At 60.0% G+C, this 40,481-nt stretch carries 45 protein-coding genes and 1 pseudogene; 20 read left to right on the forward strand and 26 right to left on the reverse strand.

From position 1 onward, the window contains the following. Window positions 1-268: ADP-ribosylglycohydrolase family protein (locus tag IIC71_10950; protein MCH7669696.1), on the forward strand; the 268-nt coding region annotated here is incomplete at its 5' end. A gap of 289 nt (window positions 269-557) precedes the next feature. Here the strand turns inward: IIC71_10950 and IIC71_10955 are convergent. Next, on the reverse strand, window positions 558-1,742 hold the full coding sequence (locus tag IIC71_10955) for a hypothetical protein (protein ID MCH7669697.1): 1,185 nt from the start codon (window positions 1,740-1,742) through the stop codon (window positions 558-560). A gap of 104 nt (window positions 1,743-1,846) precedes the next feature. Further along, window positions 1,847-3,184, reverse strand: coding sequence for a Fic family protein (locus tag IIC71_10960; protein ID MCH7669698.1), 1,338 nt, complete (start codon window positions 3,182-3,184; stop codon window positions 1,847-1,849). A gap of 320 nt (window positions 3,185-3,504) precedes the next feature. On the opposite strand from IIC71_10960, the gene IIC71_10965 reads away from it, so the two are divergent. The 3 genes from IIC71_10965 to IIC71_10975 all read left to right on the forward strand — a co-directional run bounded on the left by IIC71_10965 (window position 3,505) and on the right by IIC71_10975 (window position 4,879). After that, window positions 3,505-4,008 (forward strand): DUF4262 domain-containing protein, encoded by a 504-nt coding sequence (locus IIC71_10965; GenBank protein MCH7669699.1) that lies wholly within the window; start codon window positions 3,505-3,507, stop codon window positions 4,006-4,008. A 251-nt stretch (window positions 4,009-4,259) separates the two neighbouring features. Further along, window positions 4,260-4,730, forward strand: coding sequence for a mobile mystery protein A (locus IIC71_10970; protein MCH7669700.1), 471 nt, complete (start codon window positions 4,260-4,262; stop codon window positions 4,728-4,730). Further along, complete coding sequence (locus IIC71_10975; protein MCH7669701.1) at window positions 4,727-4,879, forward strand: hypothetical protein; 153 nt, start codon at window positions 4,727-4,729, stop codon at window positions 4,877-4,879. Before IIC71_10970 ends, IIC71_10975 begins: the two co-directional genes overlap by 4 nt. On the opposite strand, the gene IIC71_10980 is transcribed toward IIC71_10975, so the two are convergent. Beyond that, window positions 4,876-5,697, reverse strand: a complete 822-nt coding sequence (locus tag IIC71_10980; GenBank protein MCH7669702.1) for a hypothetical protein — start codon at window positions 5,695-5,697, stop codon at window positions 4,876-4,878. The two genes, IIC71_10975 and IIC71_10980, sit on opposite strands and share 4 nt — an antisense overlap. 271 nt (window positions 5,698-5,968) lie before the next feature. Between IIC71_10980 and IIC71_10985 the strand changes: the two genes are divergently transcribed. Further along, entirely contained in the window at window positions 5,969-6,229 is a 261-nt protein-coding gene (locus IIC71_10985) for a hypothetical protein (GenBank protein ID MCH7669703.1), read from the forward strand. Between the two features lie 300 nt (window positions 6,230-6,529). Here IIC71_10985 and IIC71_10990 read toward each other — a convergent pair whose 3' ends face one another. The 5 genes from IIC71_10990 to IIC71_11010 all read right to left on the reverse strand — a co-directional run bounded on the left by IIC71_10990 (window position 6,530) and on the right by IIC71_11010 (window position 11,317). Then, window positions 6,530-8,014 carry an amidohydrolase family protein gene (locus IIC71_10990; protein MCH7669704.1) on the reverse strand — a complete coding sequence of 495 codons (1,485 nt, stop codon included), beginning with the start codon at window positions 8,012-8,014 and terminating at the stop codon, window positions 6,530-6,532. A 382-nt stretch (window positions 8,015-8,396) separates the two neighbouring features. Further along, entirely contained in the window at window positions 8,397-9,296 is a 900-nt protein-coding gene (locus IIC71_10995; GenBank protein MCH7669705.1) for a hypothetical protein, read from the reverse strand. Beyond that, window positions 9,293-9,772: a sigma-70 family RNA polymerase sigma factor gene (locus tag IIC71_11000; protein MCH7669706.1), complete on the reverse strand. Its 480-nt coding sequence runs from the start codon at window positions 9,770-9,772 to the stop codon at window positions 9,293-9,295. The genes IIC71_10995 and IIC71_11000 overlap by 4 nt, the downstream gene beginning before the upstream one ends. A 101-nt stretch (window positions 9,773-9,873) precedes the next feature. Next, a complete protein-coding gene (locus IIC71_11005) occupies window positions 9,874-10,137 on the reverse strand; it encodes a hypothetical protein (protein MCH7669707.1) in 264 nt (87 codons plus the stop codon). A gap of 451 nt (window positions 10,138-10,588) precedes the next feature. Then, entirely contained in the window at window positions 10,589-11,317 is a 729-nt protein-coding gene (locus tag IIC71_11010) for a hypothetical protein (protein ID MCH7669708.1), read from the reverse strand. A gap of 214 nt (window positions 11,318-11,531) precedes the next feature. Here IIC71_11010 and IIC71_11015 point away from each other — a divergent pair, with 214 nt between their 5' ends. Beyond that, window positions 11,532-11,960, forward strand: a complete 429-nt coding sequence (locus IIC71_11015) for a hypothetical protein (GenBank protein MCH7669709.1) — start codon at window positions 11,532-11,534, stop codon at window positions 11,958-11,960. On the opposite strand, the gene IIC71_11020 is transcribed toward IIC71_11015, so the two are convergent. Both IIC71_11020 and IIC71_11025 read right to left on the reverse strand, forming a co-directional pair. Continuing rightward, entirely contained in the window at window positions 11,937-12,308 is a 372-nt protein-coding gene (locus IIC71_11020) for a nitroreductase family deazaflavin-dependent oxidoreductase (GenBank protein MCH7669710.1), read from the reverse strand. The two genes, IIC71_11015 and IIC71_11020, sit on opposite strands and share 24 nt — an antisense overlap. 59 nt (window positions 12,309-12,367) lie before the next feature. Continuing rightward, window positions 12,368-13,336 carry an NAD(P)-dependent alcohol dehydrogenase gene (locus IIC71_11025; protein ID MCH7669711.1) on the reverse strand — a complete coding sequence of 323 codons (969 nt, stop codon included), beginning with the start codon at window positions 13,334-13,336 and terminating at the stop codon, window positions 12,368-12,370. 586 nt (window positions 13,337-13,922) lie between these two features. On the opposite strand from IIC71_11025, the gene IIC71_11030 reads away from it, so the two are divergent. Both IIC71_11030 and IIC71_11035 read left to right on the forward strand, forming a co-directional pair. Beyond that, window positions 13,923-14,915, forward strand: a complete 993-nt coding sequence (locus IIC71_11030) for an ABC transporter ATP-binding protein (GenBank protein MCH7669712.1) — start codon at window positions 13,923-13,925, stop codon at window positions 14,913-14,915. Beyond that, entirely contained in the window at window positions 14,899-15,672 is a 774-nt protein-coding gene (locus IIC71_11035) for an ABC transporter permease (protein ID MCH7669713.1), read from the forward strand. Before IIC71_11030 ends, IIC71_11035 begins: the two co-directional genes overlap by 17 nt. A 22-nt stretch (window positions 15,673-15,694) precedes the next feature. On the opposite strand, the gene IIC71_11040 is transcribed toward IIC71_11035, so the two are convergent. From IIC71_11040 to IIC71_11050, 3 genes are read right to left on the reverse strand one after another with little or no spacing between them, the layout of a single operon-like run. Further along, window positions 15,695-16,924 carry an MFS transporter gene (locus IIC71_11040; GenBank protein ID MCH7669714.1) on the reverse strand — a complete coding sequence of 410 codons (1,230 nt, stop codon included), beginning with the start codon at window positions 16,922-16,924 and terminating at the stop codon, window positions 15,695-15,697. After that, the gene (locus IIC71_11045; GenBank protein MCH7669715.1) at window positions 16,917-17,441 is read right to left on the reverse strand and encodes a helix-turn-helix transcriptional regulator; all 525 of its coding nucleotides are present in this window, start codon (window positions 17,439-17,441) and stop codon (window positions 16,917-16,919) included. The genes IIC71_11040 and IIC71_11045 overlap by 8 nt, the downstream gene beginning before the upstream one ends. After that, entirely contained in the window at window positions 17,420-17,635 is a 216-nt protein-coding gene (locus IIC71_11050; protein ID MCH7669716.1) for a hypothetical protein, read from the reverse strand. Before IIC71_11050 ends, IIC71_11045 begins: the two co-directional genes overlap by 22 nt. A 249-nt stretch (window positions 17,636-17,884) precedes the next feature. Between IIC71_11050 and IIC71_11055 the strand changes: the two genes are divergently transcribed. From IIC71_11055 to IIC71_11065, 3 genes are all read left to right on the forward strand, one after another. Beyond that, window positions 17,885-19,261 (forward strand): radical SAM protein, encoded by a 1,377-nt coding sequence (locus IIC71_11055; GenBank protein ID MCH7669717.1) that lies wholly within the window; start codon window positions 17,885-17,887, stop codon window positions 19,259-19,261. Window positions 19,262-19,500: 239 nt separating this feature from the next. Further along, a complete protein-coding gene (locus IIC71_11060; protein MCH7669718.1) occupies window positions 19,501-20,511 on the forward strand; it encodes a hypothetical protein in 1,011 nt (336 codons plus the stop codon). Window positions 20,512-20,663: 152 nt separating this feature from the next. Beyond that, window positions 20,664-21,281, forward strand: coding sequence for a LysE family translocator (locus IIC71_11065; protein ID MCH7669719.1), 618 nt, complete (start codon window positions 20,664-20,666; stop codon window positions 21,279-21,281). 41 nt (window positions 21,282-21,322) lie between these two features. Here IIC71_11065 and IIC71_11070 read toward each other — a convergent pair whose 3' ends face one another. Then, the gene (locus IIC71_11070; GenBank protein ID MCH7669720.1) at window positions 21,323-21,865 is read right to left on the reverse strand and encodes a DinB family protein; all 543 of its coding nucleotides are present in this window, start codon (window positions 21,863-21,865) and stop codon (window positions 21,323-21,325) included. Between the two features lie 78 nt (window positions 21,866-21,943). Then, the gene (locus IIC71_11075) at window positions 21,944-22,816 is read right to left on the reverse strand and encodes a GNAT family N-acetyltransferase (protein MCH7669721.1); all 873 of its coding nucleotides are present in this window, start codon (window positions 22,814-22,816) and stop codon (window positions 21,944-21,946) included. A 149-nt stretch (window positions 22,817-22,965) separates the two neighbouring features. On the opposite strand from IIC71_11075, the gene IIC71_11080 reads away from it, so the two are divergent. The 5 genes from IIC71_11080 (at window position 22,966) to IIC71_11100 (ending at window position 28,086) form a co-directional block, all read left to right on the forward strand. Further along, window positions 22,966-24,099: a Fic family protein gene (locus tag IIC71_11080; protein MCH7669722.1), complete on the forward strand. Its 1,134-nt coding sequence runs from the start codon at window positions 22,966-22,968 to the stop codon at window positions 24,097-24,099. Between the two features lie 144 nt (window positions 24,100-24,243). Continuing rightward, window positions 24,244-25,647 (forward strand): ATP-grasp domain-containing protein, encoded by a 1,404-nt coding sequence (locus tag IIC71_11085; protein MCH7669723.1) that lies wholly within the window; start codon window positions 24,244-24,246, stop codon window positions 25,645-25,647. 346 nt (window positions 25,648-25,993) lie between these two features. Then, window positions 25,994-26,527, forward strand: coding sequence for a hypoxanthine phosphoribosyltransferase (hpt, locus tag IIC71_11090; GenBank protein MCH7669724.1), 534 nt, complete (start codon window positions 25,994-25,996; stop codon window positions 26,525-26,527). Between the two features lie 135 nt (window positions 26,528-26,662). Then, window positions 26,663-27,415 carry a siderophore-interacting protein gene (locus IIC71_11095; GenBank protein MCH7669725.1) on the forward strand — a complete coding sequence of 251 codons (753 nt, stop codon included), beginning with the start codon at window positions 26,663-26,665 and terminating at the stop codon, window positions 27,413-27,415. A 59-nt stretch (window positions 27,416-27,474) separates the two neighbouring features. Then, on the forward strand, window positions 27,475-28,086 hold the full coding sequence (locus IIC71_11100; protein MCH7669726.1) for a YdeI/OmpD-associated family protein: 612 nt from the start codon (window positions 27,475-27,477) through the stop codon (window positions 28,084-28,086). On the opposite strand, the gene IIC71_11105 is transcribed toward IIC71_11100, so the two are convergent. Both IIC71_11105 and IIC71_11110 read right to left on the reverse strand, forming a co-directional pair. After that, complete coding sequence (locus IIC71_11105; protein ID MCH7669727.1) at window positions 28,080-28,574, reverse strand: YdeI/OmpD-associated family protein; 495 nt, start codon at window positions 28,572-28,574, stop codon at window positions 28,080-28,082. The two genes, IIC71_11100 and IIC71_11105, sit on opposite strands and share 7 nt — an antisense overlap. A 206-nt stretch (window positions 28,575-28,780) precedes the next feature. Next, window positions 28,781-29,050, reverse strand: coding sequence for a hypothetical protein (locus IIC71_11110; GenBank protein MCH7669728.1), 270 nt, complete (start codon window positions 29,048-29,050; stop codon window positions 28,781-28,783). A 102-nt stretch (window positions 29,051-29,152) separates the two neighbouring features. On the opposite strand from IIC71_11110, the gene IIC71_11115 reads away from it, so the two are divergent. Then, window positions 29,153-29,527, forward strand: coding sequence for a winged helix-turn-helix transcriptional regulator (locus tag IIC71_11115; GenBank protein ID MCH7669729.1), 375 nt, complete (start codon window positions 29,153-29,155; stop codon window positions 29,525-29,527). A gap of 55 nt (window positions 29,528-29,582) precedes the next feature. Continuing rightward, window positions 29,583-31,229 (forward strand): mercury(II) reductase, encoded by a 1,647-nt coding sequence (merA, locus tag IIC71_11120; GenBank protein ID MCH7669730.1) that lies wholly within the window; start codon window positions 29,583-29,585, stop codon window positions 31,227-31,229. Window positions 31,230-31,535: 306 nt separating this feature from the next. On the opposite strand, the gene IIC71_11125 is transcribed toward merA, so the two are convergent. From IIC71_11125 to IIC71_11140, 4 genes are all read right to left on the reverse strand, one after another. Then, window positions 31,536-33,917, reverse strand: a complete 2,382-nt coding sequence (locus IIC71_11125) for a cation-translocating P-type ATPase (protein ID MCH7669731.1) — start codon at window positions 33,915-33,917, stop codon at window positions 31,536-31,538. Window positions 33,918-33,996: 79 nt separating this feature from the next. After that, the gene (locus IIC71_11130; protein MCH7669732.1) at window positions 33,997-34,212 is read right to left on the reverse strand and encodes a heavy-metal-associated domain-containing protein; all 216 of its coding nucleotides are present in this window, start codon (window positions 34,210-34,212) and stop codon (window positions 33,997-33,999) included. A 49-nt stretch (window positions 34,213-34,261) separates the two neighbouring features. Next, the gene (locus IIC71_11135) at window positions 34,262-34,672 is read right to left on the reverse strand and encodes a heavy metal-responsive transcriptional regulator (protein MCH7669733.1); all 411 of its coding nucleotides are present in this window, start codon (window positions 34,670-34,672) and stop codon (window positions 34,262-34,264) included. Then, window positions 34,672-34,884: a heavy-metal-associated domain-containing protein gene (locus IIC71_11140; protein ID MCH7669734.1), complete on the reverse strand. Its 213-nt coding sequence runs from the start codon at window positions 34,882-34,884 to the stop codon at window positions 34,672-34,674. Before IIC71_11140 ends, IIC71_11135 begins: the two co-directional genes overlap by 1 nt. Window positions 34,885-35,165: 281 nt before the next feature. Here IIC71_11140 and IIC71_11145 point away from each other — a divergent pair, with 281 nt between their 5' ends. Continuing rightward, window positions 35,166-35,543: a nucleotidyltransferase domain-containing protein gene (locus IIC71_11145; GenBank protein MCH7669735.1), complete on the forward strand. Its 378-nt coding sequence runs from the start codon at window positions 35,166-35,168 to the stop codon at window positions 35,541-35,543. A gap of 173 nt (window positions 35,544-35,716) precedes the next feature. Then, a complete protein-coding gene (locus IIC71_11150; protein ID MCH7669736.1) occupies window positions 35,717-35,869 on the forward strand; it encodes a hypothetical protein in 153 nt (50 codons plus the stop codon). 466 nt (window positions 35,870-36,335) lie between these two features. Here IIC71_11150 and IIC71_11155 read toward each other — a convergent pair whose 3' ends face one another. The 5 genes and pseudogenes from IIC71_11155 to IIC71_11175 form a co-directional block, all read right to left on the reverse strand. Then, window positions 36,336-37,115 (reverse strand): nucleotidyl transferase AbiEii/AbiGii toxin family protein, encoded by a 780-nt coding sequence (locus IIC71_11155; GenBank protein MCH7669737.1) that lies wholly within the window; start codon window positions 37,113-37,115, stop codon window positions 36,336-36,338. Continuing rightward, on the reverse strand, window positions 37,112-37,930 hold the full coding sequence (locus IIC71_11160) for a type IV toxin-antitoxin system AbiEi family antitoxin (GenBank protein MCH7669738.1): 819 nt from the start codon (window positions 37,928-37,930) through the stop codon (window positions 37,112-37,114). The genes IIC71_11155 and IIC71_11160 overlap by 4 nt, the downstream gene beginning before the upstream one ends. Next, entirely contained in the window at window positions 37,927-38,277 is a 351-nt protein-coding gene (locus IIC71_11165; GenBank protein MCH7669739.1) for a hypothetical protein, read from the reverse strand. Before IIC71_11165 ends, IIC71_11160 begins: the two co-directional genes overlap by 4 nt. Window positions 38,278-38,509: 232 nt before the next feature. Next, window positions 38,510-39,031, reverse strand: a complete 522-nt coding sequence (locus tag IIC71_11170) for an NUDIX hydrolase (GenBank protein ID MCH7669740.1) — start codon at window positions 39,029-39,031, stop codon at window positions 38,510-38,512. After that, window positions 38,961-39,710 (reverse strand): annotated as a pseudogene (locus IIC71_11175) (metallophosphoesterase family protein). Before IIC71_11175 ends, IIC71_11170 begins: the two are co-directional and overlap by 71 nt. Between the last annotated feature and the right edge of the window lie 771 nt (window positions 39,711-40,481).

Consider the following 40,481-nt stretch of genomic DNA (forward strand, 5'->3'; position numbering starts at 1 on the left):
AACTGTCGAGAGCCTGGGTGGAGGATGGATTGCAGAAGAGGCCCTCGCGATCGCAATCCTGGTCGCCCTCACCGCCACCGACTGGCATGAGACACTCACCCGCGCCGTCACGCACTCGGGCGACACCGACTCCACCGGCGCCATTACCGGAAATATCCTCGGAGCGCTTTGGGGCGACGCCGACCTCCCCACAGACTGGCTCAACCAACTAGAAGGCCAACCCACCATCACCCGCCTCGCCGAAGAACTTGGCACCGCCTCGCTGTGACCGGTGCCGACCGCATAACGTGGCTACGGCGTGTGGCAACTCGTGGGCACCGGTGTCACCACCAGAGCTCGCGTGCCAGGCTTGGACCAATGATGGGCGTCGATCAATCACTCAAGAACGTTTCGCTACCGACACGTCAATTCGCAATTGCACAGTCTCTTCCCATGTGGCGTGCGATCTCTGAAATCGTCCAACCCCGTTCCACCAATGCATCAACCCCCACGTCTTATTCCTGGGTCAGCATCAGGGGAGGGATCCTCGGGAGAGACAGCGGTCAAACGAGAATCGCTTACGACAGGTCGACAAACAAATAGTCGGAGCCGAAACTGAAGGACTCGAACATGTAGAGGAGCAGTGATTCAACATCGCGCTCGTCAACGGACCAGCACAGATTGCCGGTGATCTCGCCGCCCGGGAACACTTCCGAGATCGTGTCGAGGTCGTCAGGGACCACACCACACGTATCCTCAGGACCGTAGGAGAGGGCAAGATCGCCCACTCCTCGGAAGTCAACACCTGCCAGCAAGATGTCAGAGTCCTGCCCGACGTAGGTGGCACTCACTCTCAAGGTGACGAACGTGCGGCCTGAAGGCGGCGGTGTGTTGAACTGGTTCTCGGCCAACACGATTGTGGTGGCATCGGGATCGAACGCGAGGATGCTGATCTCCCAGTCACCGACGACCACGGTGTCGCCAAGTGCGAGCGGATTTCCGCGGGATCCTCGCTCACCAGTCGCGTCAGGAGGAACCGGGACAGGATATGTGACCTTGAGCGCTTCACCCACGGGAGGCTGACCGAGCACCGCACGGTCGTTTGAGAACCCAAACTCATCGACGATCAGCCTGAGCGATTCGACATCTGCCTCCGCTACCTCCCAACAGAGATTGCCGGAGAACGACCCACCCGGAAACACTGTGCGAAACTGGTCCAGAGAATCGGGTACCACCCCGCAGTATGCGTCGAAGGCCTCATACGCGACAGCAGAATCACCCACGACGGTGAATGAAACCGCCTCGAAGACCGACAGTTCTGTGTCAGAGGTGTTGGCGAAACCTATCAGCCACATCACGAAACGAGTACCGGTGCTCGGCGGATCGTTGAACAGGTTCTCTTCAAGCACGACATCGGCGGCGTCCCGGTCCACAGCCGTCACAACAACCTCTACACCGCCCACCCTGATCCACTCACCTGCCGCCGCGGGGTCATCGAACGTCCCCGCGAACGTTGCACCCTCGGTGGTGGTCGCCGGCGTGGCGACAGCGTTGACCGTGGTCGATGTTTCCACAGCGTTGGTCGTCGTCGGGTCCCCTATGTCCTCGCCTGCGGCGGGAACAACGGAAGTCGAACTGCCCGCAACAACTACGTCGGGTTTCACTTTGCCTGTCGACTTCTCAGAACCGGCGGTTGCACAAGCTCCCACCAACAGCACGCCCGCCACGAGGGCCACCACCGCGATTCGAAACATCTTCGCCACACTCGTCCTTCCTCTTTGCCACACCGAAATGTCCGCTGTCGGACCCACGCACAACTCCGCCCAATCTACCCTTTTCCTTTCGACAGAACACAAGGAGTCCGACGTTACCCGTCTCGCAGCACTTTGTTTGACAGATCGGGAATCGGATGAAACCAATACTCTCGACCGACCATGTGGCGACTCAAGTACCCAAGCGCCTCGAGGTCCAGCAGGTCCATCCTGGCGGTCTGATACACCACGTCGTGTGTGACACTGTGCGTCTTGATCGTGTACACGGCGTCAGGATGTGTGAGCGCGTTCGACAAAAGGGCGTGTTGTCGGTGGTTCAGCCCGTGTACCTTGCGAAGCGCACGCTCGACCTTTCGAACGACCGCAACCCTCGAATCCAAGTACTCGAACAACTCGTCAATCGCACGACAGATGATCTTGAGTTGATGCAAGAGAAAGTACGTGAAGTCAGCTTCATCGGTCTCAGTGTGGAGAAAGGCACGGCCATACTGCGCGGGCGCTCGCATAAGAAGTCTCGAGATCGAGATGTACTCGCTAAGCCAGTAACCCTGTCGAAGCATGGACCGATAGAACAAGGCCCTCGCGGTCCTCCCATTCCCATCAACAAAGGGATGGATATAGCTCAAGCCGAAATGGAGAGCGACCGCACGGACCACCGGGTGTATGAAAGGCTCGCTGTCCACATCGTTGGCGAACGCGACCAATCCATCCAACAAACCGGGAAGGTCTTCCGCACGCGGCGGCCTGTGGAACACGATTGCGGCGTCGAACGGATCACCGACATCGACGCGCTTCTCCCCAGGCTGCTGCATTCTCCCAGCGTCCGCAAAGTTCTCAAGAGTCCCCTGAGTTACCGTTCGGTGAATGTCTAGCACCATCTCGGTCGTGAGTGGATCTGCGAGATCGGTCCGAATCATCTGCATCGTCATGTAGTTGTTAACAACCATACGTTCGGCGGTGGTTCGGGGGGCTCGTCCCGATCTGAGTAATCTCTTCGCCTCGCGGCGAGTCGTCGCGGCGCCTTCCAGCAGGCTGGATGCGACAGCTTCTTCCATGAGGCTCGAAACGAGATACTGATTCCTCGTCGACTCGCTGACAATCGCCTCGGGAACCGCAATCCGACCGGATGCGAACCGATCAATCCGGTGAAGCATCGACAACGTGTCGTCAGTGAAAATGTATGTGAACGCGCGACCCGACGTGTCAATCAACGGAAGCGTGCGCCGGCCTTGTGACCGGGCAAACTTGAGCGTCATCCACCATTCTTCCCGAGATAGATCATCAGGCGGCTGTCGACGCCGGAGGTCGTCCCAGTGAAAATAGCGTCCCTTGACTGTCGGATCTGACAGGTAAGGCAGCAGCGCTTGCAGCCTCTCACCACCAAGAGACGAAAACAGTTCCGTCAAGTCTGGGGGCGAAGACGGAGTCTTCATGTCTGTTACCAATCTGTCGCGAACTACATCGGGTCTAGTAGTTAACTACTAATATGACATGCAATAGTAGTAATTACAAGTGTCGTTCAAGAATTTCGAACCGGCTCTTCCCCGCCCGACTGCGGCCTCCACGCACGTCTGAGCATCCAACGACCGCGGTCACCGGCCGTACCCCGCGCATCCTGCTCCCTTGAGTTGGTCGGAGCTGCCCGGGATTCGGCCGACGTGCGACTCGAGCCGGCTGTTGCTCACTGTCGTTTATGTCGGTGCTCGGGTATACGTTTGGCACATGACCGGCTGAAGAGTTGAAGGGAACACTGATGGAAGCTGATGTCCGGGCCTGGCTTGACCAGGATGACGCACTTGTCGCCACGATCATCCGCAAACACGGCTGGTTCATCCAGTATGTCGGTGGCGGTACCTGCGAGACGCCAGGGTGCAACTGCGCCGAGTTTGCGACCCCGCCCTTTGCTTACACCGTCGGTCTGTTCGGACTCGCCCATCCTGAACTGATCATCCTCGGCGTCCCGCAGGGAACCGCCTCCGGTGTCCTCAACACGCTCGGAAAACGCATCCGCAACGGAGAACCCCTCATGCCAGGGCAATTGGTCGAATTCGACGAGTGGCCGCATCGCATCATCCCCGAAGAAGTACCAAACCCAGGCGAGATCGCGTTTGCCGCGAACCGGTTTTACCAAAGACCCGACGAGGCTTCGGTCCCAATGCTCCAACTCAGCTACGACGACACCCAAGGACTGTTCCCCTGGGAAGAGGGCCACCTCAGACCCGACCTACAACCCCGCCCCGGCACGTACACGGCGTGAAGGACAGACCACGGTTCATCAATCGACGAGGGAATCGCTGGCGCATACGCGCCCGCACCTGGTTGCGGTGAAACTTCAAAGCCGCCGGTCAAGAGAAGGGGTGTTGCTCCCGTGGCTCAACCGGTAGATGTTCGGCGACCGTTACCTGAGGGCAAGTCCCCGGCCCCTTCGCACTCAGAACGATCATATATACAGGCTATACATTGTAATATTAACTGGTATTCACAGTGTATAACATGTAGTATGGTCACATGGCAACACGCAACATACGGGCATGGAAACACATGGACCTTCGGCTAGAACGACTCCGACCGCTCGTTGATTCGCCGCGTCCCCACAAGGGCTGGATCCGGGCAATCCGGGATGCGCTCGGTATGTCAGCTCGCGAACTCGCTGGCCGAATCGGTGTCAGCCAGCAAACGGTATCCGAACTTGAACGAAACGAACTCCGCGACACCATCAAACTCGAGACACTGCGCCGCACGGCCGATGCGCTCGACTGCGATCTTGTCTACGCGCTCGTGCCGCGCACGAGTCTTGACGAGGCCGTGAAAAGACAGGCACGTAAGAAGGCTGCTATGCATCTCGGACCCATCGCCCACCACAGCCTGCTTGAAAACCAGGCGCTCAGTGAAACTGACACCGCTGCACAGCTCGACGATCTCGCAGATCAGTTCATGGACCGCCGAGGACTGTGGTCGGACGTCGACCAGCCTCGGTGATCGACGCTCTGGACCCTGTAGGTGACGGCCACACCGCGCTGTCTGCGGAAGACCGCCTCGGACTCATCCCGACATACATTGCTACCCGAGGAGAACTCTTCGAAGCTGAACAGCGCAACATCGATGACCGGCAAAAACTAGCAGCCTAAGACTCGTCGTTGAACATCCAGTCCAAGACAGCATCGACCGCGTCTGCGACTGCCTCCGCGGAGATATCCCTCTCGGCCGCCACTGCAGCCATCACGTCGTCGTCGGATGGAAGCTCCAAAGCATCAGTGTCCATCAAGTCGAACATCTCACTGTATGCAGCGTACAGGTCGATCTCTTCCGGCGATGGGAGAAGCGACCAGTCCTTCTCTTTCGTCCTGTCCGTCGGTTTGTGTTCCGAATAGTCGCCCCTTTCGACTTCGGATGCGCGGCCCCAATCACCGAACGGAGCGTCGTCCCATACCCCGAGGGTTACCCCGCCAGAGGCCAATTCGGGATAGTGGTAGAAGAAGATATTGAAAGCCTGATACTCGCCACTCTCCCTGTATTGACTCGCCAAATCCTGCGCGATTCGGCGCAGATCTTCTCGACTCGCACCGCTCTCTACAATTACACGTAAGGAGATCCGTACGGCACCAGGGAAGGAGACGTCTTCTTCCTCGAGGATTTCGTACTTTCGAAGTGGCACCTGTGTGGTTGTGCTGCTGCTTCTCGTTGTGGTTTCCACACTCGTCGTAGAGGCGTTCGACCCGGACGGTTCAATGGTGGTCGTGGGGCTTGGGGCCTGTTCCGACGACGTGGTGACCGAGGCCGATCCACCGGTCTCGTCACCGGAAGTCTCCTGCTGAGCTCCAATGCTCTCCACCGCATCGGGATCTTCGCTTGCGAGAGGGGCAGTAACAATGATGACAACTGTAAAGATCAGAAGGATCTTCTGCCACAGGGCACGCCGCGCCCACCACTCAAGGAACTTGCCCATTTCATCTACCCCTCGCTCGACTAGCTAAGCGCCCGACCACAGCGTCACTCAAGCACCCATTCTCGAATCATAGGCACATGGGCCTCGTTTCCGCAACTATTGCCAGTCAGTAACGGATGACCATCAGAATCCCCCTGTCTACAGTTAGGACAGTGACGTTCGTATGGTCAGTTCCTCCAGGCATCGTTGCGTCCGGTCGATCTCCGCACCGTGGCTCACTAGAGCCGACAGCTAAGCGACCGTTCGGCGTACCCGTGGTTCTCAAAAGGTCATGCTCGCTTCTCCGCTGATCCGCGAACCTCGCCGGCTGGATACCGCGCCTCGTTCTTCTCGAACCTGGCCAGAAGGCCTCGTTGAGATCGATGTCGAAAATGTCAGCGATCCCGACAACGTACCGAAGAATGTCTACGAGTTCCTAACCTGTGCGTCCTCTAGTCTCAACCCCGACGCTCTACGCGGCGCCTACCGTCGCGCACTGCAACGAGCAGATTCGGGTGACATCACCGAGCTCGTCGCTTTCGCCCGGACATGACATCGACACCGCTATCACCGACCGGCGGGACGACTGCTGATCGGCCCGCAGATTCACCTGGGTCGGTAGTCGGCTCACTGCGCATGACGGTCGCTAAGCCGCGCTGACACTCGCCGGAACTCACTCGATGGTGGAGTCGATTTCTATTTCCAGCCATTCCGGCCACGAAAGGCTCTCGAGGGTTGTCATGTGGACCGCTGACGCGGCGGCCAGTGGATCGCTTGACGCCAGGTGAGGATGTCTCCGGTTTCGGTTTCACTTCGGACCGTTCCGACGACCGTCTACTCAAAGACGCGCCGTCTAACCGTTCGCAGCCGCCAGAACCCTTGGGCACATGTCCTGCGAACCTGGTGCGCAGTACTCGATGACACCGCCAATCATCGTGGCGAGGATCTGTACTGTTGGCAGCTCGTCGGCGGGGACCGCAAGCAGGTTGTCAGACAGCACCACCAGATCAGCAAACTTCCCCGGTGTCAACGAACCGACCACATCGTCCTGACGCAGCGCATACGCCGACCCCATCGTCATCATCGCAAGACCCTGCTCAACCGTCACCCCGCCACCGCGCATCCACTCGGGCGCTTCACAAATCGTGCCGTCCTCTGCAACGTTGTTCCGCGTCACGAGGCCAAATAGTTCCAGAATTGGACTGATCGGCGGCAGAGCCGGATCGTCACCATGCCACGCCACCACCAGGCCCGGGTTGGCCTTCCCAATGGTGCCGGGCCGGTCACCGAACTCCTTGTAAAAGTCGGTCCACCCAATGTCAGCAATACACGCCGAAGAGATACCAAACACTGTGGGCACGAGACCCAACTCTCCATACCGCTTGGCAACCGTCTCAGTGATAAACGCATTGTGCTCAATACGATGCCGCCTGGTGTTCGGCTGGCCGTCAAGGACCGCGGCGTATGCGTCCTGCACCCGTTCGATGGCCAGATCACCCTGGGCGTGGATAATGACCTGGTAACCCGCAGCGTCGGCATCGCGTATCCATGAAGTGAGCAGATCGAGGTCCTGATACGGGACACCGTTCTCATAGCCGGCAAGGAACGGCTCACTCACAGCAAGCTGCCCGCACACGCCACCGTCGGCAAAGATCTTGACACCGCCAATTCGGACGCGAGGCGCAAGGACCGCATCGGGCGCAAACTGTTCGTACCACGTTCCCTGATCGTCACCACACGGATCGGTGCGTGCCAGATACAACGTCGTCCGCACACGCAGCTCGCCTGAGTTCGCAGCTTCAATGAACAGCTCAGGCAACCCCGGCTCGATCGAAGCATCACCAATCGAGGTGAAGCCATTCTCCAATGCAAGCACCTGGCCCGCTGCAATGCCGCCCATGTCAGTCAGTATGTGGGTGTGCGCGTCAACAAACCCGGGGCCGACCGCGCGACCTTGGAGATCGACAACGATGGTGTCAGGCCCGACAAAACGCTGAATCTCCTCCGCAGTGCCGACCGCTGCAATCACCTCGCCACTGATGGCGATGGCTTGCACCGTGCCCAACGCGGGATCCATCGTGACAACATCACCACCGGTGAACACGATGTCGGCCGCGGCAGGCGCGGGAATCGTGGTGGTCGTTGCCGGAGCAGGCACTGTGGAAGACGATGCAGGCGGCTCGGTCGCCGTTGTGGACACACCCAGCGAGGACGACGTGGTGGCAACGGACGGAGGTGCGCTCGTCGTAACGACTTCACCACCGCTGCAAGCGCCAAACAAGAACGACACAGCGACGCCCACCCCCATCAGAAAGCCAAAGCGTGAACGTTTCCGCACATGTTTCAAGCTAGTGACAGACATCGACAAAAGCGACCCAGTGCTACCAACGGTCGTGACGGGCAACGCCCGTGAACCGCCGCGAATGTCTCGCCATACGAAGCCGACCGCGACAACATCTTGTTCTGGCGTCCTGACACGGCACCCGAGGTGCCGTGTCAGGACGCCAGAACAGAAAACGTCACGGCGTTTCGGACATTCTGCGGGTTAGTGGCTGTACATTCTGTGGATTAGTGGGCTTACATTCTGCGGGTTAGAGGATGTGCAGAGACATCGAATCGGATCGACGGCGAACGTCGCGGACAACGAGCGTCACTGTTTAGAACACGCCACCGTCCCAGGAGGCCGTGGGGTTATTGACCATATCCCCAACACACGAACTTTACGGGACCGTCGTGGTGGGGCCGCCCGGTTCGGAGACCTCTTGATCATTGGCGGCCGTAAGCGAGACATCGACAGACTCGATCTCGACACCCGATTCATCAAACGCGGCGAGTTGGTAAACAGCCGGATCTGACAACGGAACGACGACAACACCGCCAACGGGGCGTTGCCAGACAATGTCGACGCCGTCGGAACGCACCACAACCACACTCGTGCCATCGGGTACACCCAACCAAGCTGCAAACAGCATCGTCCCGGGCGGCGGTGTGGCTGGCGAGTCGTCAAATCGAAACGCTCCGAAGTCGCCGCACACTTGCAGACTCCCAGCCATCCACAGACACTTCGTCGGTCCGTCACCGAGTGCAATCTCGTTCACAAACACGGACACGCCGCCCGCTTCGCCGACGTAGATGGTTGGCCCGCTGAGAACATCGGGGTCGCCAACATTCGCCGTCTCGAACTCGAGGCGAATTTCCCTGCCCAACAACGACGGGTCGAATCTTGGCGCTGGCGCCGCCTCCCCGAAATACATCGGTACACCAGCGAAGGCACCCACAAGCTCGCCGACTGGAAAGCTTTCCCCCGCGATGATTACCCGGCCATCGACCGCCCGCCCGTCGCCCACCGGCGTCACGGTTGTCGGTGGCGCACCGGCCGGCGCGACCGAGTCCGCTGGGGAGCCAGCGACGTCAGACAGGTACCCGATGCGACCGACAGCGATCGACACACCCACCATGACTGCAAACACCGCCACACCAACCGCGAGGTGGCCCGCGCGGGCTGCCAGGAGACGGCGACGGCCACGCGACTCAATAACACCGAGGGGAGCGGGCGCGACACTCGGGACAGTCGAAATCGCGGCTTCGAGCTCGATCACAATTTGGTCTTCGATATTCATTGCATAACCTCTCGCAACGTCGCGACGGCTCGGTGGAGCCGACTCTTTACTGTGCCACTTGGGATGTCGAGTGCCGCCGCCACCTCACGTACTGACCAGTCGAAAAGGAAGCGCAGCACGACGACCTCGCGTTGACGCAGCGGTAGGCCGATCAACGCGCTCATCAGGTCGGGGTTCGGCGTCTTCATCTCCCAGGTGAGCTCGATCGAACCCCACGGGACCTCACGCCACCGTCGCCGTCGACGCGATCTCGCATAGTTCAACGCAACCCGGTACACCCAACCGACCGGGTTGTCGTACGTGCGAACCTTCGACCACCTCTGAAACGCCCGCACCATTGCCTCATCTACCGACTCGCGGGCCAGGTCATGATCCCGAAGAATCACTGCCAGCGCTCGGTACACGCGTTCCCAGGTTTCGCTGTAGAACACACCGAAATCGCTCGGACGTGCGGCCACTACGACGTGAGTATCCATAAGCTCCTTCATTACAACCAACAGACACTTCAGCACCCAGATGGGTTCCATGCCACCGCGACCCGTGGCACGGAAGCGATGTTGATGCTTGGGGTTCGCCGTCAGGGACCAGCGGGTGGCGGTGGATTGATGTGATCCGAGTCGATCGTGATGCCGTCGCTGATTTTAGCGGGTAGCGACTCGAGGCCTGGGGCGCCTAGAACGGCCTGGATCAGGGATACGCTGCCACCGATGTAGGTCCACGAGAAATCAATCTCGGTGGCTACGGACCACGCGCGATCCTCCGGCCACCACAAATTCGCTGTCTGGGTGAACGGCTCCTCAAGAACCGATTCGAGGATGCCCTCGATCGGACCCGCCAACAGGTAGTAGTCGCGACCCGGAAGACGCACTGTTGGCACCGGCGGCTCACGCCGTTTCACACGACGCAGCGACCGCACACGGTCTTCCACTAGCGAGAGTGGACGCAGCCACCACGGGCGATGCAACAAAACAATCCCGCCAGCGGTGCCGTAGACGCGTTGGTCAAAGCCCCGGTTTTCTGTTGGCTTCGCCGCGGTGTCCACTCGGATCGCTGGGCTCAAGTTTGCTTTAAGGAAACAAACGTCTTCTGCCCGAATAGTCGTTACTCAGTCTGTTTACGGCTGGCCAGTGCCGAACCGCCCGTTGATCGTGTGGTGAACCCGATGGATCACGATCGGAAGTTGACCGCCCGGGATGTCGTGTCTGACGATCGATCGGATGAGTGAGAACATGAACGTCCTGTCAAGCGCGCGTTGCGCATGCAGGCCGTTCGACGGCCGATAGCAGTCTCGGCTACTTGCTCTTGCCCGGAGCGTCCGCCGATTTACCCGGGGAGTCTGGGCGGCCCTTGTCCGACTCTGGGCGGCCCTTGTCCGCTTTTTCGGCCTTCGCCGCTTTGTCCTTATTGCCTCGAGCGCAGTCAGCTTCGAACGTCATGAACGTGATGTCGCCGGTGTCACCAATCTCGAAGAGCGGGTCGACGTCGGACGTAGCCAGCTTTGTAGCGTCCGTCTTCCCGATGTCAGACTTGGCGAGATACCGAACAATGCAGCCCTGTCCCTGGATGTCTAGCAGGCTCTTGGCAACCTTCATGAACTGCCCGTGATTGATCTGGCCGTTCGGACCGGCGACAACAACACCGATGACTCCGCATTCGCCGTTAGCGCCGGAATACTCGATCAGACCAGAAGCTGCGACAAAACCCTCAGCCAGCTCTAGTTGCGCTCTTGCGTCAAACGATTTGACGCCGTCAAAATCCCCCAGAGCGTCGACCGGGATCAATCCATCCGAATCAGCCTCCCCGTAGGTCGGGGTCAATGCTCCGTTCTGCAGGTCACACTCATAGAGCGTGTCGTTCGGACCAATGTTTATTGCCAGGATGTGATTGACGTCGTCGTATCCAAAACTGAACACCGTGTCTTCGTCGTGAGACTCCACATCCTCGGCAGCTGCGACAGTGGACACAGCCAAAAGGCCCGCCAACACGAGAAGAACAGCCGACGGCTTCCTCAACTTCGACATAGCATCCCTTCATAGCAACTCCGAAACATAGTACAACAACGACCACGAAGAGTGGTCAACCGAAATTGGAGTCACCACCGCTGGCCGACCCCTCCAATGGACTCAGCCCCCCAAAGGCAGTTTCGGACCATGACCTGGCACGTCGGCTTGCTGCTGTCGAAAACTACCCATATGTAACAACTCGGGTACAACGCCCCAAGGAATTTGCGTGAGTGTGAGGGCTTGGAGTTCGAAAACCCAATATATCGCGTTTTCGAACGCTGAATCCAAGAAAGCCGCTCTACAGCGTCGCATCCGCCTGCTCTACTTCAGGGCCAAGACGGGATTCGATTGCGGACTCAGGAAGGCCCGCCTCACCATCAACACGGACGACGAGCGGCGGGCCAACCCAATCGACGCAACGTACCCGAAAATCGGACTTCTCGTCAGCGATTCTTCGACGAATCGCTGCGGCACCCAGCAAATCCGTGATGAGGAGCCGACCGACCGCACATATAGATCGGCAATAACCCTGACGGTGAGTGGGGGTATCCGTGACTGTGGTGGTTCCTCACATCTCCTTGGCCCCGACACCCCGCCTCGACGAAGGTTCTTGCGGGCGCTCGTCTCGCATCTGTCACTACCGGCGAACGTCCATCTGTAGAAACTCGGTGACCTTTAAGAATCTCGCTGGTGGTTTGGCTGATGCGGGCATCTGTGCCCACCCGATGTCCCAATCCACAACTCTTGGTGAGACCAAGTCGATATCGCTGCCATCGACCCTGAGCCTGGCCTTCCCATCAGCAAGCACGTTCTTGACCCAGTCCGATTTCGAACCGTACATCAGGATGATCAGGTACCCACCGTCGACCGCATTAACCTCGAGCGGCGTCCGGTACACCTCCCCCGATGACCGCCCGACGTGTGTCAAAACCGCATACCTATTGCGCTTTACCTCTCGTTTGTTAAACGTCCGTTTGTTGATCTGCGCAAGCAGACGGGGCAAAGGCATTCAGGCCTCCAATCGGGCAACGGCACCGGACGCGCCGCACTCTTTGTTCTCCGTTGTGTTCATATGGCAATAACAAGTTTTCCGGGAACATGGCCCTCTTCGAGGTAGCGGATCGCATCGGGAACGTCACTTAACTCATAGGTCCGGTGGATGACGGGCGTCACCTTCCCTGACTCGATGAACTCCTTGAGTTCTATCAGGTCTTCCCTGCTGGTTTTGGCGAGAAACGGAACCATCTTCTGACGGCCGAGACGGGAAGCCATCATCACCTTCAACACCCCGGTTATCGGTTGAATCCAGTTACCCAGCTCCTTTGTTCCCGCGGATACATAGACCCCGTCCGGGGTGAGGATTCGTCGGCACGCAGACAGCGACTGTGTGCCAACCAGGTCAAGAATCAAGTCATATCGATGCTCACCGTGTGTGAAGTTGGCCTTGGTGTAGTCAACGACATGATCCGCACCGATCGATCGGACCATGTCGACGTTTGCGGTACTGCACACCCCGGTCACTTCAGCCCCGGCAGCCTTTGCGATCTGCACAGCAAACGTGCCGACACCACCGGATGCACCGTTGATCAGTACCTTATGCCCGGCCTCGACGTTGCCCTTGCGCAGGGCTTGAAGCGCAGTGATCCCCGCCATCGAGGATGCGGCGGCAGCCTCAAACGAGACGTTCGTTGGTTTCAGCGCGATCGAACGTTCCGAGACGCATACGAACTCCGCAAAGGAGCCGGTACTTCCGCCAAACACATCGTCCCCAGGTTGGAAATGTGTCACGTTTTCGCCAACTACTTCGATAGTCCCCGCCACATCGGAACCCGGGATCTTGTTCTTTGGCCTGCGGAGACCGAAGCCAGCGAGGCGGACTAGGTGTGGTCGCGCTCTCATCAGGTGCCAGTCGTACGGATTCACAGCAGCTCCGCGGATCCGAATTAGCACTTGGTCATCCGTGACCGTCGGCTTGGCAACGTCTTCCAGATTGAGGACGTCGGGTGATCCGAATTTGTATTGAACGATTGCTTTCATGTGAGTCTCCAGATTAGGTGCGGTTGATGTTGAGTTGCGAGGCGATCGTCGATGTCCGCGCCGCCGGGCTGCGCGGCCTTCCGTCTGGTTAGTCCGTTCCCCAGAGACCTCGGCGCTGCGAGCTTCAAATGCGACCTCTGTAAAGCAATATCTTGCGGGCTCGCGAGCTGGTGCCCGGTTCCTGAGTTCCCCACGAGGCCGACGAGCCACCCTGGATTCCATGAACCGGTCCCTCCGACCGACGGTCCAACCGCGACCTCTTGGCAATGGACTGGTGCTGCGAACGACCCACCAAGATGTCGGACGAACATAGTGGACACGTTGGTGACGACAGATCGACAACATGTGTCACCGAATTCCTGTCGGCACAAACCATGCATCGTCGTTGCTCCTCCTCCCGCAGTCGCTCGGCGAATTGCGCGAGCGACCTGCGTCCCGAACATAACCCAGTTGCCACTGGCAGCTCCGGGCATACGTTCTAAGCATATGATGTAAGCTACAACACTTACACTGTACATTAGCATTTGCTATGCCCCCCCAAAGGACTTGCTGAGGGAGCAATACAACCCGCAACCACGAGGGGATCATGCAACAATCAACAAACTCAGAGACAGGTCGCAACACCCCTCCCGACACGGTGCAACCGATTCTCGTGGTGAAGGATCTGCGCAAGTCCTACGGGCCGCTGCATGCGCTGCAAGGCATCGACCTCGAACTGCAACCCGGAGACTTGGTTGGATTGCTGGGTCCAAATGGAGCTGGAAAGACAACCCTCATCTCGATCATCTGCGGCCTAAGACGCGCGGACAGCGGATCAGTCTTCGTCAAAGGAGTCGACGTACGAGCCCACCCACAACGCGCGCGCCGATTCATCGGGCTGGCTCCCCAGGAGCTTGGCATCTACCCGATCGTAACTGTGCGTCAGAACCTTGAGCTCTTCGGTAAATTGACGGGCATGTCAAAGCAGAGGCTCGCCACCCAGGTCGAAGCGGTCGCCGTCGCGCTCGGGCTCGACGATCTCATGGACCGCAAGGCTGGCGAGATGTCGGGTGGACAAAAACGCCGCTTACACACAGCGATCGCGCTGCTCGATGACCCGCCCCTCATCCTCCTCGACGAAGCTACTACCGGGTCCGATGTCGAGACCAGAGCGGCCCTCATCATCTTGGTGAAGGATCTGGCCAGCAGAGGCTCGGCGGTGATCTATTCGACCCACTACCTCGGTGAGATCGAAGACCTCGATGCTGCGGTCGTGATTCTCGACCAAGGAAAAATCATCGCCACCGGTTCGGTCGCCGAACTCGTCGCCCGCGGCGGCGAGACCGTCGTCGAACTCACGTTTGACGGTTCGCCGCCGACCTCGCTTGACGGATTCTCAGTGACTGTCGATGGACCCGTGCTGAGGGTGACAACGGACAACCCAGCACAGTCGGTAGCACCGATCCTATCCACCCTCGGCCCTGATGCGGCGCGGCTTCAGGGGGTCGAGATCATCAAACCGAGCCTTGAGACCGCATACCTGGCCATTACCGGCCAAAGATTCGAAGTAGGAGAAGAACTCGATGTCGCTTCAGCGTAGTTGGGCCCTGTTCAGGCATGAGACGCGGATTACATTCGCGGACCCAGGCGTGTTGGTCTTTCTCATCTTCATGCCAGTGCTGTTTACGATGGTGATGAAACCGCTGTTTCAACTTTCGCTGAATGCCGAGGGGTTCTCCAACGCCTCGGGAGCCGAGCAAGCAGTACCCGGAATGGCGGCAATGTTCGCCGGATTCTCCGCTGCCTTTGCCGGCTTCACATTCTTCCGCGAGCATGGCTGGGCAACGTGGGATCGGCTCCGGGCAAGCTCTGCAACCACCCTAGACATTATGGTCGGCAAGTTGGCGCCACCATTCGTGATCACCACGGTCCAGATCTTCACCTTGTTTGGCGTGGGTGTGATCCTCCTTGACCTCAACATCTCAGGTTCGCTCGTCGGCCTCGCGGTGGTCGTAGTCGCCTTTGCGATGAGCATGCTGTCGTTTGGTCTCGCCATCACCGCGCTCAGCCGGACGTCGCTCCAGCTCAACACCTACGCCAACCTCGGGGCGATTGTATTTGCAGTGATCGGTGGCGCCATGGTGCCCACTTCGGTGCTCCCAAGCTGGGTTCAGACGCTCGGACATTTCACGCCAACGTTCTGGGCGATGGATGGCTTGCTCGGCGTCGTCCTCGACGGAGACGGTGTAGTCGACGTGGTCAGGCCGACGCTGATACTGCTCTTGTTCACTGCGGGGTTCGCAGCAATCGCGGCGCTCAAATTCAGGGTTGAAGAGACCAAGATCTTCTACGGATAACCCGTTCTGACAAGCCAAAGAGCTACGACGCACCAGCCTGCACGCTGGACTCGGCAGATAGAGCGCGACCCGATACCACAATCAGCGCCGCGGCCACAACAAACAGGGCAGAGAGAAGCATGAACGGCGACTGGTACGCACCGGTGCTGTCCCTCATTACGCCGACCAGGATGGGCCCGGTCGCGGCGACCAGGACGACCGCGGTCCATTGGGTACCCATGATGCGCCCATACGTCGGGCCCGAGTACCAATCCGCCATGACCATTGCGCGCAGCGGTAGCAACGCTCCGAACGCGAGGCCGAACAGAAAGAAGTGGCCGATCATCTGCCACGATGGCGCGTCTTTCACCATCAACACGACACTTACCGCAACGATCAGCGAAATTGCTGCCTGGATCCAAGTGGCACCAAATCGTTCGGCAAGCCGAGGGGCCATCCATCGGCCGGGCAGGCTCATCGCGGACGCAGCGGCCGCCCACAACGCAACCGTTCCAAGCGAGTACCCAATTTCCTGGAACCGCGCCACACGGTGGGCAATGACACCCTGAGTTGCTAGGAGTATCAGCATCTGCGCGAGGGTGAACAACACAAATCGACGCTCGCGGACGAACGCCAGACTCACCGCGTTCGTTTGAGACCCAAGTTTGGAGGAAGGCCCTGTCCCGCGCCCCGACGGCAGCGCAAAAGTCGCGGTCAGACTGCCCACGATCAGCAAAAGAAGCCCCAACCCCCTAACCGCCGAACGCCAGCCGAACACCGATACGAGCTGCGCGACCAGCGGAATGAACACAATGCCGGCCAGACCACCAATCAGTGTGATCGTTGCAAGCGTCCGGGCGCGGTTGACCGGCACGGACCATTGTTCAATCGCGACGTACACCGGCTCGTAGTAGATCATCGCTTGAGCAGGTCCGAGGAAGATCCACCACATCGCCATGAGGTGCCAAGGTTGGTTCGCGAGCGAGAAGCCGACCAGCCCGACGCTTCCGAGAACAGCGCCAACACCGATGATCGTTCGGACACCATGCCTGTCGGCGAAACGCCCGACGGGGAGGGCAAAGAGGCCTCCCACGAATACCGATCCCCCGTACGCGAGAGAAAGTGCAGTTTTGGAGAACTCTCCACCGGCTGCGCTGTCGGTGGCGTAAACCGAGAACCCGTACAGGATCACGCCGAACCCGACCATCACAGTCACAGACAGCGGCACCACCCACCGACGGCCAGGGTAAGTTGTGCCCAAGTGATCAATCATGCGCCACCGTACCACCCCGCGGGACGGGCCTTTGCTCTCGTCGCGGGGTGCCACCCGGCGATCGACTGGTGATGCCGGTGACACGTTTGAAGGCCCGACTGAACGCTGCCTTGGAGTCGTAACCGACCTGGGCTGCTGTGGAAGCCACGGTCGTGTCACCATTTCGGAGGAGTTCGAATGCGACGTGCATGCGCCACCGTGTCACGTACAGCATGACTGGTTCGCCAACGAGTTCGGTGAACCGCCCAGAGAACGCCGAGCGGGACATAGCGGCCTCGTCTGCGAGCGCGGGGACACACCAGTCTCGGGCTGGGGCTGAGTGAATGCTCGCAATGGCCGTACCAACCCGTTCGTCACGCAACGCGCCTCGCCAGCCCGTTTGTGCTGCGGGGTCTTGCTCGATCCAGGGACGGATCGCCTGCATGACGATGATATCGCACAGTCGACTGATGACGACCTCGCTGCCCGGGTGCACATACCTGGTTTCCTCGGCGATCAGTTCAAGGATGGCTTGCATCCAGTCGGCTCGGCGGGAATGTCAACTTGATTTGGCCCACCGCGCTCGTCTGATTTGGCCCCACCTGTCGGGTGTGTGGTGACGGAGAGTGTCATTTTCTCGCAGATTGCCGATTCGAGCGCCAGGGTCACCTCCTCAGGGCGGTCCGGGTCGACGAGTTGAATACGGACCTGGGTGAGGAAGTCGAGACTCATGTAGCGTCGGGCAACAGCGCACTCGAACTCCTAGGTCAAGGGTGTTCTTGTAGCCGAGGAGCCGATTTCCAAAGTACCGGACCGAGATAGGGCATGGCCGACCCTTTGAGAAGGACATGCTAAATCCTCGATAGGCCGTCCGGTCGTCCCTAATTCGGTCACTAGGCTGACCACAGCCGCACCGATCCACCCATCGTCTGCCAAGGTGGAAGCGGAAAACACCCACTTTTCTACTGCCGCCAAGGATTCATGTCAGCCAACGTTGTACTTATCTCCACCTACGAGCTGGGCCGACAACCGTTTGGTCTCGCTTCGCCTGCGGCGTGGCTAAAGGCGGCCGGGGCCAATGTGACCCTTCAGGATCTCGCCTTGTGCCAGCTTGATCTGAAATCTGTGCGTGAGGCGGATCTGGTCGGATTCTATGTGCCGATGCACACGGCTACTCGTTTGGCAGAGGAAGTGCTGGCTCGGGTTAGACAAGTCAACGAGAGCGCCCACATCTGCTTCTTCGGACTCTATGCCCCCATGAATGAGAAGCATCTTCGCACGTTGGGTGCAGACACCGTGTTAGGCGGAGAGTTCGAAAAGGGCCTAGTGGATGTTTATCTGAGCGTCGTCGGCGAGCACCCTCAACCCTATGCACAAACGGTGCCGAGCATCTCGCTCAGCCGCCAGAAGTTCATGGTTCCTGACCGGACGGGTCTCCCAGAACTTGACCAATACGCTCGCCTACAGGTGTCACCTGAGGTGTCCCGTATTGTCGGGTATACCGAAGCTTCGCGGGGCTGCAAACACCTTTGTCGACATTGTCCCGTGGTTCCGGTGTACAACGGCCGTTTCATAATTGTGCAACCAAAAGTTGTTCTCGAGGACGTGCGCCGTCAGGTTGATGCGGGCGCGGAGCACATCACGTTTGGCGACCCAGACTTCTTCAACGGCCCCCAGCATTCGCTACGAATTGTTCGTCGTCTGCACGAAGAGTTCCCAGAACTCTCCTACGACGTCACAATCAAGGTCGAGCACCTACTCGAACACTCCGGACTCCTGCCGACCCTCAAAGAGACCGGTTGCGTTTTGATAACCAGCGCAGTCGAGTCGTTCGATGACCACATCCTCGAGAAATTCGACAAGCATCACACAATGGAGGACTTCAAAGCGGTCCTACACGCACTACAGGAAGTCGATCTCGCATTGAACCCAACGTTTGTGACCTTTACCCCCTGGACGACCGCAATTGGATACACCCAATTCCTGCAGACGCTTGCCCTCCTCAACCTGGTAGAGCACGTTTCTCCGGTGCAGTACGCCATACGGCTCCTAATACCTGCCGGCAGCAAGCTGCTGGAACTGGATGAGATCACGGATCTAGTGTCGGACTTTGATGACAAAGCGCTGTTGTACCCGTGGAAAAACCCGGACCCTGCAATGGACCTTCTCTACCGACAGGTCCTCACGATCGTAGAACAGAACCAAGCAGCCAAACGCAGCCGGAGAGACATCTTCAGCGAAATTTGGACAGCTGTGCATGCCCGGCACGGTGACCCCGATTCGTCAGGAGAGCCTCCGCTCGACGACGTCCGGCCAATGGCGGACATTCCGTACCTGACTGAACCATGGTACTGCTGAGCTGAACCCACCCAAGAGCAGTTCGCTCTTATCTAGACCAAAATCGACACGGAAGAATAACCAAGGACGAGAGGGTCTCGAACGACCCGTGCCGATCCTCCCGAGAACGAAGTGCAGTGCTGACCACGCTCATTGAATCCGCCCCCTCCTGTCAAGCTGAGCAACACTGACCAGGCACATGAGTCGTGCGGACTCAGTACTCTGATGGTTCGTTGCGCTCGGTTCGAAAGGCGGCACCTGTGACTATTGCGGATCCGCGGAGTTCGGAGTGGGTGGATTCGTGGTGCATTGAGCACCTCGGGTCAACCGCTGAGGAGCGGATCCACGAGTCGCAGGGCATGTCATCGGTCGTAGGGGTTCGGCTTCGCGATGGCCGTGAGGTCGCCATCAAGATGCGATCCGACGACAGCGGCAGGGCAGCGACCTGCGTGGCCATTCAGGATGAACTCGCGGCTGGCGGGTTCGTGTGTCCTGCGCCCGTCTCTCCCGTCGTTGTCACCGCTGGGGTTACTGTGCACGCTGAGGAGTGGGTCCCAGGTGGCGAGATGTTGCGCGACTCAGGGACGCACCACGCCAAACTGTCGGGAAGTTTGCTCGCCGACTTGATGACACGTCTCGAGTCGATCACGGTTGCTGAACCGCCGGTGCCAAACCCGGTTTGGGTGCAGTGGGACTATGACGGTGGCGGCTTGTTCCCACCCAACTTTGAGGAGATCGACAGGCGAGCTGAGTTGATGCCTCTCCCGCAGTGGCTCACGGATGTCGCAGTTCGAGTCCGGAACCGGATGAGTCGTGCAACGGCACTACCACGGGTACTTGGTCACGCTGACTGGGAGGCACAGAACATGCGATGGATGGGTAGCCGGCCTCATGTCGTTCACGACTGGGACAGCCTTTCCTGTTTACCAGAGGCCGCGGTTGTCGGAGCTGCATCGGGTGCGTTCGCCAGCGAAGAAACGCCCACCCTTGCCCCAGTCGAGAGTACCGAAGCCTTCCTAAAGGCCTACCAAACAGCTCGGGGTCGCCGCTTCGACTCGACCGAGGTCGAGGTTACGTGGGCGACGAGCCTTTTCCCCGCAGTACACAATGCGAGAGGCGAGTTCCTGTTCGACTCACCCAAGGTTGCTTGGAAGGCCCTGAGTGAACAGCTCGCTGTCCGTCTTGATCTGGCGGGGCATAGACCAAGACCCTCTGGCGATGGCTCCGGCGCCCGTGGGCGTACGCCATGCATCGGGGCCCCGTCACCATGACATCAACGTTAGGCGAACCGGACGGCTGGGATATCGACAGTCCTGTTCGAGGGTAATGCAGATACCGCCACACGACCGCTGGCGGCGTGTAGGACAGAAACATCCGCTAGGTTGACGTCGCAAAGCGACCGGAAAAGGAGCGGGGTACAGGGGTGTCTGCAGAGTTCTTGGTGACATCGCTAGTTGTCGTGCTGATTCCGGGAACCGGAGTCGTGTATACGGTATCCAGCGCGATCAGCGGCGGACTACGGCGCGGTATGTTCGCGGCGATTGGGTGCACACTTGGGATCGTTCCGCACATGCTGGCGGCGATGGTTGGCCTGTCGGGCGTCATGAATGCGGGAGCAGTCGCCTTTGAGGTTGTGCGCTGGACAGGTGTTGCCTATCTCGCGTACATGGGTGTCTCGATGATTCGTGACGGAGGTGCGTTGCGACTCGATGACGACTCGATTGTTGCAGATGAACCGATGGGCCGAGTTGTTCGGCGCGGAATCCTGCTGAACCTCCTCAACCCAAAACTGACGGTCTTCTTCTTTGCGTTCCTTCCTCAATTCCTCGATTCTCCGCCGAGCCTCCTTGACGCTCGCCTTGTCGGCTTCGGCGGGATCTTCATGGTCATTACGCTGATCGTGTTCATGGGATACGCACGCGCAAGTGTGGCTGTCCGAGACAACGTGCTCGCAAGGCCGCGAACCCTTCGATGGGTACAGCGGTCGCTTGGCGCGCTCCTAGTCGGCTTCGCGGCGCGACTCGCCATCGCGGACATATGAACGCTGCATCCACGTGCGGTCGCGTCCACACCGCTGGTCGGCTAACCGTCGGCCTGCCACCGGTATAAGTCGCGTAACAGAGCAATCTCGGCACCATGGTGGACAAGTTCGTTCCCACTGTGGAGGGCCAAATCGACCATCGAATGATGGGCCCACGGACCCCAATCCGGACCCAACTCGTCCCACCACCGATCACGGCTCGAAATCGCGGCACGGTAGTTCCGCCAACTATCGGACAGGGCGGAGGCGGCCTCATCAGCGTCAAGGGACCAAGTCGCATCCGGCTCAACATCGCGACCGTCGCCAAGGACACGACGCGTGTAGTCGGCGAAACAGTCGACGGAGAGATGCCACATGCGCCACGCAATCGTCGTCACTGGTGCCGGTTCGACGTCACGGTCTCCAGCTCCATCCACGCTGACCGAACCGTCGTCTCTCTTGCGCACCGACCACATGTCGTCCACTGGCTCCCAGAGATACTCCGCTTGAGTGACGCCCTTGAGGCGTGAGAAAAGCTGGGCAACCATGGAGTCGATGGAGTCGAGGACAACAACAGAAACGTCAGTTGCGGGTCGACTCACCATGGAACCAATTCAAGCACGGATGGGGTGACGAGGCCAGCAATAGGGCGGCGTCAAACCCGACGCCCAGCACCTCTGCGTTCAGCTTTCCTGACGTTGGAGGACGTACAGAGAGGTCGTCATCGCTGGAACGAAGCCTGCACCCAAGTAGAGCGACCGGGATGCAGCGTTGCCTTGCTGGTAGGCGATTTTGATGCGGGTGGCCCCTGCATCGACAAGTCTGTTGATGCCTGACGTCAGGATGTGCCTGGCGAGTCCTCGCCGTTGGTGGGACTCTTCCGTTCTCATGGGTTCCACAAGCCCCACGTTGGTACTGGGGTCGTACCAGAACAACCCATAAGCGACAGGCTCCCCCGTGCTGTCAACGATGACTAAGTCAAGATCTTTGCGGTAGAGCGAGGTCTGCCCCAGCCGTTCCGCAACTTGAGCACCATTGCGGCCCACCATGTGGTGGGGACTATCCGGTAATCCGGCCCGGCTCGCCAAGGAGTATCCAGTTGATAGGCTCGACACGTCCGGGCGAGCCTCGGCGGACATCCAGGCAGTGGCATCCTGGCCCGGCCTCGGTGCAAAACCCGCGTCGGTGAGCAACGAGGCCATGAACGTGTCCTGGTCGTCAACCAGGATCTCTACAGTCGAAACGACTCCGTCGAGTATCGCAAGACCACGCCGAGAAACCTCACGGACAAGATCGACAGAAGGCAGAACGATAACGTCGAGCGCGAACGTTCCGCCCCAGTCGGTGACCACAGCAGCCGCAACCGGCGAGTCCGATGTGTCAAACCAAAACGGTTGGTTCCAGCTATCCGTGTCGCGAGGCTTGCGCCACCACCATTGGAAGTCGGCCGCTTCCCAGAGCCCAGCCGTTGGCTGCTCGCTGCGCGCTCTCTGGAGCAAGGTGGTCACCGCGTCGAGATATGCCAAACCCGACAGCGTGCGTAGGTCGAAGCCCATCCCCACAATCTAGACAGGCCAACCAAGGCACCGGGTTGGGGGACGCAACCGCGGAGGTTGGCGCGGCTTGCGGTACACGGGCCTTTGTCTTGGCAAATACCCTTGATTTAGCAAGATATTCATATATTATCTTGTTAAAAGGATGGACTGTGTCAAGACGAACGTGGACGGACCCGCTCGGTTACACCTACGAATACGAGCCGTATGCAGCGGAGCTGATCGCCGAACTCGACATCGCCCCGTCTGAGCGAGCCACGCTTGCGATTGCAGAGGCTTCCAGAGCTTTGGGCACAGTACCGTTCCTACCCGGAGCTGGCATCGCCTCAGTGCTGTACCGCTCAGAGTCGAGCGCATCGTCGATCATTGAAGACATTCGAGTCGGTCCCCGGCGAATTCTCGAGGCAGAAGCGGCACGTGCCGACGAGATCCGAGACCCCATTGCAGAGCGCATCGTCGGGAATCTCGAGGGACTACGCGACGCATTCGCAACGCCACTCCCCGGCGGGGCCGCCGACTATCTGCGGTGGCACCGACTCCTTATGGAAAACCACCCGCGACTAAAGGCAAAAGACATCGGCGTGTTCCGAGACGAGCAGAATTGGATAGGTGGAAGCGCCTCAGGACCGCGGCGCGCCGCATTCATTCCCCCACCGCCAGAACACGTCGTTCCACTAATCGAGGATCTCTCGATGTACATGGCCCGCACTGACGTGGCCCCGGTCGTCCAGGCCGTGGTTGCACATGCCCGGTTCGAAGTGATCCACCCCTTCGTTGACGGAAACGGACGAGTCGGCAGGATGCTCTTGCAGCACGTCCTGGCCGGCCGGATACACATTCCGGCACCTGTGCCGGTATCAATCCCATGGAGTCGAAACACCGATCGCTACATCGACGGACTGCGGTCCTTCCAACAAGGCGACATTGATCGGTGGATCGAGTTCGCTGCAACATCGATCGTCGAAGCAGTTGAGTGGATGCACACCGTCGATCAACGCTTGGCATCGTTGATGGCTTCCTTGAAAGACAGGTCGAGAGCACGCGGCGATTCGGTTGCGTCGCGAGTAATCCAAGATCTACCCGACCACCCGCTCGTCGACGCCGACACTGTCGCAGTCCGGTACGGAGTCACCCGCCAAGCAGCCCACGAAGCTCTCACGCGGTTGAGCGAGGACGGTGTGCTCGGGGCACGGTCGTTCTCGCGCCGCACAAAAGCAGGCCGCCCGCGACGGATGTTCTCAAGCCTCGAGCTGGTCAACCTGCTGAACGAAATCGTCACGGGTTAGCTCGGCACGACGTCGGACAACACCCGGCGTGGATCGGACCGCCGAGTAACTCGCGAACTCGCCCCGCACTCCGTCGGGTTTAGCGGAGCGTCTGCGTCTACGCAGACGACAGAGGCGATGCGGGACCTGAGTTAGTAATCTCCCATGATGGGAACCGATTACTACCCCGAGGTACTGAAACCTTTGTACGCAGGTCGCAGGTGGATCATCTGCGACGACGTCGTCGCCGGTGCCATTGCTCTAGCGCAACGCCTCGTCGACGCAGGTGCAAAGGCCGTGATGGTGATCGCTGGCAGCGAGGGAACGGGATCCCATCCTTTGGACGACGTCGAAGTCTTCCTAACGGGCGCGACCGGGAAAACCATGATGGACGTAGTCAGGGCAGTCGCTGCCGCGATCACAACACCATCTCGGGAACTGCGGGCAGCCGTCGACGTGTTCGACCCGACGGGCGAAGCGATGGTCCTTTCCAACTACCTCGTCCCGACAGGCGAGGTGTGTGGGCGAAACGCGTACGGTGCGAGCCGACCAGAGTGGAAATCTCTCGAAGACAAACTGATCATCGACGACCTGTGGGACCGCGCCGGAGTGGTGCGGTCCCCCTCGGTCATCCTCAAGGTTGAGCGGGAGGCCGAGGTGCGCACAGCTCTGCGAGACGTGGCGAGCGCCGATGGCGCGGTGCTCGTGGCTGACAACACCGAGGGTTGGCACGGAGGTGGCGAGTACACCCGCTACCTCGCACCGGGTGCCGATCTGTCCCCCACATTGAGTTTCTTCGCCGAACACTCACGCCGCGTCAGGATCATGCCGTTCTTGAGGGGTGTCCCCTGTTCGATCCACGGCCTCGTGACCACCGACGTGGTGCTCGTCTTCCGTCCTGCCGAAATGCTCGTATACCGCCGAGCCGGCTCTGACGAGTTCGTCTACACGGGGATGAACACGGTGTGGGATCCGCCCCCAGCGGTGCGGGACCAGATGCGCGACGTGGCGCGATCGGTGGGGGCTTTGATTCGTAGTGAGGTGGGCTATCTGGGTGCGTTTGGCATCGACGGCGTGTTTACCGCCGAGGGCTTCTTCCCCACCGAACTCAACCCGCGCCTGACGGGTGGTCTCGGAATGCAGGCAGAAGCAGCGGGGCAGTACCCAATGGGAGATATCGATCGCGCCGTGGTTGCGGGTCTCGACGTTGATCTCCGGCTCGCCGACCTCGAGCGCGAAATCGTCGCGGGGGCTGACGCAAGCCGTTCCGGCCGTTGGCTACGACCCATCACCCATCTCTCGGCCACCGAAACAACCGAACAGCCGATTGCCTACGACGGCTCGTCTTGGCAACCGGTAGACGAAGACGATGCGACTGCCATCATGTCCTTCGGACCGTCGCCGCAGGGCGCGTTGGTGTTCGTAAAGCTGACGGAGAACCACGGGCTGGCGTCTGCGGACTCCATTGCCAAGATCGCAGCTGCCTCATTCGCAGTGTCGGACGAGCTGTGGGGCACCCGGATCGGAGACCTCATCCCCGGAACCGCACCCCCAACCGAGATGCGCTAAACCGCCTTCGATCCACCACAGGACGGTCGATACGCAACCTGGTAGCGACGAAGCGTTGTGGTGTTTCTTCAATGATCTAACCGTCGGAGGGGATGATTCCTTCCTTGCGTTCGATCAGCGACTCGAACTACGCAGGGATGCGCTCGGGGGTTGCGAGCCGCTCCACCGACCGCTCGCGGTGGACCACGAGTTGATCGGAGACCAGCTCGGGGTCGTCAAATTGGAGAACCGCATCGACCTCGTCACGCGGCATGTCGTGTGCGTGTACCGGGGGGACACAACACCGTGGACGGCAGCAGAGGCACGCAATGCGACTACAGCGCCCCACTCCGCTACCGTCAGACCCGTGAGCATACCTCCGACGCTGTTCTCCGAAGAAGAGATTGCAAGCCGGGTCGCTGCAATCGCCACCGAGATCGACGACGCGTACGCCGACGCTGGCCTGCTCGTACTGATCGGCGTCCTCAAGGGTTCCTTCATCTTCCTCGCCGACCTGGCGAGGAAGCTCACCATCCCGCACCGGATCGAGTTCATTGCAGTGTCGAGCTACGGGACCCGCGCAAGCGAAACGGCCGACTCCGTCCGTTTGCTGATGGACGTCCGCCACCCCATCGTCGGGGAACATGTTCTGCTGGTGGAGGACATCGTCGACACCGGCCACACTATTGCCTACCTGAAACGCCTCCTCGGAGCACGCGACCCAGCTTCGCTCAAGACCTGCACACTGCTCCACAAACCCGACCGAACCGAGGAAGAAGTGGAGCTCGACTTCCTGGGATTCACAATCCCGGATGTGTGGGTTGTCGGGTACGGCCTCGATTTCGCGGAGCGATACCGGACGCTCCCCTACATCGGCGAACTCCCACCCGAGATGCGCTAAACCACCTTCGATCCACCACTGGACAAGGACCTCGACGAGGACGCTGCGTTTGTGACCAGCCGTGCAACGTTGTGTTGGGAAGTGGGTCCGGCTGCAAGGACGACTGCTCGGCTGCAGGCCCGTTAGGGTCGGCACATGAATCAATCACGCATCCGACGCGAGCCACCGCCGTTTCGAGTCGTTCAACTGCGTGCAACTGAGGACGTTTCCCCACACATGCGGCGGATGATCTTCGGTGGACCCGGGCTTGTAGGTTTCCGCCTCGACGAGCCCGCAGCGAGTGTCCGCCTTCTCCTTCCCACTGACGGGAGCCTGGTCATACCGGATTGGAACGGCAACGAGTTCCTACTCAAGGATGGCAGCCGGCCCATCATTCGTACGTTCACGCCCCGTCGGTTCGATCCACAGTCGCTCGAACTTCACCTCGACGTGGTGCTCCACGCCACGGGAGCAGCGTCGGCATGGGCAAAAACGTCAGGCATCGGTGACGAGGCCGCCATCTCGGGACCGGGGCGGGGCTACAAGATCGACACAGATGCCCCCGCATTCCTCCTCGCCGGCGACGAGACCGCAATCCCTGCCATCTGCCAACTCCTCGAACACCTGCCGCACGTCCCGATCGTTGTACACCTCGCCATCACACATCGTGACGCATCAGTCGATCTGCACCGAGAAGTAGACGTTACCTGGCATCTCACGCCCCAACACTCGACGCCGGACACCACCCTGGTGGATGCCATCCGCACCACCGACATCGTCCCCGGCACGCGCATCTGGGCGGCCGGTGAAGCCGCTGCAATGCATCGGATCCGGAAACACCTGTTCGACGAGCGGGGAATCCCCCGTTCTCAAGCAACCGTACGCGGCTACTGGAAACGCACGAGTTGACCTCGTCGCACAACCCGTCCAAGGACAACGTCTCCGGTTGTCACACCTAGATAGGTGTGATGCAAGTTCCGCTATCTTTGGGTTCTCGCGCTGACCGACGGAGAAATGTTGTGAAGATCGGGGAGACTCTCGACATCGACAATCGAACGGCGTGGCGACGATGGCTAAATGCGCATTGGCGATCCGAGGACGAGATTTGGATCGTGTACCACCGCGCCCACACCGGGGTACCCAGAATCGCGTACAACGATGCTGTCGAAGAAGCACTCTGCTTCGGCTGGATCGACAGCATCGTGCGAACGATCGACGACGACGCCTATGCGCAACGATTCACTCCCCGCTCCGCAACGAGCTCCTTTTCACAAACAAACAGGGAGCGTTTGAGGCGCCTGCTCGAACAGGGCACATTGATGCCGGAAGTCGAAGCAGCGGTTGCCGATGTGCTAGCTGAGCCCTTCGTGACGCCACCAGACATCGAAGCCGCGCTTCGAGCGGACGCCAGCATGTGGAAGAACCTCACCCGGTACTCCGATGCATATCAACGAATCGGGATTGCGTATGTAGAGACCGGCCGGCGCCGACCTGACGAGTTCGAAAAACGGCTGGCAAACCTGCTCCGCAAGACCGCTGCAGACACCCAATTCGGGTTCGGTATCGAGACTTACTACTGACCTGAAAGGAGCCATGGACGCGCCGCTAAGGCTTCCACCGACGCGTAAGCGTCTGGCTGGTCTGGGAGATCACTCACCACGCGTCTTATCGCCGCAATCCGTTCCGATGGGAGCTCCTCACTCACCAACCATTGGTGCTCCCACGGGTCGGATCGCCCTGGGCGGGGTACGCAAACACTCTGTCCGGGCTCAACGTTTTGTGTTGTTCCCCTTCCATCGCACCTTTGGTGGTGTGGACGCGATATGAAGGGTCGGCTGTGCGCCGACGATGGGTGGTCCATCTTCATGTAGATGCCGCCTTTCCTGAGCTCGTCAAGCATCTGGTCCAATCGCTTTTGACGGGCCTCGGCCTTCTTCTTTCTTTCGATCCAGTCGAGATAGTCATTCTCTTGATAATCAGGTCGCCGCTCATACGTGTCCATCAGACCCTCGTCAACGAGAGCCTGGAGCAGATCATCTGGCGTCCCTTGGCGAACTCTGCGGAACATCAAGTAGAACCTACCACTGCGTCACCGCAGGCTCGGGTGGCAGAACTGATCGATGTTGGGTTCCGTTTTCTGAGCGCCCAAGCGGTCGAGCCAGACCTGCCCTGGGTGTCCGCCGGCAAGAAGTCGCTGTTCGTCTTGCTATGCAACGACTCGAAGCGACGCCAATGTCGGGGCCGGATCGTTGTCGGCACGATTACTCGCGCCGCTCACGCCCCGTGTCTCGTCTGGGGCGGCTGGATATCGCAAGTTGCTACGACGCGATTGGCACGCCAATACACGACTCTGGCAGTGAGCAACACGAAGGGGAAGAGGAACCACGGGTTGACGAGGAACGCCGCAAGAGCGCCAAGGCCGAGACCGGCCGCGATGAACCCTCCGCCGCAGCAGAATGCCAGGGCGAGCGCACCCGTCGCGCCAGCAGCAGCCGTGCCGGCACCAGTCCGCTGCTCGGTTCTCTTTGAGGTCTCGTCCAACATCGGAATGCGCTCCGTCGGTGATGGGTTGTATCACTATAGCATTTGCTTAACACAATATGTCGCTTATAGTTGTACTCAGCCATCCAGAAGGACGGAGACACCATGGGGCGCCCAGCGATAGTCGAACCGATACCGATCCCACTCGAAAACGATGAGCTCGTTGCCCGCATCTTTCGTGGACTCGGTGATGCGACACGCGTCCGCATCCTTCGACTTCTGCTCGACGGGCCGAGGTCCCAGAAGGACATCGTCGAAGCTGTGGGACTATCACAAGGGAGGGTCTCGCAACATCTCTCCTGCTTGGTGTGGTGCGGATATGTCGAGAGCACCAAACAAGGCCGCTTCGTCGAGTATCAGATCACCAACGTTCGCGTTGCCGCCCTGCTGGATCTCGGCAACGGGTTTCTCGACTCCACCGCCGGCGACATTAGTTCCTGCCGAATTATCGACACCGACAATCCCCTACACAGCGAATGATTCCCCTTTCCAAATATGTACCCGACGTTGAAGATCAACAGAAGCGGAGTAGCCAATGAGCACGAAAATCACCCTCGATGTCAAAGGAATGACATGTGACAGCTGCGAACGCCACGTTGGCGACGCACTGACGAGCGCCGGATTGACCGACCTTACGGTTGATTGGCGTCGCGGGGTCGCTGCTGGCACCGACACAGGGTCGTTCGATGTCGCGAAAGCAACTGAAGCGTTGGAGGGATCCAACTACGCGATCGTCTCGGTAGCAATACCGGACGATGAACCTGCAACCTCAGACGCTACTGACGGTCACGACTACGACCTATTGATTCTCGGGTCAGGTTCCGCCGCTTTCGCGGCTGCGATCAAGGCGAAGGATCTCGGTGCGACTGTCGCGATCGTCGAGAAAGGAACCATCGGCGGCACCTGTGTGAACATCGGCTGTGTGCCGTCAAAGGCGTTGTTGCGTCCCGCAGAGTTGTATCACCAAGCCGGCCACTCCCCCTTTGCTGGAGTCGAGACCTCCTCGGGAGATATTGACATGAGTGCCCTTATTGCTTCTAAGGACGAACTCGTGGGTGTCCTCCGCCAGGAGAAGTACGCCAATCTGCTGGACGTCTACGGCATCGACCTCATCCAGGGCACCGCGAGGTTCACGGGCCCGAGCAGTGTCGAGGTCGACGGACAACCAGTCACAGCTGGCCGCTACCTCATCTCGACGGGAGCCTCATCGTGGGTGCCACCCATCGACGGTCTCGACGACACCGGGTACCTCACCTCCACAACGGCTCTTGAGCTGACGGAACTCCCTGAGGAACTGATCGTCGTGGGTGCCAATGCGATTGGTCTCGAAATCGGTCAGCTGTTCGCCCACCTCGGATCACGAGTCACTTGGATCGAGGCACTTGACCGGATTGCACCATTTGAGGAACCCGAGATCTCTGAAATCATGCGCAACCACCTGACACAAGAGGGTGCAAAAATCTATGAAGGCGCCACAGTCAAGCGCGCGGGTAAGGATGGCAAACGTGTGTGGCTCGAGATTGTACTCGGAGACTCGCCGATCCGCCTCGAAGCGGACCAGCTCCTAATGGCCACTGGCCGCCGAGCTAACACGGCCAGTCTCGGTCTCGACGTCGCAAACGTCGAGACCGATCCCCGTGGTGCAGTCATCGTCGATGCCAGCCTTGCGACGTCGAACCCGGCCGTGTGGGCATCCGGTGATGTCACCACGATGCCACAGTTCGTCTACGTGGCAGCAGCATCAGGCAACATCGCAGCCGAAAACGCGCTACGTGGCGCTGGACGCACGATCGATCTTCGTACGATGCCGCGGGTCACCTTCACCACACCGACAATCGCCTCAGTCGGCCTCACCGAAGACGCCGCACGCAACGCAGGACACCCGGTCGTGACATCCATCCTGCCCCTCGACACCGTACCACGGGCACTCGTAAACCACGACACAACAGGAGTCGTGAAGCTCATCGCCGACGAATCCACAGGAGAGCTCTTAGGCGCCCATGTCCTCGCCGAAGGAGCAGGTGACGTCATCCAGGCCGCAGTCGTGGCGATGAACTACCATGCAACGGTCGATGAGATCGCTGCTATGTTCCACCCATATCTCACCATGGCGGAAGCGCTCAAGCTCGCCGCACAAACTTTCGACAAGGACGTCAAGACCCTCTCGTGCTGTGCCGCATGAGCCCGAGATAGCACGAGGCCCGACCGCTCGAGTCGCAATGACAAAGGAAGGAGAGAATATGTGCAGATTCATGGTCCCCCGCGTCGCTCACTGCAGCGATGGGTGCAAGCCGACGTCCTGAGCACGACTTCAAACTGCTCACACCCTCGCTCGGGGGCCAGCTGGACAATCCAACTGGCCCCCGAGCGGATTGGTAGGCCGTTGCTGTGCATCACGACACAGACTCGATTCGGTCTGGAGACTTTCGGTGCTCTGATCCTCGACAGGACACCACTCGCAACAGATCTGATCAGCCAACGTAGAGCGTCAAGTCCACCAGATGCCGGCGAGAAGCGTGGCGGTCGTGATAGCGATCGAGAGTTTTGCCCAGGACGCGACCGTACGTCCGTCGATGCGTTCGACGAAATAGCCGCGTGGGTTCGTGGTGACGGTTCGGCCGTCTTCGACTGCGTCCGCCTCGTCAGCATTCTGGTGATGGGCGTCTTGGGTGACCGATGTGTATCGGGTGTTGAGGGTCTCGCCTCGTAGGAGTCGGCCGCCGAAGGAGTTGGCGAGCACCGCGGTGACCGATGAGATCATGGCGATCATTGCCCACACCGGACTGACAAGTCCGGTGATTGCGGCGACGACACCGACGCCGTTGAAGGCGAACGCAAGCGCCAGGTTCTGTTTGGTCTTGCGGTAGGAGGACACACCGATCTCGTGGGCGTCCATGACTGCGCCGAGGCGGTCGCTCATGATGACGATGTCCGCCGAGTCGATTGCGATGTCGGTTCCGGCACCGATGGCGATGCCGATGTCGGCCTGGGTAAGCGCGGGGGCGTCGTTGATGCCGTCACCGACCATCATCACGCGTGTCTCGTCCTGCTGGAGCCGACGAATTTCGGCAGCCTTTTCATCTGGGAGCACCTCAGCAAGGACCTCGTCGATACCAACCCGCGACGCGACGCTGTGTGCGGTGCGTTGATTGTCGCCCGAGAGCATCACGGGCGTGATGCCGGCGTCCTTGATGCGCTGGATGGTTCGGGCGGCGTCTTCTTTGATGGTATCGGCGATCGCGATCAGGCCGAGGAACACGTTGTTGCGCGCGACTGCGATTACCGTCTGGCCCTCTTCTTCGAGGTGCCGCCGGACGGTGTCGAGCGGTTCAACATCGACGCCCTGGTCGGCAAGCCATGCGTGCTTTCCGACAAGAACGGAGACACCTCCGAGGGTGGCTTCGACACCGCGCCCCGTGTGAGACTCAAACATTTCGGTGTCAACGAGGACGAGGTTACGTGATTCGGCCGCGTCTTCAATGGCTCGGGCCAGGGGGTGTTCGCTGTTCATCTCAACTGCGGCCGCAACTGCAAGCAGCTCGTATTCGGCGATGTCCTCGGTCGGCGTGATGCTTTGGACAGTAGGTTCACCCCTCGTGATCGTGCCTGTCTTGTCGAGGACGATCACCGCAACGTCACCCATTACTTGAAACGCCTCACCGGACCGCATCAGGATCCCGCGTAGGGCAGCTTCTCCCCCGCCGCGGATAGTGGCCAGCGGCGTCGCCATCCCTAACGCACAGGGATATCCCATCACCAAGCCGGCGAGTCCGGCGAGGAGCGCACGGTTCCAATCTGGACCGGCACCTGATAGCGCCGGGCCGATGGTCCAGATCAAGAATCCAGCCGCGGCGAGCGTGAGGACGGTGGGTGCGAAGTAGCGCAGTACGACATCGACGACCTGGAGGACACCGGGTCGCAGGCTGCGAGCCTCGTCGATCGAACGCGCAATCTGGGACAAGAACGCGTCGTCCCCAACTCGGGTTACCTCGACTACGAGGGTGCCGGTCTGGTTGATCGATCCACCGATCACCTCGTCGCCACTCACCTTCTCTGCGGGGATCGACTCGCCGGTCACGAGCGCTTCATCCACCGCCGAGACACCGTCGACAACGACACCGTCCACAGGGATCGACTCGCCGGGACGGATGCGAACCCGGTCGCCCGAGACAACGTCATCGATTGGGATCTCGACCTCCTGACCGTCGCGGATAACCCGCGCCGTGTCGGGACGCAAATCCATCAACCTGCGAACCGCCTGCGATGAACGGGTGCGCACGACCAACGACGCGTAGTGCGACAGGATGTGATAGGTCGTCACCAAGGTGGCGGCGGCGAAGAAATCCCCGACGGGGAAATCGTCCAGGACGAACAGCCCGAGGAACCCTCCTGCGATCCCGGCGAACGCGGCGAACTCCAGCAGCACGTGCTGGTTGAGGATGCCGCGGCGCAACGACGCCCACGCCATCTTCATGATGAACCAGCCCGTGACAAACATCGTGTTAAGTGCCAAGGCGAGCAGCAGCCACGGCATCAGGGGGATGTCGACAACGTCGAGCCACGTCCCGAACAGCATGATCAGCAGGCTCACCACTGTGAAGGCTCCGGCGACCGTCAGGCGAGTCCGTTCACGACGGACCTCCACCGCGTCATCGTCGAAGCTGCGTACCTTCTCGGGGTCGCGGTAGGTGTATCCCATGTCCTCGAGGGTGCGGCGTAGCTCGTCGGGAGTCACCTTATTGGGGTCGTACTTGACCAGCCCCTCTTCGTGAGCGAGGGACACGCCCACCTCGTAGACGCCGTCGATCCGTGCGTAGGCCTTGTCGATCGTCGAGGTGCAGAACGAGCAGGACATCCCGCCGATCTTCATCCTGAACGCGGCTTGACCGCTCGTGTCAGTTGCTTCGGTGTCCGTGGATTGGGTCGTCATGAATGTGATCCTTGTCGGCTCAGACGGCTTCGAAACCCGACTTGGCAATCTGGTCCCGGATGTCCTGCTCAGACACCCGGTCGGCGTCGAACCGCACCTCTACGTTGGCATCGTCGAAGCTGGCACGGGCGCGAATCACGCCGTCCAGGTTGCCGAGCGCCGCGGACAAGTTGTCTGAACATCCGCTGCAGTGGAAGCCCTGTACGGTGAGTGTCTTGGTTGTGGTGGTTGCCATGTCTTCATCACTTTCTTTTTGTCGTAACTGTTGTCGGTCGTGTCGAAACTCAATGCTTGGCACCGGCAGGTTGGAGGATGTGGCACACGCAGGGGTCATCCGAGCCGGTGTCGGGAAGCGTGCGAGCGGCCCGTTGCAGCTTGCGCAGCTCCGTCGAAAGAGCCTGCAACTGCTGGATGCGTCCTTCGACGGCATCGACCTGGCGGTCGAGTACCCTACGAACGTATTCACAGGGCGCCTCTCCCTGATCTCGGAGGCCAAGGATCTGACTTATGTCGGCGAGTCCGACGCCGAGGGTCCGTGCGAGGGTCACGAATCGGAGCCGCTCCACATCGCCCGTCCCGTACATCCGATACCCAGACGCGTTGCGCTCGGGTTCGGGAAGCACACCGATCGATTCGTAGTAGCGGATTGTCGACGTCTCGACATCGACCTCCGTCGCGAGCTCGCCGATCCTCATCAAGACACCACCTCGTATCCGAGGTTCTCAATCACGCCTCGGACCACATCGGTGCCCGAGTCCGCCGCGTCAATCCGCAACGTCACCAGACCGGCCTCGTGAGGCGCATATACTTCGTTGACGCTGGCGGCGGTGCTGAGAGCCGACGTAATCCGCCGCTCACATCCATCAAAAACCATTCCGCTGACGATCAATACCTGTCGCTCTGCCATCATCGACTCCATCATCAAACGCCGGCGGATTCGCGCCGACAAGCTGACCATATACCTTCAAGCCACTTGAAGGTCAAGAACATTCCCCTCATCTCCCGCCCAGTTGCCGCCGTCGCCTGTCTACGATCCGGTAGCCCATGTCCTCGATGGCTCGACGCAGGCCATACCGACCCACAGGTCATCCTCCCATCGGTGGCTTCATCGAGCTAGACACCGAACAACGACGGATCCACATCGTGTACTGAACTCACTGAAGGGCGCAGCCAAAGCGATTCGCACAGATCAACCTGCACCCGAGCGACATCGTCGCTGTCGGTGTCGTCGGTTCGAGGGCAAGAGGCACCCAACGAGACCACTCGGACGTCGATATTGTCGTTCTGACTACTCGCAAGACGGCATATACCGCCACCGATCATTGGGTCGAACAGGCCCTTGGGCAGCAAGCCCCGGCCGTTCGCCGCGCCGAGTGGGGACGACTATCCGAACGACGACTGCGACTTCCCTCGGGGTTCGAGGTCGACATGGGGTTCGTCGAACCATCGTGGGCAGCAACCGATCCCGTGGACCCCGGCGCCGCAGAGGTCGTGTCCAACCGTTCACTGCTACCGACCTACGACCCCGATGGGCTGCTCGCACAACTCGCAAGCACAGTTGCATAGCGACCCGCGCATGCCTCAAGTCTGTGCACCGAACACAACCGCGGCAACCGGCGACGCTTTTCGGACAAGTACTATGCACTCGGAGAGACCCGCCAGCTCACCGAGTCGGCTGTCGATCGAACGCCACCCAGCGCAGAGTGTCTGGCGGTCGCCGTCCACGTATAGTTGCCGCCATGTCAGTCACTTCCAATCGCGCTCGATTCTTCAATGTCCTCGACGACATGGTGCGAACACACGACGTCGTGGTGGATCGACCGAAGGGGCGCCCACATCCGAATATCGCCGAAGTCCTCGAGATCGGCTGTCTACTGGTACCCCGCAACTGACTCACGCACAATCGCCAAGAGCACCAGACCTACGAATCGTCTTGCGTTCTTCGACGCCTGACCGGCCACCAGATCTAAGCCAACGACAAGAGGTCGGTCGGCCTCAGTCACCGAATCCCCGACCCGATCAGCACCCACAGCAACCTTCCGAGTCCGACAATCGGCACCAACCTCAGCCGAGTCCGCGAACCCTTGGGAACCAAGGTATGGACGAAACGGGCGGTTCGTGCGTCCTCGTTCTCGTCCAGCACGCGACCGCCATCGCAGGTCGGATTTCGTGTGGTGGAAGTGCGGGAGTTCAACTGGCGACAGTCGGGGCGCGAGTTGCCTTCAGGGGCTTACGACCCGTTTTCGTCGCTGCGTAACAGTGCTCGCTACCCCGGGAATCTGCGGAATCGGCCTGGCGGATCCCGCCTGTGGACAACCCATCATTCCGCAGCACTCGCTAGAAGAATCGGATGTCCGCCTAATCGATGAGGGCGAGCACATCGGTGATTACGAGTCGAGCCGCGGCGTCGATGTCGTATTCCTCCGGCCAATCCGCGACCAGCGGACGAATGTCTTCGCGAAACGCCTTACGCGTCAGTTTCTCTCGCAGGTTTAGCTCAGCGCGGCGTCTGGTATACCTATCGGGGCGGTACGGAGCGAAGGCGTCGACGATGGAGGACGGTGTTACGCCGAGCTGGGTGATTGCTAGCCAGAGATCGAACAAGTCGCGCCCCTTCGATCGCTGGAACAAGGCTCGGATCTTCGTGGCCACCACCTCAGCGAGGGTGAACGTGAGAACCTCGGCGCTACCGCTGAACCAGGAGGACGTGACATCGAGCGGAATCCGAATGGGCGGGCTGGCCGGTGAGCGCTCGAATGTGTTGACCTCGATCTTGACCCGCATCGGACCTGCGCCCGCCTCATAGGAGGCTCGCAGAAACATCTTGGGGTGCTCGGTGAGCCTCGTCCGCACATCCATGCCGAGCCGGTGTCCGATCTGGCTAACCGCTCGGGTGAGTTCGCGGATACCACCGCCGGTGCTGCGGACGTAGTCGAGGTCCTCGCTGTAGCGGAGCGGGTGAGGTGCATGGAGTTTGTGCAAACAGGTGTCGCCACGGAATACCAGCTCGTCGCCGAGATAGTCATCGTTGGCGATCTCGATGATGAGCCGAGACAGCAGCAGGTCTTGCTCAATCTGCTCCACCGTCGGCCACGGCACGGTTCGGCCCCATTCCGTGATTGCCGCTTCGGGGATCACGACGACTCCTCGTCCGGATCCTCCGCAACCATGACGTTCCAGCGCAGATCGAGGACCCCGGAACGTCCGTGGCCGGGGTCCAGAAGAGTCGGCGTGGTCCGTGAGGCCGCAACGGGTACCAGTGGTTCGGTGTCGACCTCCACGTCGACTCGCTCGGCCATGTAGTCGAGGAGCCATCCGGTGCGCTGCACCACGGAGACCGGGTACTCGGAGGCGACCTCGGCGAGACGACTGACATCGAGTGCGCCGTCAGTCAGCATGTCGCCGATGATGGTCGCCACGTTGAACAAGGCCCCACTCGCATTGGGAAAGGAAACGAGATCGAGCACGGTGGCTTCCGACGTAGCGATACGCATCGTCCCGGTTGGGGTGTTGATAACGTCGGTAGGACGATGCGACGTGTACGCGGAGGTGATGAATTCGATTCGGACCCGCCCGAATGTCCGAGCACGAAGCCTTGCCGGCGTCATCACCTGGAAAACTTGAGGACGCTGATGGGAGAACCCGTGGATCTCGGCAGCCGATAGGAGGCAGACGTAGTAGTCGTGGCCAAGATGGCGCATCATTGGATCCACGAAGTGAGATGCAGGGATGGCACCCCAGGAGCGGAATTCGGGCGGGATAGCAACGTATAGTCCCGTCGTAGGGCTGAACAGATACCCGCGCCGCCGCGACTGAGCTAACGACGGTGCCACGTGGCGCACCGGGATTCCCAGTAGCTCGGCGGCCTCGGTCGTAGTCACCCAATGCCGGCCCCGAGCCAGCAACCAGTCAGCCAACTCGCGGGGTCCTGTCGGGGATGTCGTATCAGTCATGTACCAATTCTAATCAGAATCTTTAGATTAGGTACATAACCGGCAGCTAGGGCTGGCGGGTGTCCCGACAGGTCGCCGTCGGCACAGGACGGTGTCAGCGTCCGTCGGGTCTGGCGGATCATAACGAAAGACGTCTGCTCCTCAGACACGACCCGGATGCCGAGTCGCCCATAGGCTGAGGCGCTGAACTGTGAGCATCGACGTTGAGGGTCGCGCAAGGCAACGGGCCAATGAGTTTCTCGATAAAGCGTGGTACCGCCGCCCCAATTCTGGGCGTCGAGTTTGACGGCAACCGAGAGTTCCGGAGTCGTGACATCAACATACCCGTAGCCTCGGTCATCTCCCACGATCAGCCGCACCCACGCAGCAGCAATACTCTCGCCTGAGGCCCACGCTACGAGACCATCATCACCGCGGTGCGTTCCGAGTCAGAGCGCGCAACAGGCAACATCGGGGTTGTCGAGTACGGATCGTGGAAGCACCGCCTCGCCTGGGGAGACATACAGCGCCAGGTACCACATCTCGAAGCGGACGCCGCTTTGCCGAGAGTGGTCCTCACTTCCGAGACCGCGCCTACGACTACGAAGCGCTTGCGAGGGCACGCCTCAGCAGCTCGTGATAGCGCGCGTGGGCCAGCTCCAGCGTTTCAATGTCTGTGGCGGTGAACCAGCGAACCTCATCGTGTTCGTCCGGAGCCGCGTTCACAATCTTGCCGTGCCAGGAGTCGACGGTCCAGATCCAAAGCTCAAACCCGGCAACCCCGTCCCAGATCACGGTGTCCGGCTCTTTGGAGGGCATCGCCGCCCGAACGCCGAGTTCCTCTCCCAACTCACGCACGAGCGCCACCCGCGGATCCTCACCTTCGTCGACGTGACCTCCGGGCAGATCCCATACGTCTGGAAACCAGCGCCGATCAGACCGACGATGACAGAGAAGCACACAGTCACCTGCGCGGAGCAGCCCTGCAACGACATGATGTTCGATCACGTGGTCGACCCTACTTGACGCCCACCACAACCGCGGAATCGTGTCAGCGCCGAAGATCGACCCACCAGGCGCCGTGGGGCATCCCGCTCGCCCCGACCTGACGGGACAACACATCTCGATCGACGGGGACCTGACGAAGATCAACACACACCGCTGCACCGTCGGTGTCGATCAGCGCGTACTCGGCATGGTCGAGCACAGCCACATCACCCACATACCCGTAGTCTGCAAACGGCAACCCGACACTGCCCGGGTTGATGATCGTCTGGGTGCGGTGACGGCGAACCATCGACACATGAGTGTGCCCACCCGCCAGCAACCGCTCGCCCGCACCGTCGAGCATCTGATCGAGTTCGTCTGGTGGGGTATCGGCGGTGACGATGTCGGTGGCGGACTTGGGAGAGCCGTGGAAGCCGAGCATGCGGCCGGCATCGCCGAGATCAACGTCGATCGTCGCCGGCAGTTCGGAGAGAAACTGCCGGTGGTTGCTGGCGAGCTGCGCTGCGCACCAAAGGCTGATCTCAGCGATGCGCTGCGCAGATTCCGGTGCCCCGACCGATGCCGGATCGTGCCACCAGTCGGGAGCAGCCACCAGGTCGGCGTCCGTGTTGCCCATAACCACGGGGCAAGCAAGGTCGGCAATGCGATCTACCGCACCCGCCGGGTCGGGACCATTTGCCGCAACATCGCCCAGACACACGACCATGTCGACACCGCGCTGGTCCATGTCGCCAAGGACCGCATCAAGAGCCAACGTGTTACCGTGAATATCCGAAATCAACCCAACCCGCATACGTCATGATCCCACATGCGCCGAAAGCCTGCGTACACCCCTGGGCGCTCACCGAGTTAGCGTCCAATCTCGGGAAGGTACCCACCGGCGCCAACCGAGATTTCGCAATCGAACTAGCTGACGACGACACCAAGCTCGCCAAGCTGGCTAACAATAGAGGTGCCTGCGTCCCGACGTGATCGATGGTTCTTAGAAGATTCACGCCCCGCAGTCGGTGACAAGCGAGTATCTACGGTGGCGATGCGATGTCGATATGTACCTCGGGTTTCACAGTGACGACGGGTACGACACGTGGTATCGCGACAGCAGCGCACTGCAGCAACGCTCAATCCATGGGCGGATCGGCGTTGACGTTCCAGGGGGAGCATGACGGCTATTGGGGCGACGTGCAATGGCACACCGGCACTGCCTACGAGAGCGCTAGCTTCTGGTCGGGAAACTCCTATGGATACAGGGTGAACCTACGCTACGTCACGTCTGTCGGTAACGCGGTCGAGGGACAGTCGCTGGCTAGAAATGGAAAGACCACGACAAGGAATACGACAGTGTCTATCAGCTGAACCACTGCTCGTGGAACACGTGCCATCTCACCATGATGCACAACATGGAGGCAAGCGGTGGTGACAGTGGAGGTCTGGAGTTGCCCCCTCGGTCTCTAGTGGTCGTTGCATCATGGTTGGTGCTGTAGCAGCGATCTTGGAGGTGCTAAATGTCTGTGGACAGGGTGAGGGGTCAGAGGTTGACCCGGTCGGAACGGCTTGAGGTTCGGCG

It is taken from the genome of Acidobacteriota bacterium, from assembly GCA_022562055.1.
GTDB lineage: Bacteria > Actinomycetota > Acidimicrobiia > Spongiisociales > UBA5794 > BMS3BBIN02.

Bases quoted from the DNA above. Each gene is read 5' to 3' on its own strand.
- IIC71_11110 (MCH7669728.1), bottom strand. From the start codon at position 29,050: ATGTTGGACGAGACCTCAAAGAGAACCGAGCAGCGGACTGGTGCCGGC.
- IIC71_10980 (MCH7669702.1), bottom strand. From the start codon at position 5,697: ATGGGCAAGTTCCTTGAGTGGTGGGCGCGGCGTGCCCTGTGGCAGAAG.
- IIC71_11025 (MCH7669711.1), bottom strand. From the start codon at position 13,336: ATGAAAGCAATCGTTCAATACAAATTCGGATCACCCGACGTCCTCAAT.
- IIC71_10960 (MCH7669698.1), bottom strand. From the start codon at position 3,184: ATGAAGACTCCGTCTTCGCCCCCAGACTTGACGGAACTGTTTTCGTCT.
- IIC71_11050 (MCH7669716.1), bottom strand. From the start codon at position 17,635: ATGAGTCTCGACTTCCTCACCCAGGTCCGTATTCAACTCGTCGACCCG.
- IIC71_11070 (MCH7669720.1), bottom strand. From the start codon at position 21,865: ATGGTGAGTCGACCCGCAACTGACGTTTCTGTTGTTGTCCTCGACTCC.
- IIC71_11020 (MCH7669710.1), bottom strand. From the start codon at position 12,308: ATGCCTTTGCCCCGTCTGCTTGCGCAGATCAACAAACGGACGTTTAAC.
- IIC71_11150 (MCH7669736.1), top strand. From the start codon at position 35,717: ATGTCAGTCACTTCCAATCGCGCTCGATTCTTCAATGTCCTCGACGAC.
- IIC71_11135 (MCH7669733.1), bottom strand. From the start codon at position 34,672: ATGAGGATCGGCGAGCTCGCGACGGAGGTCGATGTCGAGACGTCGACA.
- IIC71_11055 (MCH7669717.1), top strand. From the start codon at position 17,885: ATGTCAGCCAACGTTGTACTTATCTCCACCTACGAGCTGGGCCGACAA.
- IIC71_11085 (MCH7669723.1), top strand. From the start codon at position 24,244: ATGATGGGAACCGATTACTACCCCGAGGTACTGAAACCTTTGTACGCA.
- merA (MCH7669730.1), top strand. From the start codon at position 29,583: ATGAGCACGAAAATCACCCTCGATGTCAAAGGAATGACATGTGACAGC.
- IIC71_10965 (MCH7669699.1), top strand. From the start codon at position 3,505: ATGGAAGCTGATGTCCGGGCCTGGCTTGACCAGGATGACGCACTTGTC.
- IIC71_11045 (MCH7669715.1), bottom strand. From the start codon at position 17,441: ATGCAAGCCATCCTTGAACTGATCGCCGAGGAAACCAGGTATGTGCAC.
- IIC71_11115 (MCH7669729.1), top strand. From the start codon at position 29,153: ATGGGGCGCCCAGCGATAGTCGAACCGATACCGATCCCACTCGAAAAC.
- IIC71_11140 (MCH7669734.1), bottom strand. From the start codon at position 34,884: ATGGCAGAGCGACAGGTATTGATCGTCAGCGGAATGGTTTTTGATGGA.
- IIC71_11130 (MCH7669732.1), bottom strand. From the start codon at position 34,212: ATGGCAACCACCACAACCAAGACACTCACCGTACAGGGCTTCCACTGC.
- IIC71_11035 (MCH7669713.1), top strand. From the start codon at position 14,899: ATGTCGCTTCAGCGTAGTTGGGCCCTGTTCAGGCATGAGACGCGGATT.
- IIC71_11030 (MCH7669712.1), top strand. From the start codon at position 13,923: ATGCAACAATCAACAAACTCAGAGACAGGTCGCAACACCCCTCCCGAC.
- IIC71_11095 (MCH7669725.1), top strand. From the start codon at position 26,663: ATGAATCAATCACGCATCCGACGCGAGCCACCGCCGTTTCGAGTCGTT.
- IIC71_11040 (MCH7669714.1), bottom strand. From the start codon at position 16,924: ATGATTGATCACTTGGGCACAACTTACCCTGGCCGTCGGTGGGTGGTG.
- IIC71_11010 (MCH7669708.1), bottom strand. From the start codon at position 11,317: ATGTCGAAGTTGAGGAAGCCGTCGGCTGTTCTTCTCGTGTTGGCGGGC.
- IIC71_11075 (MCH7669721.1), bottom strand. From the start codon at position 22,816: ATGGGCTTCGACCTACGCACGCTGTCGGGTTTGGCATATCTCGACGCG.
- IIC71_10995 (MCH7669705.1), bottom strand. From the start codon at position 9,296: ATGAATATCGAAGACCAAATTGTGATCGAGCTCGAAGCCGCGATTTCG.
- IIC71_10985 (MCH7669703.1), top strand. From the start codon at position 5,969: ATGCTCGCTTCTCCGCTGATCCGCGAACCTCGCCGGCTGGATACCGCG.
- IIC71_11160 (MCH7669738.1), bottom strand. From the start codon at position 37,930: ATGACTGATACGACATCCCCGACAGGACCCCGCGAGTTGGCTGACTGG.
- IIC71_11105 (MCH7669727.1), bottom strand. From the start codon at position 28,574: ATGTTCCGCAGAGTTCGCCAAGGGACGCCAGATGATCTGCTCCAGGCT.
- IIC71_10970 (MCH7669700.1), top strand. From the start codon at position 4,260: ATGGCAACACGCAACATACGGGCATGGAAACACATGGACCTTCGGCTA.
- IIC71_11170 (MCH7669740.1), bottom strand. From the start codon at position 39,031: ATGTGTTGTCCCGTCAGGTCGGGGCGAGCGGGATGCCCCACGGCGCCT.
- IIC71_11100 (MCH7669726.1), top strand. From the start codon at position 27,475: ATGCAAGTTCCGCTATCTTTGGGTTCTCGCGCTGACCGACGGAGAAAT.
- IIC71_11125 (MCH7669731.1), bottom strand. From the start codon at position 33,917: ATGAAGATCGGCGGGATGTCCTGCTCGTTCTGCACCTCGACGATCGAC.
- IIC71_11000 (MCH7669706.1), bottom strand. From the start codon at position 9,772: ATGGATACTCACGTCGTAGTGGCCGCACGTCCGAGCGATTTCGGTGTG.